41 protein-coding genes and 22 pseudogenes are annotated in these 52,772 nt (G+C 29.0%); 26 read left to right on the top strand and 37 right to left on the bottom strand.

Annotation, left to right across the window (positions count from 1 at the left end):
- Positions 1–1,365: 1,365 nt before the first annotated feature.
- From BRE_RS05785 to BRE_RS05725, 15 genes and pseudogenes are all read right to left on the bottom strand, one after another.
- Positions 1,366–2,459: pseudogene (locus tag BRE_RS05785) on the bottom strand (variable large family protein).
- A 150-nt stretch (positions 2,460–2,609) separates the two neighbouring features.
- Positions 2,610–3,568: pseudogene (locus BRE_RS05780) on the bottom strand (variable large family protein).
- Positions 3,569–3,783: 215 nt separating this feature from the next.
- Positions 3,784–4,061, bottom strand: a pseudogene (locus tag BRE_RS06160) (variable large family protein); the annotation flags it as partial.
- A gap of 220 nt (positions 4,062–4,281) precedes the next feature.
- Positions 4,282–5,303 (bottom strand): annotated as a pseudogene (locus BRE_RS05770) (variable large family protein).
- Between the two features lie 167 nt (positions 5,304–5,470).
- Positions 5,471–6,316: pseudogene (locus BRE_RS05765) on the bottom strand (variable large family protein); the annotation flags it as partial.
- Positions 6,317–6,500: 184 nt separating this feature from the next.
- A pseudogene (locus tag BRE_RS05760) lies at positions 6,501–7,252 on the bottom strand (variable large family protein); the annotation flags it as partial.
- Between the two features lie 574 nt (positions 7,253–7,826).
- Entirely contained in the window at positions 7,827–8,408 is a 582-nt protein-coding gene (locus BRE_RS05755) for a Vsp/OspC family lipoprotein (RefSeq protein WP_012539591.1), read from the bottom strand.
- Entirely contained in the window at positions 8,339–8,566 is a 228-nt protein-coding gene (locus BRE_RS06885; RefSeq protein WP_198004643.1) for a hypothetical protein, read from the bottom strand. The genes BRE_RS05755 and BRE_RS06885 overlap by 70 nt, the downstream gene beginning before the upstream one ends.
- A 119-nt stretch (positions 8,567–8,685) precedes the next feature.
- A complete protein-coding gene (locus BRE_RS05750; RefSeq protein WP_049752038.1) occupies positions 8,686–9,684 on the bottom strand; it encodes a variable large family protein in 999 nt (332 codons plus the stop codon).
- Between the two features lie 271 nt (positions 9,685–9,955).
- A pseudogene (locus BRE_RS05745) lies at positions 9,956–10,888 on the bottom strand (variable large family protein); the annotation flags it as partial.
- A gap of 421 nt (positions 10,889–11,309) precedes the next feature.
- A complete protein-coding gene (locus BRE_RS05740) occupies positions 11,310–11,921 on the bottom strand; it encodes a Vsp/OspC family lipoprotein (RefSeq protein WP_012539589.1) in 612 nt (203 codons plus the stop codon).
- Positions 11,922–12,238: 317 nt separating this feature from the next.
- Positions 12,239–13,333 (bottom strand): variable large family protein, encoded by a 1,095-nt coding sequence (locus BRE_RS05735; RefSeq protein WP_012539703.1) that lies wholly within the window; start codon positions 13,331–13,333, stop codon positions 12,239–12,241.
- Between the two features lie 245 nt (positions 13,334–13,578).
- Positions 13,579–14,223 carry a Vsp/OspC family lipoprotein gene (locus BRE_RS05730; RefSeq protein ID WP_012539702.1) on the bottom strand — a complete coding sequence of 215 codons (645 nt, stop codon included), beginning with the start codon at positions 14,221–14,223 and terminating at the stop codon, positions 13,579–13,581.
- Positions 14,165–14,287, bottom strand: a complete 123-nt coding sequence (locus tag BRE_RS06825) for a hypothetical protein (RefSeq protein WP_269516825.1) — start codon at positions 14,285–14,287, stop codon at positions 14,165–14,167. The genes BRE_RS05730 and BRE_RS06825 overlap by 59 nt, the downstream gene beginning before the upstream one ends.
- A 495-nt stretch (positions 14,288–14,782) precedes the next feature.
- Positions 14,783–15,819, bottom strand: a pseudogene (locus BRE_RS05725) (variable large family protein).
- Positions 15,820–16,037: 218 nt separating this feature from the next.
- Between BRE_RS05725 and BRE_RS05720 the strand changes: the two are divergent.
- The 6 genes and pseudogenes from BRE_RS05720 to BRE_RS05695 all read left to right on the top strand — a co-directional run bounded on the left by BRE_RS05720 (position 16,038) and on the right by BRE_RS05695 (position 20,285).
- Complete coding sequence (locus BRE_RS05720; RefSeq protein ID WP_041178252.1) at positions 16,038–16,385, top strand: hypothetical protein; 348 nt, start codon at positions 16,038–16,040, stop codon at positions 16,383–16,385.
- Positions 16,386–16,964: 579 nt separating this feature from the next.
- Positions 16,965–17,648 (top strand): plasmid maintenance protein, encoded by a 684-nt coding sequence (locus BRE_RS05715; protein ID WP_012539700.1) that lies wholly within the window; start codon positions 16,965–16,967, stop codon positions 17,646–17,648.
- A gap of 72 nt (positions 17,649–17,720) precedes the next feature.
- Positions 17,721–18,296, top strand: a complete 576-nt coding sequence (locus BRE_RS05710) for a DUF226 domain-containing protein (protein WP_012539699.1) — start codon at positions 17,721–17,723, stop codon at positions 18,294–18,296.
- Positions 18,272–19,033 carry a ParA family protein gene (locus tag BRE_RS05705; RefSeq protein WP_012539698.1) on the top strand — a complete coding sequence of 254 codons (762 nt, stop codon included), beginning with the start codon at positions 18,272–18,274 and terminating at the stop codon, positions 19,031–19,033. The genes BRE_RS05710 and BRE_RS05705 overlap by 25 nt, the downstream gene beginning before the upstream one ends.
- A 75-nt stretch (positions 19,034–19,108) precedes the next feature.
- Positions 19,109–19,651: pseudogene (locus BRE_RS05700) on the top strand (chromosome replication/partitioning protein).
- A 430-nt stretch (positions 19,652–20,081) separates the two neighbouring features.
- Positions 20,082–20,285 (top strand): hypothetical protein, encoded by a 204-nt coding sequence (locus tag BRE_RS05695; RefSeq protein ID WP_156768715.1) that lies wholly within the window; start codon positions 20,082–20,084, stop codon positions 20,283–20,285.
- A gap of 217 nt (positions 20,286–20,502) precedes the next feature.
- Here BRE_RS05695 and bdr (BRE_RS05690) read toward each other — a convergent pair whose 3' ends face one another.
- Positions 20,503–21,093: a Bdr family repetitive protein gene (gene bdr, locus BRE_RS05690; RefSeq protein WP_012539697.1), complete on the bottom strand. Its 591-nt coding sequence runs from the start codon at positions 21,091–21,093 to the stop codon at positions 20,503–20,505.
- 273 nt (positions 21,094–21,366) lie between these two features.
- Between bdr (BRE_RS05690) and BRE_RS05685 the strand changes: the two genes are divergently transcribed.
- Positions 21,367–22,386 (top strand): variable large family protein, encoded by a 1,020-nt coding sequence (locus BRE_RS05685; RefSeq protein ID WP_232212786.1) that lies wholly within the window; start codon positions 21,367–21,369, stop codon positions 22,384–22,386.
- Between the two features lie 246 nt (positions 22,387–22,632).
- Here BRE_RS05685 and BRE_RS06335 read toward each other — a convergent pair whose 3' ends face one another.
- Entirely contained in the window at positions 22,633–22,803 is a 171-nt protein-coding gene (locus BRE_RS06335; RefSeq protein WP_156768714.1) for a hypothetical protein, read from the bottom strand.
- Between the two features lie 62 nt (positions 22,804–22,865).
- Here BRE_RS06335 and BRE_RS06330 point away from each other — a divergent pair, with 62 nt between their 5' ends.
- The 4 genes and pseudogenes from BRE_RS06330 to BRE_RS05670 all read left to right on the top strand — a co-directional run.
- A complete protein-coding gene (locus BRE_RS06330; RefSeq protein WP_156768713.1) occupies positions 22,866–23,021 on the top strand; it encodes a hypothetical protein in 156 nt (51 codons plus the stop codon).
- Positions 22,993–23,985 carry a variable large family protein gene (locus tag BRE_RS05680; RefSeq protein WP_012539695.1) on the top strand — a complete coding sequence of 331 codons (993 nt, stop codon included), beginning with the start codon at positions 22,993–22,995 and terminating at the stop codon, positions 23,983–23,985. Before BRE_RS06330 ends, BRE_RS05680 begins: the two co-directional genes overlap by 29 nt.
- A 272-nt stretch (positions 23,986–24,257) precedes the next feature.
- Positions 24,258–24,878: pseudogene (locus BRE_RS05675) on the top strand (Vsp/OspC family lipoprotein).
- Positions 24,879–25,152: 274 nt separating this feature from the next.
- Positions 25,153–25,447, top strand: a pseudogene (locus BRE_RS05670) (variable large family protein); the annotation flags it as partial.
- Between the two features lie 117 nt (positions 25,448–25,564).
- Here the strand turns inward: BRE_RS05670 and BRE_RS05895 are convergent.
- The 5 genes and pseudogenes from BRE_RS05895 to BRE_RS06745 all read right to left on the bottom strand — a co-directional run.
- Positions 25,565–26,173 (bottom strand): annotated as a pseudogene (locus BRE_RS05895) (variable large family protein); the annotation flags it as partial.
- A 335-nt stretch (positions 26,174–26,508) separates the two neighbouring features.
- A pseudogene (locus tag BRE_RS05660) lies at positions 26,509–27,556 on the bottom strand (variable large family protein).
- A 462-nt stretch (positions 27,557–28,018) separates the two neighbouring features.
- Positions 28,019–28,546, bottom strand: coding sequence for a Bdr family repetitive protein (gene bdr, locus BRE_RS06755; protein WP_041178264.1), 528 nt, complete (start codon positions 28,544–28,546; stop codon positions 28,019–28,021).
- 41 nt (positions 28,547–28,587) lie between these two features.
- Positions 28,588–29,539 (bottom strand): annotated as a pseudogene (locus BRE_RS06750) (phage terminase large subunit family protein); the annotation flags it as partial.
- Positions 29,540–29,748: 209 nt separating this feature from the next.
- Positions 29,749–29,904 carry a hypothetical protein gene (locus BRE_RS06745; protein ID WP_232212785.1) on the bottom strand — a complete coding sequence of 52 codons (156 nt, stop codon included), beginning with the start codon at positions 29,902–29,904 and terminating at the stop codon, positions 29,749–29,751.
- A 468-nt stretch (positions 29,905–30,372) separates the two neighbouring features.
- Here BRE_RS06745 and BRE_RS05635 point away from each other — a divergent pair, with 468 nt between their 5' ends.
- The 3 genes from BRE_RS05635 to BRE_RS05625 all read left to right on the top strand — a co-directional run bounded on the left by BRE_RS05635 (position 30,373) and on the right by BRE_RS05625 (position 32,669).
- The gene (locus BRE_RS05635) at positions 30,373–30,903 is read left to right on the top strand and encodes a hypothetical protein (RefSeq protein ID WP_041178263.1); all 531 of its coding nucleotides are present in this window, start codon (positions 30,373–30,375) and stop codon (positions 30,901–30,903) included.
- A gap of 162 nt (positions 30,904–31,065) precedes the next feature.
- Positions 31,066–31,485, top strand: coding sequence for an Mlp family lipoprotein (locus BRE_RS05630; protein WP_012539731.1), 420 nt, complete (start codon positions 31,066–31,068; stop codon positions 31,483–31,485).
- 431 nt (positions 31,486–31,916) lie between these two features.
- A complete protein-coding gene (locus BRE_RS05625; protein WP_012539730.1) occupies positions 31,917–32,669 on the top strand; it encodes a tyrosine-type recombinase/integrase in 753 nt (250 codons plus the stop codon).
- A 331-nt stretch (positions 32,670–33,000) separates the two neighbouring features.
- On the opposite strand, the gene BRE_RS06140 is transcribed toward BRE_RS05625, so the two are convergent.
- The 3 genes from BRE_RS06140 to BRE_RS06735 form a co-directional block, all read right to left on the bottom strand.
- Positions 33,001–33,156, bottom strand: a complete 156-nt coding sequence (locus BRE_RS06140; protein ID WP_232212787.1) for a DUF261 family protein — start codon at positions 33,154–33,156, stop codon at positions 33,001–33,003.
- 523 nt (positions 33,157–33,679) lie between these two features.
- A complete protein-coding gene (locus BRE_RS06740) occupies positions 33,680–33,886 on the bottom strand; it encodes a hypothetical protein (RefSeq protein WP_332248267.1) in 207 nt (68 codons plus the stop codon).
- An 81-nt stretch (positions 33,887–33,967) separates the two neighbouring features.
- Entirely contained in the window at positions 33,968–34,240 is a 273-nt protein-coding gene (locus BRE_RS06735; RefSeq protein WP_041178261.1) for a hypothetical protein, read from the bottom strand.
- On the opposite strand from BRE_RS06735, the gene BRE_RS05610 reads away from it, so the two are divergent.
- The 5 genes and pseudogenes from BRE_RS05610 to BRE_RS06880 all read left to right on the top strand — a co-directional run bounded on the left by BRE_RS05610 (position 34,215) and on the right by BRE_RS06880 (position 38,251).
- Positions 34,215–35,321: a plasmid maintenance protein gene (locus BRE_RS05610; RefSeq protein ID WP_041178260.1), complete on the top strand. Its 1,107-nt coding sequence runs from the start codon at positions 34,215–34,217 to the stop codon at positions 35,319–35,321. The two genes, BRE_RS06735 and BRE_RS05610, sit on opposite strands and share 26 nt — an antisense overlap.
- A gap of 9 nt (positions 35,322–35,330) precedes the next feature.
- Positions 35,331–35,891: a DUF226 domain-containing protein gene (locus BRE_RS05605; RefSeq protein WP_012539728.1), complete on the top strand. Its 561-nt coding sequence runs from the start codon at positions 35,331–35,333 to the stop codon at positions 35,889–35,891.
- Positions 35,867–36,610 carry a ParA family protein gene (locus tag BRE_RS05600; protein ID WP_012539727.1) on the top strand — a complete coding sequence of 248 codons (744 nt, stop codon included), beginning with the start codon at positions 35,867–35,869 and terminating at the stop codon, positions 36,608–36,610. Before BRE_RS05605 ends, BRE_RS05600 begins: the two co-directional genes overlap by 25 nt.
- 41 nt (positions 36,611–36,651) lie before the next feature.
- Positions 36,652–37,185: a chromosome replication/partitioning protein gene (locus BRE_RS05595; RefSeq protein WP_012539726.1), complete on the top strand. Its 534-nt coding sequence runs from the start codon at positions 36,652–36,654 to the stop codon at positions 37,183–37,185.
- 442 nt (positions 37,186–37,627) lie between these two features.
- Positions 37,628–38,251, top strand: a pseudogene (locus BRE_RS06880) (ERF family protein).
- On the opposite strand, the gene BRE_RS05890 reads toward BRE_RS06880, so the two are convergent.
- The 3 genes and pseudogenes from BRE_RS05890 to BRE_RS06715 all read right to left on the bottom strand — a co-directional run bounded on the left by BRE_RS05890 (position 38,232) and on the right by BRE_RS06715 (position 39,611).
- Complete coding sequence (locus BRE_RS05890) at positions 38,232–38,468, bottom strand: hypothetical protein (RefSeq protein ID WP_049752040.1); 237 nt, start codon at positions 38,466–38,468, stop codon at positions 38,232–38,234. The pseudogene BRE_RS06880 and the gene BRE_RS05890 overlap by 20 nt on opposite strands.
- A 576-nt stretch (positions 38,469–39,044) precedes the next feature.
- Positions 39,045–39,320: pseudogene (locus tag BRE_RS06720) on the bottom strand (Mlp family lipoprotein); the annotation flags it as partial.
- A gap of 30 nt (positions 39,321–39,350) precedes the next feature.
- On the bottom strand, positions 39,351–39,611 hold the full coding sequence (locus tag BRE_RS06715) for a hypothetical protein (RefSeq protein WP_041178259.1): 261 nt from the start codon (positions 39,609–39,611) through the stop codon (positions 39,351–39,353).
- A gap of 250 nt (positions 39,612–39,861) precedes the next feature.
- On the opposite strand from BRE_RS06715, the gene BRE_RS05575 reads away from it, so the two are divergent.
- From BRE_RS05575 to BRE_RS05560, 4 genes and pseudogenes are all read left to right on the top strand, one after another.
- The gene (locus BRE_RS05575) at positions 39,862–40,401 is read left to right on the top strand and encodes a DUF603 domain-containing protein (RefSeq protein WP_012539725.1); all 540 of its coding nucleotides are present in this window, start codon (positions 39,862–39,864) and stop codon (positions 40,399–40,401) included.
- Positions 40,402–40,405: 4 nt separating this feature from the next.
- Positions 40,406–41,759: pseudogene (locus BRE_RS06875) on the top strand (PBSX family phage terminase large subunit).
- A 41-nt stretch (positions 41,760–41,800) separates the two neighbouring features.
- Positions 41,801–42,253, top strand: coding sequence for a Bdr family repetitive protein (bdr, locus tag BRE_RS05565; RefSeq protein WP_041177921.1), 453 nt, complete (start codon positions 41,801–41,803; stop codon positions 42,251–42,253).
- Between the two features lie 389 nt (positions 42,254–42,642).
- A pseudogene (locus BRE_RS05560) lies at positions 42,643–43,264 on the top strand (variable large family protein); the annotation flags it as partial.
- A gap of 101 nt (positions 43,265–43,365) precedes the next feature.
- On the opposite strand, the pseudogene BRE_RS05555 reads toward BRE_RS05560, so the two are convergent.
- The 9 genes and pseudogenes from BRE_RS05555 to tnpA form a co-directional block, all read right to left on the bottom strand.
- Positions 43,366–43,660: pseudogene (locus BRE_RS05555) on the bottom strand (variable large family protein); the annotation flags it as partial.
- Positions 43,661–43,930: 270 nt separating this feature from the next.
- Complete coding sequence (locus BRE_RS05550) at positions 43,931–44,512, bottom strand: Vsp/OspC family lipoprotein (protein WP_012539724.1); 582 nt, start codon at positions 44,510–44,512, stop codon at positions 43,931–43,933.
- Between the two features lie 703 nt (positions 44,513–45,215).
- The gene (locus BRE_RS05545; protein WP_012539723.1) at positions 45,216–45,788 is read right to left on the bottom strand and encodes a chromosome replication/partitioning protein; all 573 of its coding nucleotides are present in this window, start codon (positions 45,786–45,788) and stop codon (positions 45,216–45,218) included.
- 39 nt (positions 45,789–45,827) lie between these two features.
- A complete protein-coding gene (locus BRE_RS05540) occupies positions 45,828–46,580 on the bottom strand; it encodes a ParA family protein (protein WP_012539722.1) in 753 nt (250 codons plus the stop codon).
- On the bottom strand, positions 46,556–47,131 hold the full coding sequence (locus tag BRE_RS05535; protein ID WP_012539721.1) for a DUF226 domain-containing protein: 576 nt from the start codon (positions 47,129–47,131) through the stop codon (positions 46,556–46,558). The genes BRE_RS05540 and BRE_RS05535 overlap by 25 nt, the downstream gene beginning before the upstream one ends.
- A gap of 3 nt (positions 47,132–47,134) precedes the next feature.
- Entirely contained in the window at positions 47,135–47,821 is a 687-nt protein-coding gene (locus BRE_RS05530) for a plasmid maintenance protein (protein WP_012539720.1), read from the bottom strand.
- Positions 47,822–48,110: 289 nt separating this feature from the next.
- Positions 48,111–48,575: a hypothetical protein gene (locus BRE_RS05525; RefSeq protein ID WP_156768718.1), complete on the bottom strand. Its 465-nt coding sequence runs from the start codon at positions 48,573–48,575 to the stop codon at positions 48,111–48,113.
- Between the two features lie 690 nt (positions 48,576–49,265).
- Positions 49,266–49,736 (bottom strand): hypothetical protein, encoded by a 471-nt coding sequence (locus BRE_RS05515; RefSeq protein WP_198004649.1) that lies wholly within the window; start codon positions 49,734–49,736, stop codon positions 49,266–49,268.
- Between the two features lie 49 nt (positions 49,737–49,785).
- Positions 49,786–50,191: pseudogene (gene tnpA, locus BRE_RS06115) on the bottom strand (IS200/IS605 family transposase).
- 39 nt (positions 50,192–50,230) lie between these two features.
- Between tnpA and BRE_RS05510 the strand changes: the two are divergent.
- The 3 genes and pseudogenes from BRE_RS05510 to BRE_RS05500 form a co-directional block, all read left to right on the top strand.
- A pseudogene (locus tag BRE_RS05510) lies at positions 50,231–50,944 on the top strand (RNA-guided endonuclease TnpB family protein).
- A 442-nt stretch (positions 50,945–51,386) separates the two neighbouring features.
- A complete protein-coding gene (bdr, locus tag BRE_RS05505; protein ID WP_012539718.1) occupies positions 51,387–51,923 on the top strand; it encodes a Bdr family repetitive protein in 537 nt (178 codons plus the stop codon).
- A 449-nt stretch (positions 51,924–52,372) separates the two neighbouring features.
- A pseudogene (locus BRE_RS05500) lies at positions 52,373–52,688 on the top strand (variable large family protein); the annotation flags it as partial.
- Positions 52,689–52,772: the final 84 nt, after the last annotated feature.

The following is a 52,772-nucleotide window of genomic DNA, read 5'->3' as shown; positions in this document are numbered from 1 at the left end:
CTCGGAAAGTACCCAAAAAAATACAAAGTTTACTATTTTTTAAAAACAGATCTATATTTATTTAAAATGATTAGTATAAAAAAATTTTTTAAAAAATCAAACATCAAAAAAATGATGAAATCATATTTAACAATAGTACAAATAATATAATTGAAATAAATTCTAAAGAAATTGTTAATTTTTGTACAAATCATATCTTAATATCAAATAGTACAGAACTTAAAGCAATAGGCATCTTGCTTTCTTCTGGTATTCCATTATCTCAATTCACCAAAAAAAATTTTACTATCACTAATTATACACATGATACTATAATATTATTTATATAAAACTTAATCGTATTCTCAAAAAATTATTTCTTGCTAATATAACTACTAAACATTTAGAATATATTTATTCTATTATTCTTCAATCTCTAAACAAAAAGGACAATTCTTACTTTTATGAATCCATTTTAAAACATCCAAAATACAAAAGTATCAAACTTGTAAGTAAACCTACTTCACTAAATAGTCTTGAAAACTTAATTTTTATTAATTCATTTGAAAATTTACGTATACATAATACTGCAAATTTACTATTTTTAAAAATAACAATAATGAATTACAGTCTACTATTGCTAATCTAATTGAATCTTCTTTTCTTGAGCAAAACTCTAACAAAGACATACATACTCTCAAATCATACATTAACCTAAATCTAAAACAAATGGGTATTATTTCCTATAAAAAAACTCACAAAATACAAAAACAAATCTTTTCTAATATCTTCGTATCGTGAACATCAACTAAATTCACTTATTTTACTTAATAACAAACCCTAAATACTATATTAGTATGCAAGATATTGATTCTTCGTAAGTTTCATGTATTTTTTATATATAAGATATATAGAAGAGTAATTTTACTTCTTTTAATTTTAATGGCATAAATATCGTACTAAAGACAAGACAAATCTTTGATTAATAAATATGAATAAATTATTATAAGATAGCAATACTTACAATATCTTTAGCTACCTCAATATTATTAAAATTTAACTTTAACAAAGTTAGCAATAGCTCTTAATATTCCAGCTCCAATTGAAACATTTACCTTAGCCGATTCAACCTTTAAAGTTTTATAATTATCTTTCTTAGTGGACAAAACTTACCAACTGAATTTTATCAAAAATGAAACTCTTAGTAAAACCTGCATTACTTCTCCCCCTTATTTTCATATTTTTAGAGCAACGTCAACTCATTTAAATTTTTTTAACTACATTTCACTTCTTATCTTTCTTTACAACAAAAAAGAAGGCAAACTAAACTAGTTTCTAGCTTGTCTTCTAATATTACTTTTAAGTAATTTAAATATTACTATTATTTTATTGACTTTCTTTTTTTGAAACTCTTGCTTCATCTATTTTTTGTTTTGCTGTTCCAAGCACATTCTTTACTGTCTTTTTAATTATATCTTCTACTGCTACTAACAGTTTATTTACTGCACTTATTCCCACTGATTGTACTACTTTATCATCATCATTATCATTAGCAGCCAATTTACCACCCTTAACCAAAGAGCGTAAAACTATTCCCCCACTCACTGCACCTGCTAACGCCGTCCCTTGTGCTAAATTAGCTACAGGACCTCCTTTAGCAAACTTTAGTGCACTTGTAGTGCCATCTACATTTGCTGCTATTGCTTCAGCTGCATCTCCTTCTCCTGACTTAACAATAGCTGCCAATATTTCTTTTCCACTTACTGATGATACTATTGCTGCTGCTTTTTCTCCCACTGCTGCTCCTGCATTAGCTCCTGCTGCTAAAATTTTAGCTCCTTCCTTATTATCTGCACTCCCTACTTTTACTGCTACATCTCCCGCTTTTGGCTTTTCAACACCTTTTTCAACAGATGTATCCACTATCCCTTTTAATGCACTATATGCTTTTTTCAATTCATCTGTATTTGCTGCTACTCCTTGGGCATTAGATGCTGCATCACCTACTACACTTGCATCACCTACCTTACCCAAAGATTCTAAATGTCCTTTTAATGTATCTAAAACTCCCTTAGCTGCATCAACTGCTTCTCTAATTGCATTCTTTTCATCCTTTGATTCTTCCTCTTTCCCAACACCTACCTCTGATTTTTTTGCTACCTCTTCCAACTCTTTCATCGCTTCTCCTAATTTAACACCTAGACTATTAAAATAATTTCCTACATCACTCTTCTTTGTATCCACTTTCGCAGTAAATCCCAATACATCTGACATTAACTCTATAAATGCATAAAATGCCCTCTCTGCACTTCTCCCTACTTCCATCATTGCTCCACTTAATCCTCTCCCGTCTCCTCCTCCTGTCCCTTCTCCTTTTCTGCTACTCCCCCACTATTACATCCCATCACCACCACTACTATCATCATTATCATCACTCTATTTACTCTATTTATCATCTCACCTTTTATTCCTATCTTCATCCTTTTCGCCTCCTTGTTTTTTTTATTTGACTTTCTTCTAAGGATTAAAAGAAAAAAAAGATGCTTTAATATTGGCAAATAAAAAAGAGAGCTAAATAAGCTCTCTTAACTAATTACCTCAAGTTATATTATAAATATTATTAATTTCTCTTATTCACTAACTTTAGCAACAGGATTCTCTCCTTGTTTAATTCCTCCTAATATTTCATTAATCCCTTTCAATCCCTCATCCACTGTATTCCTGATTGCTATTGTCAACGTACTTAACACCTTATTTATCGCACTTGCCACTGCTCCATTGATTGCATTAGCTGATTTATCCTCATCACTTTTAGCCACAAACTTACCATCTTTTGCCATTCCTCTTAATGCTATACCTCCTGCTATTACTGCATCTTTCTTTGCTGATTCCTCTTTAATCTCTTTAGAAGCCTCAGATTTAGCAATAGCAATCTCTGCTGCATTCTTTGCTTGTTCAATTCCAACTTCCGCAGTAACATTATCAGAATGAGCAATAGCTTGTAATATATCAGATCCACTTACTTACCTATTGATTTTTGCTCTGTTTCTCCGGTTTTAGTAGCATTTGGATCTCCTTCTCCCTTCTTTAAAACCACCTCAACTATTTCTCTAATTCCTTTTACTAATTTATTAACACTTCCTGCTGCTTCTGCTGGTTTAGCATTTTCACCTTTCTTAGCATTCCCTATTACATCACCAATAGCACCACTAGCTGCTTCCTTTGCTCCTTCTTCAATCTTCCCTATCCTTCCAATAAATTCCTCTACCTTACCTTTCACTTTCTCATAACTTCCATGTTCTTCTAAAATTTTACTTAATTTACCTTTCACTATCTTCATAGTATTCTCAATCTTAGTAAAATATGCCCCAATATCGCTTTTCTTTGTTTCTGCCTTTATCCCCAATGTCCCTGTAATCATATCGCCAAAACTTACAAAAACGTCCAAAAATCCTTTCCCTAAATTTACCATCTCACTCAAAAATACTTTCTCTGGATCTCTACCCCCACTATTACATCCCATCACCACCACCACCATCATCATTATCATCACTCTATTTATCATCTCTCCTTTTATTCCTCTTTTCATTCTTTTCGCCTCCTTGTTTTTCTTTTTTCTCGCCTTTTTATAGCTTTAAAAAAGCGAGATCTTGGAATAACAGAAGCAAAAAAAGATGACTTATATACAATATAATTTATATAACACATACAATACTGCAAATAAAAAAAGAGAGTTTCTTTGTTCCCTTTCTAACCTTCTTATCTAATAACTTTAATATATCTCACTACATAATAATTCACCTATTAATTAACCTTAACTTCAGAACCTTCTCCTTCTTAATCTCTCCTAACACTTTATTAATCTCCTTTAATCCTTCATCCACTTTATTCCTGTTTATTCCTGATCGCTATAATCCTATAATCAATGTACTTAATACCTTATTTACTGCTTTTGCTGCTGCTCCCTTTGCAGATTCAGCGCCTGTTTTCCTATCCTCAATCTCCTTTACAATAAATTTCCCTTCTTTTGCCATCCCTCTCAATGCTATTCCTCCTGCAATAAATGCATCTTTTTTTACGTTGATCATCATTAGCAACAGTAGTACCCTTAGCTAAAGCCATTACATCCTATTATTAAAAATAAAGTTATTATTATCGCTTTTATGTTTTTTATTTTATTCCTTATTACACGTGCTTCCTTCTTTTCCTTACAACAAAAAAGAAGGAAACCTAGATACATCTCTAAGCTTACCTTCCAATCTTATTCCTAAATAATCTAATTCTAGATATTTGTCTTATTTACTACTCTGATGTTTTTGGCTTTCTTGCTTCATCTATTTTTTCTTTTGCTTTCTCAAGAATATTCTTTACTGTCTTCTTAATCACACCTTCTACTGCTACTAATAACTTATTTACTGCAGTTGCTCCTACTCTTTGTACTTCTTTCTCTCCTCCTGCATTATTAGCTGCCGCGCCTGCTCCTAGTTTACCTGTCTTAACCAATGAACGTAAAGCTATTCCCCCTGCTACTGCTGCGGCTTTTGGATTAGCACTATTTGATAGATGAGCATCTGATCCTCCTTTAGCAAATTTCAATGAAGTTGTATTTCCATCTGCATTAGCTGTTAGTGCTGCATCACTTTCTTGTGATTCAATTATTGATTTTAAAATTTCCTCTCCACTTACTGCTGCTAATATTATTGCGGCTTTACCTGCATCTGTCGCTGCTGGATTACCACCACTTGTAGCCAATATCTTAGCTCCATCCTTATTATCTACTCCATTTACTGTTAATGTTGTAGCTCCAGCTTCTAATGCTTTAACACCCACATCTGTTGCTATCTTCACTATTCCTTTTAATGCCCTAAACATTTCTTTTAACTGAGCATCGTCTGGAGCTGTTCCTGTACCCTGAACATTATTTGCATAACCTACTACATTAGTATCGCCAACTTGTCCTAAAGATTCTACATGCCCTTTTAATTTGCTTAAAGTAAGCCTTAGCCTCATCAACTGCCCCTCTAATTTCCTGAAATTTAGAACTATCTGCTGATTTTTTTGCTACTTCTTCTAAGTCTTCTGATGCTTTTCCAAGTTTCACACCTAGGCTGTTAAAATATCCTCCTACATCCTCTTTCTTTGTAGTTGTGTTCACATTAAATCCCAATACATCCGACACTAACTCTAAAAATGCATAAAATGCATTCTCTGCACTCCTCCCTACTTCCATCATTGCGCCACTTAATCCTCTCCCCGTCTCCTCCTGTTCCTCCTTCTCCTCCTGCTACTCCCCCACTATTACATCCCATCACCACCACCATCATTAATATTACTCTTCTTTTCCCCCTCTACTTTTTTCCCTCTCTTCATTCTTTTCGCTTCCTTATTTTATTTTTATTTTTATTTGACTTTCTTCTAAGTTTAGTAAGACAAAAAAATAAGACGAATACAGCGATAAATAATTTAATTTATTAATCACCGTTTATATTGTTTATTTAGGAGCTGTAGTGTGAGTAGCATCAGATTGACTAGCCTCACTCCCACTAGTATCAGAATATTTTATTCCTTGAAATACTTCTCTTACTTTCTATAAATTATTTGTTACTGTTTTCTTAATTATTATATCCAATATCCCTAATACCTTATTTACCGCACTTACTCCTGCTGCTTTAACCTCTACAACTTCATTAGCCTGAGAATCAAACTTACCCTTTTTAACCATTGCCTTAAGAGCTACCGCAGCTGCTAAGTCAGCATTAGTCTTTTCAGTACCATTATCATTCTGAGTATTACCACCAAAAGCAAGTGCACCAGCCTCTGCACTAGCAGCATCAAAAGCATTCCCATCCATTTTAGCATTTTTAATCTTATCAATCATTGCCCATAGATCTGCTTTAGCTATTTCATCTGCTAATTTAGGACCAGCACCAGCATCAGCTTGAGAATTGTGAACCACTACCTTCATTCCATTGCCATTATCCACTTTAGCACCAGCATCACCAGTATTAATCTTTATACCAGACTTAGTAGCAGTCTCAATTATTTTTTTAAATTCTACAACAATTGCCTCAACTCCATCCTTATCAGCTGATGTAGGAGCACCACTAAAATTAACATCACCAATTGGACTACCATCATTAATTACACCAGCAAGTTTAAATAATGCCGCAATTAATTTATCAAAAACATCATTTGTTCCTTTAATCGCATCCTCAACAATTTTAATTGTGCTCCCATCAACATTCTTAACTTCAGATATTTTAACTTTTAACTCGTTTAACTTATTCTTAGTTGTTGTAAGTCCTTCTCCGACCTTCTTAAAATGTTCTCCTACCCTTTTATTCAAGTTTAAATTTTAGATTAGTTGAATAAACAAATAAACAAAATGAATCCTTCACAAAAACATATTGAAATCGGTTAATTTCAAAAGAAAACATCTCTCCCTGATATGCCTCACCAAAAATGAGAGAAATATTTCATTTAAATAACTTTTTATCTTACAGATCTTTATCTACATTTATTTATTGTTGTTGCACAACAGCTGCTTCTGATGCCTTATCTTCTTGCTTAATTGTAGCCAATCTTTCATTTATCTTTTTTAATCCACTATCAACACTATTTCTTATTGCAATTACTAGAGTATTCAATGTCTTACTTACTGCACTTAATGCTGCTCCATTTATCGCAGATGCAACTTTATCTTCATCCTTAGCAGCTAATTTACCATCTTTAGTCATTATCCGTAACGCTATACCTTCTGCAATAACTGTATCTTTTTGTTTAGCCTCTTTAGTATCAGCTTTATTAGCAGCAGCAATCTCAGCAGCATTTTTTGCTTCATTAATTTTAATATCACCAACAGTAGAAACATCACCAGACTTAGCAATAGCTTGTAATATGTCAGCACCACTTACTACCCCTATTGATGCACTTGCCTTGGCTGCTACTGCTTCTGTTGCATCATTAGCAGTAGTACTAAACAATTTACCGATATCCTTTTTATCATCATCTGCAATCTTATTAGCATCTGCATTTCCTTGCTCCTTTAACAATACATCAACAATTGCCTTAATTCCTCTAACTAATGTGTTTATGGAATCCGCTTTGGAAGGCGTAGCACCAGAATTTTAATAGCACTCCCAATTAATTCACTACTAGTGCCAGTAGCACCTTTCGCTGCTTCCTGTGCTCCTTCCGCAATTTTGTCTAACATCCCAATAATAAATTGCTCAACTACTTCTTTCACTTTTGGATAGTCACCATTCTCTGCCACTACAGCATTTCATTTACTTTTTACTGAATTCACCATTACTCCCATCAATAACTCTTTACTCTTCTTTTCCCTGATTTATTAACCTTTAATCTTTAAATTAACAAACCATACAAAAACTAATAAACAATTAATAAACGAATAAACAAAAATTCATAAAAATATCTATATAAAAACTAATGATTAATTTTATTACCATATATTTATCATTGACTCTTTTTATTTAAAAAAATAACTATTAACATAGCTTTTGTGTATTATTATGCTATATTATAATTGCAACTATATATGAAATTAAATAATTTTAAATGACTAGCTTATTCCATGATAAAGATTAAAGCTTATTTTTTTGTTTTTTATATGTACAATTTTATACAATAAACTGAATATTTTTCACTAGAACATTTTCATAAAACCACAAATAATAAAATTAATCATATAAAGCAATATATCTCTATTTAACACACTATAAAATAAAAGATACCAAGAGATTACTCCCAGTATCTTTATCTCTATTAACTTTATTTATTTTCTTCAAGCTATTATTCTTGAATATCTTGGCATTTATTCAGTTATTTTACACAGCAGGCTTAACTGTAAGTTCTCCTATTGATGCTTCTACTGCATCTGTAGAAAGCTTTAACAATGCATCGATCGCCGTATTAAGCTTAATCAATTCAGCAACTCCTTTATCACCATCCTTTTTACCAATTCTATCTATAGCTTTCTTTGTATCATCATCAGAAGCATCTTTTTTACCAAGTTCAGCATTACCACTTTTCAACTTATCCAAGAATGCCTTACCTTCTGTTTCAACAGCAACAATCTTTCCTTTCAATTCATCAGAAATGTTATCTGTTGTTTCTAATCCTTTTAACTTAGTGTTTACAGCTGATATTACACTATGCACTCCTGCAATTAACGATCCATTTTGACCAGCTTCAGCAGCAAGACTACCATTAGCATCAATCTTTTTGCCTATAGCTTTAGCCAACTCGTCAACCGACTTAACTAAAACATGCACTTCCTTTACTTTCTCCGCAAACTCCACCGCATCTTTTATCTTTTTACTTACTACCTTTAAATCTATTACACTCCCATCTGCCTTAGTCGCTTTTGCTTGACTTCCCTCTCCAACTCCCCCACTATTACATCCCATCTCACTATCATCACCATCACCATCACTATCCCTTTTACTCTCCTCTCTCTCTTCCCTCTCTCTATCCCTCTCTTCCCTTTTACTTCCCCTTCTATTCCTTCTCTCTTCTCATTTTCTTCGCCTCCTTGTTTTTTCTTACTTTTTAGCTTTTCTCCCAAGGATTAGAAGGAAAAAATATGATTTATATAATACACTCAAAAAAAAGAGAGCTTCATTAGTGCTCTCTTTATCAGCATTCTTATCTAATAATTTTACTATATTCAATATAATTCATCTATTAATTAGTCTTAACCTCAAAACCTTCTCCTTCCTTAATCTCTCCCAATACCTTATTTATTTCCTTTAATCCCAAATCCACTGTATTCCTTATCGCTATTGTCAATGTACTTAACACCTTATTTACTGCACTTGCTACCGCTCCATTTACTGCATTTGCATCTTTAGCACTCTGATTAGCCGCAAATTTACCATCTTTTGCCATCCCTCTCAATGCTATCCCTGCTGCTATCACCGCATCTTTCTTTGCTGATTCCTCTTTAATCTCTTTCTTTGCATTAACAGCTTTAGCAATTGCAATCTCTGCTGCATCTGTTGCTTTCTCAATTCCATCAGTAGCATAATCTTTAGGATCTTCCTTTGACTTAGCTATAGCTTGAAGAATATCAGCTCCGATCACCGCACCAATACTTGCTGATGCTTTTGCAATATTTTCTTCTTTGGCATCACCCTTACCATTATCATCAGCAAATAGATTACCTATATCCTTTTTATCATCCCCTGTTTTCGTTGCTTCCGCATTTCCCTTACCTTTCAATACCACATCAACAATTATCTTAATTCCTTTTACTAATGAAACAACCGATTCTCTATTGGCAGGAGTAGCTCCATGCCCAGCAGAAGCAGCATTTCCTATAGCTTCACCTGTAGCTCCTTTCGCTGCTTCTTGTGCTCCTGCCTCAATCTTACCTATCTCCCCAATAAATTCCTCTACCTTCTCTTTCACTTTCTCATATTTCCCATTCTCTTCCAAAATCTTCCCTAATTTCTCTCTAACTCCTTTCATTGTCTCTGCTATCTTAGTAAAATATCCACCTATCTCACTTTTCTTTGTATCTGCCTTTATCCCCAATGTCCCTGTAATCATATCGCCAAAACTCACAAAAACATCTAAAAATCCTTTCCCTAAATTAACCATCTCACTCAAAAACACTTTCTCTGGATCCCTTACTCCTCCACTTACTCCCCCACTATTACATCCCATCATCACCATCATCATCCCCAATACTATTCTATTATTCCTTCTCCCCTCTTTTTTTCCCAATTCTTCCTTCCCTTTTATTCCTCTTATTCCTCTTATTCCTTTTATTCCCTCTTCTTTCATCTTCTTCACCTCCTTGTTTTACTTTTTTTTATAGCTTTTCTTTAAAAACAAAAAATAAGCAAATGGGGCTTTTATATAACATACAAAATACCGGAAATACAAAAAAGAGAGCTTTATTGCTCTCTTCACTAATATTTCTACCTAATTATTTTCAACTATATAAATATTACTGATTCCCTGATGCTTTTGGATCTCTTGCCTTATCCACTTCTTTCTTCACTCCCTCAATTACATTCTTTACTGTCTTCTTCACCATTTTTTCTACTGCTACTAATAATTTATTTACCGCACTCACTCCTGATGACTGTACTGCTTTATAATCGTTATCATCATTATGTGTAGCCAATTTACCCTCTTTAACCAATGCTCGCAATGCTATCCCTCCTGCCACTGCTCCTGCTTTAACTACATCTTGTGCTAAATTATCCGCAGTACTTCCTCCTACTGCAAATTCCAATGGGGTTGTCTCTGCGGTTGCATTAGCTGTTATTTTCTTAGCTTTATCTTCTGTTAAATTAACTATTGATGCTAACATCTCCTCTCCCCTCACTGAGGACACTATCAATGCCGCTTTTTCTCCCACTGCTGCTCCTGCATTAGCTCCCGTAGTTAATACCTTGGCTCCACTTTTTGCATCTACTCCTATTGATGCTTGACCCAATGTAACATCACTTGCACTTGCTTCTTTAACTCCTTGTTTAGTAGCTATCTCAACTATCCCTTTTAATGCTTTATATGCTTTCTTTAATTCCTCTGTACTTGCTGCCACTCCATTCTGGTTCTTTGCTACATCAATTACCTTCTTATCACCTCCTATCCCCTCCAATGACTCTAAATGCCCTTTTAATCCGCTTAAAGTAGTCTTAGCAGTATCAACTGCCGCTCTTATTCCCTTATTTAATACACCTTCTTTATCAACATCTGCCGATGCCTTTACTGCTACTTTCTCTAATTCTGCTGACGCTTCTCCTAATTTAACACCTAATTTATTAAAATATTCTCCTACCTCATTCTTCTTTGTTTCTTTATTTACACTAAATCCCAAACTCCCTGACACTAACTCTAAAAATGAATAAAATGCATCCCCCTGCACTTCTCCCTACTTTCCTACTATTTTTGGATCTCTTGCCTTATCCAATTATTGGGAGTAGTAGAAGAAATAGTGAAGAAGATAGTAAAGAATGTATTTTAGAAAGTAAAGTAAGAATTTATTTACTGCACTTAATTCTACTAATTGTGATACTTTGCCATCATCACTACTATGTGAGGCTCATTTACCACCTTTTACTAATGAACGTAAAGCTATCCCTCCTGCTTAATACCATCATCAGATTTATCTTATTGTTTTACTGTAGAAAAGATAAAGAAAACTAAAAATTTCACATTAACTAATAAAAAAACAAAAACTAAGAGTACCATACTCTCAGCTTTAAATTTATTAACCTTATTTCTCCAATTACTTACCCTTCAATCAAAAAACTAATCTTAATATATTCTTATAAGATTGTATTAACTACTTATCAATTCCCAACAGTATCAGGTCTTACAGGTTCTTCTATAAGATTTTTAATTGAATCATCTAATTCCTTTTTAGAACTAGCCATCAAAATATCAATTGATGTATTTAGTTTATCAAGCTCATCTCTCCCCTTAGTTTTATCAGCATTATCTTTAAGAAGAGCCTTCTTCGAATCAGCATCACTAGCACCTTCTTTGTCAAATTCAGCAGTAGAACTCTTCAATTTATTTAAAAACGCTGTACTTTTAACTTTAGCATCATTAACCTTTGTACTTAAATCACTAGAAAGTCCCACTTTTCCTGCCAACGTTGCCAATTTAGCATCCACAGCTTCTATCACACTATATGCTCCTGCAATTAATGATCCATTATGATCAGCTATATCACCAAGACCAGCAGCTCCAACTTTCTTTCCTATAGCTTTAGCCAGCTCATCAACCGACTTAACTAAAGTATGCACTTCCTTTACTTTTTCCACAAACTCCACCGCACTCTTTATCTTCTCTCCCACTACCTTTAAATCTATTACACTCCCATCTCCCTTCTTTGCTTGCCCTTCCTCTCCCCCAGATACTCCCCCACTATTACATCCCATCACCATCACCACCACCATATCCCCATTATTACTCCCACAACTCTTTTCCTTCTCTCATCCTCTCTTTCTTATACCTCTCTTTTCCCTACTATTTTTCCTTTCTTCAATTCCTTCGCCTCCTTGTTTGTTTATCTGCTCTTCTACTAAGGAAACAAAAAAAAGTTAAAAATAATAATTTATATGAATATTATTTATATAACACATATAATACCGCAAATAAAAAAAGAGAGCAAAAGAAGCCCTCTTAACTAATTATTTTTCGTAATTAATTCAAATTATATTATTTAAATAACTCTATTTATTATTTTCTACTGATTCTCATCTACAATTACTTACTATTGTACACTAGCTGTTGCTTCACTAGATTTATCTTCTTGTTTCACCGTAGCTAGTACTTCATTTATCTTTTTTAATTCACTATCAACTGTATTTCTTATTGCTATTATTAAAGCACTCAATGTTTTTCCAACTGCGCTTGCCGCTACTCCATTGATTGCAGGTACAGCTTTGTCCTCATTCTTAGTAGCAAATTTACCACCTTTAGCCATCGATCTTAATGCTATACCTCCTGAAATAACTGCATCTTTCTGTTTAGTTTCTTTAGTACCACTATCATTTTTAGCAGTAGCAATCTCAGCAACATCCTTTGCTTGATCAATATCTTTACCGGCTGCTGAAACTACATCAGACTTAGCAATAGCTTGCAATATATCAACTCCACTTACTGCCCCTATTGATGCATTTGCCTTAGCTGCCTCAGCTTCTGATCCATTATCAGATGCTTTACTAAACAACTTACCTATATCCTTTTTATCATCATCTGTAGTCTTATTCGCATCAGCATTTCCCTCATTTTTTAAAACTACAGCAACTATTGTTTTAATCCCTTCAATAAGTGCATTAACACTTGCAACCTCTCCAGGTGCAGCATCTTCATTTTTAACAGAACTTCCAAGAACAGCACCACCAGCAGCCCCGCTTGATGCTTTTTTAGCACCTTCCGCAATCTTGTCTAATGTACCTGTAATAAACTGATCAACTACTTCCTTGATTTTCACATAATTACCATTCTTTGCCACTTCTGTTTGTAACTTCTCCTTTACTGAAATCATAGTTTTTTCAATATCAGTAAAATATTTCCCAATATCCGATTTTTTTGTGTCCGCTTTTATCCCCAACGTCCCTGTAATCATATCGCCAAAACTCACAAAAACATCTAAAAATCCTTTCCCTAAATTAACCATCTCACTCAAAAACACTTTCTCTGGATCCTTTACTCCTCCACTTACTCCCCCACTATTACATCCCATCATCACCATCACCAGCACCATTATTCCCTTTAATCCTCTTTTACTTCTTTTCTCTCTTCCCTTCTCTCTATACTCGCTTATACTCTCTTCTATATTTCCTTTTCCTTTCTTCTCTTTCATTCCTTTCTTAGCCTCCTTATTTTTTCTTATTTCTCGCTTTTTTATAGCTTATCTTTAAAGAAAGACACAAAAAATGAATGAATAATAAATAACAAATGACAACAAATAAAATATGTCTTCATTCGACACAATAAAACAAAAGATACTAAGAGATTAACTCTAAGTATCTTATCTTCATAACTTTATCTAAATTACCAAAACTATTTCTTGCTTTAATATCTTGGTATTTATATACTTTAACTGCTTTAAGTAATAGGTTTAACTACAAGTTCTGCTATTGCATCCGATACTATTTTATTAGAAGACACCAACAATTCATCAACTGCTTTGTTAAGTTCTCCTAATTCTTTCGCTCCTTTATCTCCATCTTTTTGTTTTACATAATCTATAGCCTTCTCTGCATCAGCATTACTAACATCTTCTTTTCCAAGATCAGTATTCTTTTCTTGCAATTTTTTTAAGAAATTTACACTTTTAGTTTTAGCATCAGTAATTTTAGTCTTAATCTTCTCAGTGACACTACTTGAATCCGTCTCTAATTTTGTCAATCCACCCTTTACAGTAAGTATTATTTGAAACACCCCTGCCATTAACGATCCATTTTTCCCATCCAAAGCATCAAGTTCTTGATCACTATCTTTAATCTTTTTTCCTATAGCTTTAGCCAACTCATCAACCGACTTAACTAAAACATGCACTTCCTTTACTTTCCCTGCAAACTCAACCGCACTCTTTATCTTCTCTCCTACTACCTTTAAATCAATTACACTCCCATCTCCCTTCCTTACTTTCCCGTCTCCTCCTGTCCCTTCTCCACTTACTCCCCCACTATTACATCCCATCACTACCACCATCATCCCCATTATTATTCCTTTTACTATTCTCCCCATCTTTATCTCCCCTCTCTTTACTCTCTCTATTTCTCTTCTCCCTTCTATTTTTTCCTATTCTCATTTTCTTCGCCTCCTTGTTTTTTTTACTTTATAGCTTTTCTATTAAGGATCAAGGAAAACAAAACCAAACAAATAACGAATGAATAAATTCAACTCATAAAAACACCTATACAAACACTGAAAATTGATTTTATTACCATATATTATCAATCTGAAAAATATTTATCATTGACTTTTTCACATTTATAACCTATAATTATGAACATAGAAATTAATGTGTTTTTATTCAGAGTTATTTTTAATAATAAATAATATAAGTGATTATCATTCAATCTTTGCAAATGGTTAATATATTCCACAATAAAGGTTAAAGCTTGTTTTTTATTTGTACAATTTGATACAACAAACTGAATATTTTTCACTAGAACATTCTAATGAAACTAAAAAATATAACATATACAATACTGCAAATAAAAAAAGAGAGCTTTATTGCTCTCTATCTACTAATATTTATATCTACTAATTTTTATTATATTCAAATATTACTATCCTAATCTTACTGCTGACCTACTGCTTGTGGATCTCTTGCCTTATCTACTTCTTTCTTCACTTTCTCAACAACATTCTTTATTGCCTTTTCATTATATCTTCCACTGATACTAACAGTTTACTTACTGCACTTATCCCCACCGATTGAACTGCTTTGTGATCGTTATTATCATTATGTGAAGCCAATTTACCTTCTTTAACTAATGCTCTCAATGCTATTCCCCCTGCTACTGCTGCTGCTTTTGCACTAGCTTCATGTGATACATGATCTGCAGTACCTCCTTTAGCAAAAGAAATCGCACTTGTATCTGCGGTTGCATTAGCTCCTACTGCTGCATCACTTTCTCCTGATTTAACAATAGATGCTAATATTTCTTCTCCTCTCACTACTGATACTATTATTGCAGCTTTATCTCCCACTGCTGCTCCTGCATTAGCACCCGCTGCCAATACCTTAGCTCCATCTTTTGCATCTACTCCTATTGATGCTTGGGCCAATGTCACACTACTTGCACTTGGGTCTTTAACTCCTTGTTTAGTAGCTATCTCCACTATTCCTTTTAATGCTTTACACATTATCTTTAATGCATCTGAATTTGCTGCTACTCCATTCTGGTTATTTGCTACCTCAACTACCTTGTTATCATCACCTATATTTTTTAAAGATTCTAAATGGGTTTTCAATAAAGCTAAAACTCCCTTAGCTGAATCAACTGCAATTTTAACTGGATTTTTTGCATTCTTTGATTCATCACTTTTATCAACACCCGATGTTGCTTTATTTACTACTTTTTCTAATTCCTCTGATGTCTCTCCAAGTTTACCACCTAAACTATTAAAATAATCTCCTACTTGTTGCTTAGTTGTGTCTTTCGTCACTTTCAATCCTAATGTATCTGACATTAACTCTATAAATGCATAAAATACTCTCTCTGCACTTCTCCCTAGTTCCATCATTGCTCCACTTAATCCTCTCCCGTCTCCTCCTCCTCCTGCGCCTTCTCCTCCCTTTACTCCACCACTATTACATCCCATCATCCACATCACCAACACTTTACTTCCACTTTACTTTATTTTTTTCTTTCCCCTTTTTGCATTTTTTACACCTTATTACCACTCCTTATCACTTTATAAGTGATAAGGCTCAATATAAATCTTAACTAAATGGAAAGAAAAAACTTTTCTCATGCATATAAAAAACAAAAAAATTTTACTAAAATAACTTTATTCTTTAACAGTGATTTTGTATAAACTCCTTATTATTGTATATTGGATTTACCTCTGATGCCCTAATAGCTTCTGCAATTCCATCTTCTTGTTTTACTATAGCTTTTAGGCAAGGTACGAAAGATTTTTGTTCTTTTGAAAAAATAAACCTTTATGGTTCCATTAAAATCGAAACTACTTCTGCAATAATAAAAACAATAAAATCATTTCTGAGGATATTTACTGATTTACTGACAGAAGTTTCTCTACAACTAAATCCATCTTATAATCAAGATTTGATATATGTTTCATTATTTCATAATTTAATTCTGATAAAACATCTTTTACTGCATGATCATGTTAAAGTTGTTCTTAATAAAAAAATCGAGATCGAAAACAGCTAACCTAATTTATAATTTTTAGGGATTTATAACTGTCGGGACCGTATTGAATTTAGAATTTAAATGTTTGAAAATTAGTTCAACCTATCAAAAAGCATTTCTAAATATGCATTATCAACAAACTCTATTTTATCTTCTATGACACTATTTTTAAATTTTTACCGAGTTCTAAATTAGAAATACTCAAATTATCAATGTCAAATTTTTGATATAAGAAAAAATTATATGATAGGCATATAAATGAAAATATCTAAAATGGGATGAGTATAATTTCTTTAATACTACTTTTTTATTTCTTATTTAAAAAATAAAAAATTTTTTAAAATAGTTTGATTACAAAGATTTTATCCATTTGTCCAATATTGTGTAACATATTTAAAATAACTTGTTCACTCCAACATCACAAATATAACGACATATACGAAATTTTCATATTATTAGTAACACTTAAACTCCTTATTTTTATTTTATAAATTTCTTTTTTACAAAGAAATTTATAAAATAAAAATAAATATTGTATTTACTTTTTAATAAAACTTATGTATCATAGCCATAACTACAAAGACAATTAGGAGAAGATGAATGAAAAATACAAGTCATGAAGTTAAAATTCACACACAACCGCTAAAAAAATATCACAATAGATATTATAAAATATTATCAATACTAAAATATTTTCAAAAGAATTTGCTTAGATATAATCAAACCATAATCCTAAATGCGTTAAACCGTTTTTTAGCCAAAGATGAACTTAAAATAATTACACTTAGAACCCTTAGAAAAGATTTAGCCTTGTTATGTAATAAAGGTATTATCAAAAAAACTTTATTAAGATTGGGAGAAGGAAATGGCTCATATATAAGATATGCAGTCAACAAATATAGTACTAATAACTTAAAGCGCTTGCTTGATGATAAACAAACTATCATTGAACATGATGCAAATGAAATATATGAATTCACAAAAAAAACACAACAAAAATATTACTTAAAAAACAAAAGATTGAATATTCATAAACATAAAAATGCAACTAAAAATGTCAGTCATAATATAACTAATAATAAAGAAATAAAAAATAAAAAAAATAAAAAAGAAAAGATGAAAAAAATAGAAAAACAAACAATAGATACAAACTATATGATAAAAAATGTAGCAAAATGGAAAACTATGAGATATCTAGATAAAATAGAAGAAAATGCAAATAAAAAAAGATATGAAGATAGCATGATTAAAACAAAAGAATGGTTAAAAAACCTAAAAAATTAAAGAACATTTCCAAATGAATTTTAACCATAATGTGTTTAACAAACAAAAACAAATAGGAGTCTAAGAAACAATATGAATTGTTCACTAAGACGTCTGAAAACAAAGATGATAGAAATAAGATTGAAGGACAATAAGAATGATGTTTTTAATGAAATAGAAAAAATAGACAAAAGAACTTTATATCATACAAAGATATTTAATGATTTCTTTGCTTTTGGAATTAGCAAAAAAGAGGAAAATAAATTTTTCATTTCGTTAAGAAATTTATTTAACAAAGGAAAGAGAAGCAGGTTTCACTTGTTTAGCATTAAAGAAAATATTGATGACAAATTCTTAGGTATGTTTTACGGATTTAAGCGACTCAGAAAGCCTATTTACTTTAAATATAAAAATAACAATACAAAAGATATTGAAACTGTACCAATGTATAAAATTTATTATATAGAATTTAGATTTAAAAGGGGAAGTATATTTTGTTATATAAGGGCTATTCATTCTTTAACAAAAAAGGAAAAATTTAATAAAAATTATGCTCAAAATTTGCTGAAAAGGATTATTAATTTAGAATATGAAGTGTATGAATTTTATAATGAAACGCCGATAGCAGGAGGAATTATAACAAAATGGATAAAAAGGAACCAGAAATAATTAGTATTGCAAATATTAAAGGAGGAGTTGGTAAAAGTGTTTTGACCATTATTTTTAGTTATATTTTGAAAGATATGGGCAAAAAGATTCTGGCCATAGATTTTGATCCTCAAAATAGTTTAACCAGTTATTTTTTTAAATATGTAAAAAGCTTAAGTAAAAATAATATTTATGCTCTTTTGAAAGAACGTCCAAATTTTAATTTAGATAAATATTTAACTAAAATACATGAATTTATATATCTTATTCCTTCACATCCTAATTTACATCTTTTTAACAAAGAAAACACTTCTTATAAGGAGCTTTTTTTAAAGCATAGATTGAAAAATGTTTTACCTGATTATAATTTTGATTATGTAATAATCGATACTCCACCTAATTTAGATTCGCTTTTAGATAATGCTTTAAATATTACAGATAAGCTTATAATTCCTATTCAAGTTGAACGGTTTTCTGTTGAAAGTTTGTCGATTTTAATGAAATATATAGACAAAATTTCAATGTATGTAGGAAAGGATATTGATATATCTATAGTCGAGAATCAGTTTATGAAAAATAGAAATACTTTTATGAATATAGAAAATTCAATTAAGGATAAATATGGTAAATATATTAAAGGAAAAATTCATTTTTCTAACAAAATAAAAGTTTTTGCAAATGATTTGAAAGAACCTAATTTTAAGGAAGCTTATTATCAAGAATGTTTAGAATCTTTAAGAAATATATTGGGTATTTGATTTGTTTTTTGAGTTAAATAAAATATATTTGTTCGCAAGCGAACCTTTTTAGTTTTTTGAAGGAGTAATTGATATATGTCAAGAGATATGGTTATTTTAAATGATAGAGAGGAAGGTTTAATGGAGATTTCAGAAGAAGAGGAATACGAAAACTATAAACATGCTTTGAGAAAGGGTGTAGTAAATGATATTGAAAATAAAATTCAAATAATGGAAATATTATATAATATAAAAATTAAAAAACTTTATCTTATTGATGGATATAAAAGTTTTAATTCTTTTATTCAAGGATTTTTAATTGCTAAAACTCAAGCTTATTTATATTTGAAAATATATGAACAAGTTTTAAAAGGTGATTTAAGCATAAAAGAGATTAAAGATAAAGGGATGATAGAAGTTTATAAAAGTATAAAATCAAAAGAAATAGATAATAAAAAATCAAAATAGAATCCAATAAGACCTTTGCGTTTTCAACTTAAAAATCAGAGTAGTTATGATTTTTATAAGAAAAATTCGAGATTTGCTTCGTTTTTGCTAGATAAGATTTTTATAAATGATAAAGAATATTTAGATAAGATATTTAAGGAATATTTAGATTTAAGTTTGAAAAAAAGATGAAATATCCAATTTAATATTTGCTTGATTTTTTGAAGCAATTATTATAACATTGTTTGAGATTGTATTTGATCATTTAATGCAATCCTAATTGTCAATTTTATAACCTTTAGTGGGTTTTGTTGGTAATTTTATTCTAATTTTATCAACAAAATCCACTTTTTATTTGTGTGTTTTCAACTATCTTGAATTTTTTTTGATATTTGATATAGTTATTGAAATAAATCAGTCAAGAGCTAATTTTAACAATTAGCTTAGTTTTTACATAGCAATTGTTTTTTAGTATTTCTGTTATTTTTGTTTTATGTGCATCAAAAAATTTCAGGATATTTATGGAAATAATGTAAATATTATTTGTGGTAATGAAAATTTTTTATTATTAAATTGAAACAAGAAGCTAAAGTTTGTTTACTTTGTGTTGTTATGCCTTTTTTTGTTATTTATTATTATTATTATTATTATTATTATTATTATTATTGATTTCCTAATATTAAGAGATAAAAGAATAAAAGGAAATGATAATGCAAAAAAATTGAAAAAAACAAAAGATGAAGATGAAGGAGGTAATGATTTTCTTGGTGTTTTTACTTTTGTTGGTGATATGGTTGATAGTGTATTAAAGTGTATTAAGTTTTAATATTGATATTAATTTCAAATAACAGTGTAAAATGTATTGTACAAAAAGTTGAAAATTTGAAATAAATAAAAAAATTTATTTTTTCTCATCTGCAATAGGTATTCAAAAACAAAAACAGATTGACTTAATAATTTTCAATCCTCAATAATTTGGTGATGATCTTGAGTTATCAAGTTTATCATTAGCAATTGAAGTTATGAATTTAATGAATGATTTATTATTTGTTTAGTAAGGAATATATTATTGAAAATAAAGTTAGGAATATTCCTATATTAAGAGTAATAATGGTGCCGAACATCCAATTATGTAGTTTTCCTGTGTTTTTAATTTCGTTAAATTTATTATCAATTTTGTTGTCAAGTTCTATTTTTATTTTATCAATTTTATTATTAAGTTCTATTTTAGTAGAGATGATTTCAGATTTTAGCTTATCTTCTACTTTATCAATTTTATTATTGAGTTCTATCTTGGTAGAGGTGATTTCAGATTTTAGTCTATCTTCTACTTTGTTAATTTGATTATCAAGTTCATTGAATTTATTGTCAATTTTATTGTCAAGTTCTACTTTCACTTTATCAATTTTATTATTAACTTCTAGTTTAGCAGAAGTGATTTCAGATTTTAAGATACTTTCTATTTTTTCGATTTTACTATTGAAATTATTTTCTAAATATTCAAGATCTTTATAAGTAAGTTCATTTTTATAATAACGGTAAGATAAATCGGCAGCAATATCCCTATTAATTCCAGCTTTTATCAGTTCTTTTAGTACCATTTGCTGAGTGATGATTGGTTGTGGGTGAGCCATAATAATCTCCTTAATTATAATTGTACAATAAAGTTAAATGAATAGGAAGATATTGAGAGAATATGTTGATAGAATTAGTTAGAAAAGTTTATTTTTAGCATTTTATCTGACATATGATGTTTTTAGTATTTCATATAAATTGTCATTTATTCATTGATTCGTTATTTATTTGGTTTTATTTTTTGTTGCTTGCTTTAAAGAAAAGCTAATAAATAAAAAATGGGAGGCAAAATAAAAAAATGAAAGAATAGAGGTAGAATAGGAGTATTGATTATGATGGTGATGATGGGATGTAATAGTGGGGTATTAGAAGCAGAGCAAGGGAAGAATAAATTTTTGCAGTCATTAGTGAATGTAAGTAATGAATTTTTGAATGTTTTCACTTCATTTTGGGAAATGGTAGGGAGTGTATTGGGGTTGAATGTTAATTCAAAGAAGTCAGATGTAGGGAAATATTTTAGGACAGTACAGGAGACTGTGCAAGGGATAAAGGATGGACTTAATAAAATTGTTAATGAAATGAAGGAAGAAAAGAATCCTAATGCTGAGGCTACTGAGAGTGCAGTGAAAACATTGGTTGAGAGTAAACTAGATAAGATAATTGGTGGAGCAAAGGAGGCAAGTGAGGCAATAGGAGATGCTAGTGATCCAATTGGAAATGTTTCTGATCAAAATGCTGGTGCTGTTGGTATTGAGGTTGATAAATTAGTCAAAGGACTTAAATCAATTGTAGATATCGTGCTTAAAGAAGGTAAAAATGATGCTGGAGATGATAAAAAGGCTAGTGATGGTAGCACTTCAAGAACTAGTGGAAATGCTGGTGATGGTGAAGCAGGCAAGTTATTTGCTTCTGCTAATGCAGGTACTGCGGAAAATGCAAAGAAGTCAGCAGCTGATGCGGCAAAAGCCGTTGGAGCAGTAACTTGTGCTGATATTTTACAATCTATGATTGAAGACAATGGTGAAGTTGTTAAATTAGCTTCTAGTAATGCTGCTGTTGCTGCTGTTAATGCTAATAAAAAAGATGGGGTTATAGCAGGAGGTATAGCATTAAGAGCTATGGCAAAGGATGGTAAATTTGCTGGGTCTAGTGATGCTGCTAGTGTTGATGCAAAGAAAACGGTTAAAGGAGCAGCAGTAAGTGCACTAATTAAAGCATTAGATACATTAACAGTAGCAATAAGAAAAACAGTAGATTTGGGGCTTAAAAATGTTAAGGAGGCTATGAAAATTAATGCTAATGCTACTTCTGTGTTGCCTGATAAGGATGTTTCTGATGCTAAAAATCAGTAATATAATGATTATATGACTAAAAAAATAAAATAAAATAAGATGAATCAAATTGTGAAGTAAAAGGATACTGGGAGTTAAGCTCTTAGTATCCTTTTTTTATTGTGTCGAAAAAAATATTTTATTTGATAACATTTTTAGTTATTATCCGTTCATTCACAAAATACTACCTTGTTTGAAATCCAAAGTTCCAAGCTTAGAATTTGCACTTACAGTTTTCATCCTAGAAACACATTCTTTGATTGATTTCTACTTACTAGGTTTTGTAGTTGAAAAGGGTAAATCTTTTACGTCCAAATTCTTAAGCTTCCCATCACTATGAGAAGTGTCATTCTTAATTGTGTTACCATTTAAATTTAAGTGTATTAACAGATACCAAAACAAGAGACCTACGGGTATTTTTAATTTTTGTTCAGCCATTTAATTTTTCCTTTTTTGCACACAATAAACCTAAATTACTGCTGTTAATCCTAATACCAAAAGTGCTCCTGATTATAGATAGCTGTATCGATGTTGTTTGTTGTATCTTACTATACTTTAAAGATAAATTAGAAGAGAAGAAGGAAGTGATGCAGATAGAGAATAGAATTAAAAGGGTTGTGGGAGTAAATGATGATGATGGTGGTGATGGGATGTAATAGTGGGGGAGTAAAAGATCCAGAGAAAGTATTTTTGAGTGAGATGGTAAATTTGGGTAAAGGGTTTTTGGAAGTATTTGTGAGTTTTGGCGATATGATTACAGGGACGTTGGGAATAAAAGCGGAAACAAAGAAGAGTGAGATAGGTGGATATTTTAGTAAGATTGCAGAGACAATGAAGGAAGTTAGAGAGAAATTAGAGAAGATTTTGGAAGAGAATGGGAAATATGAGAAAGTGAGAGAGAAGGTAGGGGAATTTATTGGGAAGATAAGTAAGATCGAGGAAGGAGCAAAGGAAGCAAGTAAAGGTGCTAATGGTGATATAATAGGAAATGCTAAGAAAGGTGAAGATGCAGTTGCTGCTAGCAAAGATTCTGTTGTTTCTCTTGTTAAGGGGATAAAAGCGATTGTTGAAATAGTGTTAGGAGAAAAAGAAGGGAATGCTGGTAATAATATAATTACTGAAGACAAAAAAGATATAGGTAAGTTATTTGGAAAGAAGGATGGTGATAGGGCTCAAGAAGCAGAGGCCGCTAAAGTAAGTACATCAATAGGAGCAGTGAGTGGAGCTGATATATTGAAAGCTATTGCAAAATCTAAAGAGAATCCTGTTACAGATAGTGCTAATGGAATTGAAAAAGCAACAGATGCAGCAGAGATAGCTGTTGTTCCATCTGTTGATGATAAGAAGGAGATTAAAGAGGATACAGCAAAGAAAGATGCAATAATAGCAGCAGGGATAGCATTAAGAGGAATGGCAAAGGAAGGTAAATTTGCGGCTAAAAAGGATGAAGATAAATCAGCTCATGCAGTCAATGGAGCAGTATCAAGTGCAGTAAATAAGGTATTAAGTACATTGGTGATAGCGATCAGGAATACAGTGGATAAGGGATTGAAAGAGATAAATGAGGTATTGGGAGAGATTAAGCAAGGAGAAGGTGTTGAAGCTAAAGTTAGTAAGTAAGTTGTAGTTAAAATTATTAAATAAGAATATTAGTAAAGGGAGCCATGAGGTTCTCTTTTTTTATTTACAGTATTGAGTATGTTATATAAATAATATGCGTATAAATCATTATTTATTGACTTTTTTGTTTGCTTCCTAAAGATAAGCTATAAAAAAGCGAGAAATAAGAAAAAATAAGGAGGCGAAGAAAATGAAGAGAGAAGGAATAAAAGGAAGGAGAGGAATAGAGAGAGAATAGAGGAGATATAAATAGAGAGAATAGAGGGAAAAGAATGAGGATGAAGGGAATAATATTGATGATGATGATAGTGATGGGATGTAATAGTGGAGGAGGAATAAAGGAAGGAGAGGAAGGGAAAGCAAGGAAGGGAGATGGGAGTGTAATTGATTTAAAGGTAGTAGGGGAGAAGATAAAGAGTGCGGTGGAGTTTGCAGGGAAAGTAAAGGAAGTTCATACTTTAGTTAAGTCGGTTGATGAGTTAGCTAAAGCTATAGGAAAGAAAGTTGAGGGTGCGGGTAATCTTAGTGATGATGGTGGTCAGAATGGTTCTTTGATTTCAGCAGCGTATAGTATAATATCGTCTGTAAGCACTAAATTAGAAGCATTAGAATAACAAGCTGAAGTTTCTACTAAGTTAAAGGCAAAAATTACTATTGTTAAAACTGCAAGTAAAAAGTTTACAGATACAGTAAAAGGAGCAAGTGCTGATCTTGGTAAAAAAGATGCTTCTGATGAGAATGCAAAAAAAGCTTTACTTAAAAGTGATGCTGTTGGAGATAAAGGAGCCAAAGATCTTGTTGCTTTAAACACCGCAATTGATGAGTTGTTAAAGAATGCTGAAGTAGCAGTAGCCTCTGCAATTAAGGAGCTTACAATTTCTTCTAATAATTAATATTTAATTAACAAGGTAAGTATTGGAAAAATAAAGCTAATAGCACTATGCTATTAGCTTTTGTTAGTATTTAGAGAATAAATTGTTTTAATGGTTAAATTAAAATGTTGTTGAATTTAAATATTTATATTAAGAGTATTTTATTTTATAAATTAACGTTTATAAATATGTGTTTGTTCAAGGGAAAAGCAAAACAAAAAAGGTAAAAATAGTAATGTGACGACTTTATATAATAGTATCTTGTGGTAATGTGGGAGAAGAGTTTAAGGTGAAGTTTTCGAGTGAGATTGTTAATTTAGGGAAATAATTTTGGACGTTTTTGTTACTCTATGGTTGCCGAGACATTAGGAATCAAAGCAGATACAAAGAAGGAAGAGATAAGGAAGTATTTTAGTAAGATTGAGAATACAGTGAAGATAGTGAAAGGGAAATTAAGTAAGATTTTGGAAGAACATGGGCATTATGGAAAAGTAAAAGAGAGGGTAGAGGAATTTATTGGGAAGATAGGTAAGATTGAGTTAGTAGCAAAAATAGCGGCTAGTGGGGCTAATGGTGCTGGTGCAATAGGGGTGCTATTAAGAATGAGTTTGCAGAGAGGCTGCAGATTTAACAAGTGTTAATTCTATTGTTAAGGTAGCTGCAGCAGCGTCTCCACTAAGTACAGCAGGCACAGTATTAGCACCAGCAGCCACTTCACCACCAGCAGTTCCAGCATCAATTTTTACACCAGACTTTTCAGCAATATCAATCATATCTCTAACTTCCGCAATAACAACTTTAATGTTAGCCTCTCCAGCAGGTACTGCAGCACCAGCAGCATTATCACCAATATCAGTATTACCTTCTTTAGTTACCCCAACAAGCTTAGTTACAGAATCAATTAACTTTGAAATCACTGCGCTAGAACTTTGAATAACAGCTTCAACTCCTTTAGTATCAGCATTAGGAACAGCAACTATTTCTTTCCCTAACTCAGCTAATTTATCCTTAGTATTCTTCAATCCATCTCCAATAGTCTTAAAATGTTCTCCTACTTTGCTTCTATTATCGTCAGATTTAACAGCATTAAACCCTAATACATCCCCTATTGCACACTCCCAAACCCAGCAAAAATCTCCTGAAAACCTTCTCCGATCGCAACTAATGACTCTAAAAAACTATTCTTCTTTGCTAAGTCTACCTTCCCCTCTCCTCCTCCTAACTCCCCCACTATTACATCCCATCATCATCATCACCATCATCATCATCAATATTATTACTCTTACTTTCCCCTCTCCTTTTTTCTCTATATTCATTCTTCTAGCCTCCTTGTTTTTTATTTCTTTTTAGCTTTCTTACTAGCTTATTTATTAAGAAAACACACAAAAAGAATAAGACGAATACAGAGATCAATAAATTAATGGATAAATTGAATGAATAAATGACAATTTTATTTTGTTTGTTATCAATTCAAAATCATTTTTCTAATATATTATCTTTCTTAAAAAATCACCATACAATAAACTTAATATTTTGCATCACAATATAAATAATACAAAATGGAATATATCTAACAAAAAGAAAACAACTTCCCTAAATAAAGAGAAGTGTTGTCCTTAACAATTTTGCTTTTATTACTTAAATTACTAATTTATTTAGTAGTGGTTGTAGCTTGAGTAGTATCAGATTTAGTAGAATTAACTCCACTAGTCTCAGAGTATTTTATTCCCTTGACTGCTTCTCTTATCTTTTCTAGATTACTACTTACTGTTTTACTAATTATTATATCAAGTATTCCTAGCACCTTATTTACTGCACTTACTGCTGCTCCTTTAACTGCTCCAGCTTCTGCCTGAGCAGCACTAAATTTACCACCTTCAGTCATAGCCTTAAGAGCTACTGCTGCCGCTAGGTCTGCATTGCTCTTTGCTCCTGCACCATGATTGTTAGCAGCTTTAGCACCAGTAGCTAATGTTCCAGCATCTTTACCGTTACCAGCAAGTTGAGCAGGATTGGTTGTAGAACTTTTAATTTTATTAACCATTGCCCATGAATCTGCTTTAGCCAACTTCATCTACTAGTTTGGGACCAGCATTAGCACTAGCAGCAGCATTAGAAGCAAGCGCAGCAGGGGCAGTAGCATCTCCACCATCAACTTTATCACCGTCACTTCCTGTTTCAATCTTTACTCCAGATTTCTCTGCTACTTCAATAATTTCCTTTACATTTTCAATTATAGATTTAACGCTAGCTTCATTAGCTGCAACACCACCACCAGCATGATCATTATGACCAATCTCAGTCGCACTATCATTTGTTACACTAGCTAGTTTAGTTAGAGCACCAATTAATTTATCCAAAACATCACTTGCTCCTTTAATCGCATCCTCCACTACCCCAATTGTACCCCCCTCAGCATTCTTAGTTTCAGATATTTTACCTGATAGCTCGTTTAACTTATTCTTAGTTGCTGTAAGTCCTTCTCCGACCTTCTTAAAATGTTCTCCTACCTTACTCTTTTTATCCCCCGATTTAACTACACTAAATCCTAATACATCTCCAAAAGCACTGCCAAACCCAACAAAAATCTCCTAAAACCCCTGTCCGATCTTTACTAATGACTCCAAAAAACTATTCTTAGCTTCCAAGTTTACCTCTCCACCTTTCACTCCTCCACTATTACATCCCATCATCACCATCAATATTACTTTACTACTTTTACTACTCTTCTTACCCTCATCTTCTCTCCTCTCTCATACTCTCTTACTTCCTCTTCTCTCTTCCCTTCTTTTATTTTCTTCACCTCCTTGTTTTTTTCTTTCTTTTTAGCTACTTTCTTTAGGAAGCAAATAAAAAAGTCAATAAATGATGATTTATATGAATAATATTCATACAATATACACAAATACTGCAAATAAAAAAGAGAGCTTCATTGCTCCCTTTGCCAACATTCTTATCTAATAATTTTATCTATATTCAATATATTATTAATTCAACTATTAATTAGATTGGTTTTAGAATTGTGTCTCATTTTAACTCTAACCTATCAACCTTATTTAACCTTATTCAATATACAATAAATAATTATAGATAAATTATTTATTTTTGCTAAAAAAATTAAACCCATTCTTTATATAGAAGAAATATTTACTTATTTAAATCTACTTTATAAACAATGCATATAGCATAGATATTAATGCTATAAATATTCCTACATTAATGGTAATAATAGTCCCAAACATCCAAGCATGTAATTTTAATTTACTATTAAGTTCCATTTTGTTCAATTCAATATCTTTCCTAACAATATCTATCTTATTATCAAGCTCCGTAAATTTAGCATCTATTTTAGTATCAAGGTCTTTAATATCTGATTTTAGGTTATTTTCAACAGTATCTATTTTATTATCAAGCTCTGTAAATTTAATATCTATTTTAATATTTAAATTATTCTCTACGGTATCAATCTTAGTATCAAGTTCTCTAATCTCAGCCTTTAAACCACGCTCTAATATTTCCAGTTTAAGGTTAAAATTACTTTCTAAATATTGAAGATCTTTAATAGTAAGTTCATTCTTATAGTATCTATAAGACAAATCATCAGCAATTTCTCTATTAATACCCGCTTTTACAAGCTCATTGAATACCATCTGCCTAGTAATTACAGGCTCCATTTGTATATACTCCATAAAGAATCTCCTTATATAATTATTATACAATAATTTATAAGCTAAATGAAAGTAAATTTAGTAAAATGTCGACTTCTATCACGATAATTTAAAGACATAATTAAATATGCTGCTGATAATGCATCAAGAACATCATCATGAACTTTGCCATCTCCATTATATGAATAAATATCACGAAATACAGAACGACTACTATAATCTAATAAATGCATCTTGTTATAAGTAAATGGTGTTAATAAAGAAACAATTCTTGCGTGTTTATTTGTTTTAGGTCTTGTTGGCGCAATTCTAAAGTAATTTTCCATATTGTCTCGAAGACTAACATATTCACATGTCAAAGCCCCAGCTCCTTTAATATCATCTCTATCTTCAATATAAAGAGTATTAACATTTAAATTCCCCATTATTACCTTTATTGTATTCATAACATATGGATCAACAGCTGGTTTTTGATCTTGAAATATAAATTCATAATACTTATCCGACACCTTCTCTAAAATACAAAGAGAAGTATTATCCCCACCACTACTATATGCAGGATCTAAATAAGCTATAGGACTTTTAAATTCATAGTCTTTAATAATATTAATATTACTAAATATCGCATCATTATTTGCAACCCATTCGCCAAGTAGTACACTGGATTTATATGTTGGCAAATCTTTATAAATTTCTTCTTGGGTCTTTATACATTCCTTAAAATTGTCTCATTATCATATGTTGTAAAATTATATGTAGAATATACTGTGTTATTATCAATATAATCTGTTTTAAAATAATGCTCTGGATGATCAAGATTAGTATCAAATATAACAACTCTGGTTTTATTCTTAGTCTCTTAAGCGCTTCTTTTAATGTCTCTTGATATAGTGTTGTTGCTTCATTAACATAAATAACAGCAAAATTTGATCCTCTAAATCTTTCAAAATCTCTTACTTTATCACCACCATATAAATTAATTCTTAAAGAATCAAGTTCAAAATATGACGTATTTATTCCCTTTGCATCTTTTTAAAAAGAGGTAGATCATATATATTCACAACATAATCTTTTAAATTTTAATTTAAGCATAGCTTGGTAATACAATTCCATTTTTTTAAGTTCTTTTGCTAGTTTAACTTCGTCAAGCTCACATAGCTTATTATTAAGATCTTGCTCGTCTTCATTATTAATTCCGTCTCTAAGTCTTTCAATTTTGCTTTCTAAACCTTTATTTCTTTATTGTATGATTTAAGTTCTAAATCTAAATAAACTATAAATGACGCAATAAATTCTAATCCCAATCTATTTCTAGCCATATGAAGCTGGCTTTTAACACTGCTTGATTGTGCACTATACTCAGATGCACGAATTAACACATTATTTAGAGTTTCTTCACTAATTGTTACTTTTTGATGTTCTTCTAAATTATTGCTTTCTCTAGACTCTCATCTACATCTCATTTTACATACATTAGCACGACTTACTCCCATCTCTTTACTAATCTGTGCATCACTAAGCTTTCATTCATTAAAATACACAATATAATCATCAAATGATGTCTTTACTTTATTCATATCTCTTCAAACTTCTAAATTAACAAAAATTAATTTAATTTAACATAAACTCTATAACAAAATAATAATTTTACAAAACATATAATAAAACTACAGATATATTTTTAAAATAAAAACATATTATTAATTCATTGTGTATAATGAAAAATAAGGAGAATATTATATAAAAAAAATATATTAATACTTTGCATCACATTATTTTTATATGGTTGTAATGCAAATAAACATAAAGAACCTCCTATAGTTTTAGTAAATCCATCTGCAAGCATTATGTCAACTGAAGAAAAAAATAAATTCTACCTATTAATATATGCATTTGATATATTAAAACAAGATAAACTACTGAGCAAACAAGATACACTACCTAGTCATCAAAATGTTCCAACAACAGAAGTAACTAGTTTACTAAATAAATACGATAGATTTCGAACCTGGATTTTAGATGATGCACATGTACAAGAACAAAAAAAACTAGCTAATTCCTTCCATGATGCATATACTTTTTTAATTAATAAAAAAAATGAACTTGCAAGTAATCAGGACATTAAGCAATATATAGAAGGTGCTTTTATCTATTATTCAAATGATAAATATAAAGGTAATCATAAATATGACCCTAGTCTATATGGAAAGATAGATTCAAATGATCCAAATTATGTAGACCTATTTTTTGATAATCTTATAACAACAGTAATTGGGAAATACGATACTAATGAAGAAATATTCCAAAAACTGAAAGAAGAACTTCAAAATAAAGAAAGTGATACCTATAAACGGTTATTGGCACTATGGACAAACTAAAAATTAGTAACAAACAAGTTATTACTTAAAGATAAATCAATATTTAGCAACTACGATTTAGTAGTTGCTAGTTATATAATAATCAAAGTAATTCATACAACATAACAATAATCGCTATATATTTTAATATCACAAATATGTATTAAAACTAAGGAGATTTACATGAAAATAACCAATTTTACTTTGATTTTATTACTATTAATGAGTAGTTGTAAACAAGATAATAATACAAATAAAGGAATTAAGAGTAGAAACAAAAGAGACTTAGAACAACAAGTAGAAGCACAAAAAACACCTGAAGAAGCATTAAGAGAAAAATTAAACGACAATCAGAGAAAAGGTCTAGATTTTTTAAAAGATGCTTTAAGTAATAGCGAATCTGAATTTAATAAATTTTTAAATGCAGACGAATCCAAAATAAAAGATGCTCTTGATCACATTCAATCAGAACTTGCAAAGTGCACAAGAGATAATGCAGCTGAACAAAAAGAAACATTCAAACAAGTAGTAAAAGGTGCTCTGCAAGCTGGCTTAGATAATTTTAAAAGCAGTGCAGACAGTACTTGTGGAAATAATCAATAAGATTATCAACAGAATTTAAAATGCAGATTTAAGAAAGAAAGTATCGAGATATTTTCATACAAGTAAAAGTATAAATAAAAAGATTTAAAAAAAAGTAAAAAGTAAACAAAATGTTAACTTGAAGTTAACACAGAAAGATAAATTAAAAAAAAGAGAGATATCTCTCATTGCAAACAGATGGGTCGTTAAAATGAAATCTAGAAAGAATAGACAGCAAATTTTTAAGTATTTGTTAAAGTTACCACAAAGTTACTAGATATTTTGTGCTGCACCCTTAAATATCAGCCCTTCTAATTAAAATAAATGTCTTACACATTAAATTTTGCATACAATGGAGAGACATATAATTTGACATAAATTAAGAGTATTTGCTAACATATTTATACATAAATTTAATTATTTTTATATCATTTAGTTAACACATAAATTACATGAAAGAATATGAAATATTAAAAGCAAAAATCAAAGAACTCAAGAAACAAAATTCAATATTACTTAAAGAAACAAGGCAATATAAGAAAGAATTATTACAAACAAAAAGCAATACTAAATCTAAATCAATACCAATAAGATTTTATTTAAATGATAAGACCATAAGATTAGTAAAGAAAAGTATAGACAAACTTAAACAGATAGATCCAATCTCAGGATGGTTTGTTCATATACTCTCAATTACAGGTTGTAGAGGAGTAGAGATTCAAAATATAAGACTTGATGACATAGTAAGAGAAACAAACAATAATAGTGATGTGTTTTATAATTTACGTGTAAATGTAGCAAAAAAGAGAAGTAATATTTGCATTAGAGAAGTAGTAATAAGTAAATCTGAATTTGAATCTATAGAAGAAATTCATAAACTTAATTTTAAAAATAAAGGACAAGATTCAAGACGTACTTACCTATTTCAAAAAAGTAAACATAGATTTAAAGATAATAGAATAAATATAAGTAAAATTTCAAAACAATTTAAAGAATTGTTAACAAAATCAAGATTTAAACATCCTAAATCACTACATATATGCCGCAATATATTTATTGCAACACTTAAAAGTAAAGGATACAATTCATTTAAAATTAAAGAATTAATGAAATATGCATCAACATCTGAAATAGATAATGTTTATGGTCTTTCAAAAGCAAGTAAATTAAAAGCATATCATGATATTAAAGACGGTTTTAAATAATATTGTATATTTCATGTATTGCTATATAATCTATGAAAACATAACATTAAATCAATATATTACTACAAACTAACAAAAAGAAGTTGCAATTCTTTTTGTTAGAATTTTTTATTTGAGAAATAAAGGTTAAAAATAAGTTAAAAAAATAACTCAATACATAGTATACAATCAAATTTAACAAAAATCAAGATTTAACATAATAATATAAGCACAAAAAAGGCATATAGCCTTTTAACAATGAATACATATATGGGGATAATAATAATATGCAACAATGGAAATTCGTATTTTTCTAAATATACGCTTAGATTTTAGATGATATTCTTATCCTCTATCTTTTAAAAAAAAGAGGATCATATAAAACTTCCGTATTATTTGTTGCCATAAAATAGGACCCAACAGTATTCTTTATTTTAACTTCACTTATCTCAAATTCATCTTTTAAACATTTATAATCTTTATCCTCAACACGAACATCTCGTTTAATGCAAAAAAACTTAAGATACTACATGGATTTAAAATATAACAATTAATCCTCATATTTTATAAATATTTTATAAACCTCTAAAAAGGAATATCTTCATTAAATTCACAAGCAGGATCAGGAACAGAAGTAGGAACAAGAATAGGAATATCAACTTTAAGATTATGATGCTTACTGTCTACACCAAACAATCTCAGTAATATTATTAGCTATAGAAAAATTTAGTATAGCTAAATTTGTGCTACTATAAGACAAAATTGAATCTCTAATTAAGCGTTCTGATAATGTAATGTTATTAATGTCAGACATCAAAACCCCCATCATCATAAAGCCTACGTCTGATTTCCATTATTTGGAGATCACAAGACAGACTACCTAAATATTCATTGTATTCTTTTGTTGCATGATAGTCATAAACATATTTTTAAATAATATTTCTGAAACATTTATATATAAATTTTAACATACGATATAAAATTATTAAAATAAAGATTATTAGATGTATAATCATCTGCTACACCTCCCATTAAATTGCATATGAAATAGAAGATACAGTATTAGATATATAGAACTTACGACTAGAACTAATATCATAATAATCATAATGATCCGTAATTAATTTAAATCTATCTTTAATAGCACGTTTACTTGAATTTAACGCAAATATATTCTTTCCTAATCTATAAACAATATTATCTGCTAATTCAAAATCCATAGATAACTTACCAAATATATCTTTAAGAACATCTTTATCTTGTTTAGCAAGTGCATATAATTCTTTAGCATTCTCTTTCTCTTTCTTCTCTATTTCTGTTTACTTAGATTGAATATCAACTAAATGTCTCTCTAAAAGTTCTCGCTCTTCAGCACCAATATTTAAATTAACAATATTGATAAAACTTACAAACTCATCTTTATAACTTAATTTTGATAAGTCTAAATAATATTTACTATCTTGTAAGAATAGTCTTATATGATTAGTTAAATCTTCTATGTCAATAAATGTTTGCTTTTTATTTGAAATTGAACTATCATGAATGGCAGTAATTAAGGAGTTTAATATGGGGAGTACAAAAAGGCCTATCAATAATAAATACCAACACAAATTAATCGTTTTAATATCAACATTAAATTATATAAATTCTCACTTTAAGCAATATAATCAAAATAAAATACTCTATTACTTTAATAATAACTTAAACAATAATGGTCAAAAAAAAGCTACACTCAAAACCCTACAAAGTTATTTATACAAATTAGAAAAAGAATTTCACGTAACTAGTAACTATTACAGACATTTAGGAGAGAATTGTGGTACTGAAATTCACTACAAACTTAGATTTTCTAAAAAAGTATGTCACTATAAAATCAATAGACATTTTAGAAACAAAAAAGAAGACAGATTTCAACAACGCGCTAACTTATATCATCAACAAACATGCACTAATAATGAAAGTCTAAAGAAAAATGGGAGTGTAGAAAAATGGGAGTGTATTAATAATAATAGTAATAATAATAAGAAGAATAAAGAACTAGAAAAAATAGAAAAAGAAAAGGCACAGCTAGAAAAATACATAAAGAAGTGTGAATTCAAAGATGATAAATATCTCTCTGTTTTGAATTTAGAAACAACAAAAGAAATAAAAATAGAAAAGCTAATAAAACTGAAGAAAGAAGAAAATAAAAGAGAAAGAGAACGAAATAAGAGCAATAGATTAATAGGAAGACAACAAGAATTAGAAAAGGCATTAGCAGAGACAAAGGAAGTATTAAAAAAAGAAGGATACAATGAAAAGCAATTAGAAACAGAGATACAAAAAGCGTATAAAAAGTATAAACACAAGCCCCACTTTATCGTAGAGAGTAGTAAATACGGAGATTTAGGGCAGATAATAAAAAGGATTAAGAAAACAGTTGAATGCAAGAAAAAAGGTAAAAAAGAAGACCATAAGCAGATTAGAAATAATATATTTAGTATACTATTAGATCAGTTGAAGAACAAAGTAGAGGTTAAAATTTTAGCGCCAATTTTAAGAAATTATTTAAGTAATCAGATTGATTTGAAATATAGCCAAGTATTTAATAATCACTATTATTACGAGATTTTAGAGATGGTAGAGGGCAAAGAGCATTTAAGAATAGAGGAGTATGAAAAAATTGTTGACTAAGGATTTGTTATGGACAGTGTATTAGAGCGTCTTAGAGAAAAAAAAATAGAAATTAAAGAAAAAGGAGATAAATCTATTTTTATCAAAATAGAGGAAAATAATAGTAGAAAAGTATATCATACAAAAATTGTAATGGATTTTTATACATTTGGAGTTAATAAAACTCAGAAAAATAAATTTTTTATTGCATTTAGAAATTTGTTGAGTATGAAAAAAATCTATGAATTCAATTTGTTTTCTTTAAAAGAAGATGACAAGTTTTTAGGTATTTTTTATGGATATAGAAAGCCAATGCAAAAAATTGTGACTAGATATGAAGAGAATGGTGTTATGAAGTCATCTACATTTTCAAAAATTTATTATATAGAATTTAGATTTAAAAAAGGAAGTGTGTTTTGTTATATTAAAGGAATTTCGCGTTTAATTAAAAAAGAAAAAAAGGAAACACAATATAGTCAATTTTTACTTGAATTAATAGTAAATTTAGAGAAAAAAGTATATGAATTTTATGGAAAGAAATTATTAGAAGGAGGTATTATAACTAAATGGATCGAAAAAAATCAAAAATAATTACTATTGCATCAATTAAAGGTGGGGTTGGTAAAAGTACGACCAGTCTTATATTTTCAACTTTGTTGGCACAGAAATTTAAAGTTTTGCTTATAGATATGGATACACAAGCATCTTCTACTAGTTATTTTATTAAAGATATAGAAAGCCAAAAATTTGATGTTGTCCAATTTAATATATATGAAGTAATAAAAAATAATATTAATATTAATGAATCAATAGTAAATATCAAGAAGGGTTTAGATTTAATACCTAGTTACTTAACCTTGTATCAATTTAATGCTGAGAATATTTTATTTAAAGAAATGAGGCTAAAAGAAAATTTAAAATTATTAAATGAAAAATACGATTATATTATAATAGATACAAATCCTAGTTTAGATTTTACTTTAGTCAATGCTTTAGTTGTTAGTAGTTATGTGATAGTACCAATGACAGCTGAGAAATGGGCCGTAGAAAGTCTTCAATTATTAGAACATTTTATCGTAAAAGCAGGATTTAAAATACCTATATATTTAATTGTAACTAGATTTAAAAGAAATAAAACACATAAGTATTTGTTGAATATTATAGAAGCTAAGGATAATTTTTTAGGAGCTATTAAAGAGCGAGAAGATTTAAATAGAAAAATAGCTAGCAATACCGATTTTGATATTAATAAAGATTATATAGTGGAATATCAGAATATATTTAATAAATTTTTAGAGAGACAAGTATAACATAAATATATTATCCATTTAATGGACAAAGGAGGTGTAAAGTGAATATTCAGTTAAATGATAGGGTCTTAGAAAAGTTTGATAGTAAAGAACAGTTGAGAATATATTATAATAAATTAAAGGAAAATTTTGTAAATTCATTTAAAAAAGAAATTGTTTATAAAATAGAATGTATGAAAATTTTAAAGGAAATAAAGGATAATGGTTATTACAAGATGGATGGATTTAAAACTTTTGATGCATTTACTAAAAATTTTAAAATAGCTAGGAGTCAAATATATAATTATTTAAAATTAGCGGTCGCTATGGAAGATGGTGTTGTAAGTGAAGATTACTTATTGGAAAATGGCATTAATGACACTCTTTTGTTGATAAAAACTAATGGTAGTGAAACAATAAAGAAATCAAGACAAAATCCAATAAAACCACTTCGTTTTCAACTTAGAAGTCAAGGTAGTTATGATTTTTATAAGGAGAATTCTAAATTTACTAGTTTTGTATTGGATGAACTTTTTGAAAATAGAAAGGAGTTTCTTGAAGAACTTCAGAATGAGTTTGAAAAATTGAAGGGATAATTAATAGGTAGTTTTTATGTCTGATTTATCATATAGGACATATCGAATAGAAGACTTAAGCTATGAATTTGTTAAAAAAGGGTTTTAGTGAAGAAGCTATAAATTTTATTTTGCTTAATAATGATTATTATATCTATTATCGATTATAATGTCTATGATAAGTAAATTTTTCATAAACTGAAAGATATATAGAAAAATAAGGGTTGATTTTATTTTAAATTTATTATACACTACTTTTTAGTAGTATTCTTCGTTTATACTACCTTAATTGCTATCGTTTAATTAGCTTTTAGAGCTTGATTAAGCATTCTAAAAAGAGTGTTTAATTAGGCTCTAAATTTTTATATTATAACTTTTAATGTTTGAATATTTTTTGCAATTTTTATTATTCCTTATGTTTTTGTTATATTATTTTTATATATTAGAAATTAAGGAGTGATAAATGAATGCAAAGAATATTACAAAAACAAATATACAGGAAACAACAAAAATTAATAATAAAAATACAACAATGAATCAAAAGAGAATAGATTTTTTAAATAACCTTAAAACGTTGAGAATGGGTTTGAATTGTGTAGACAAAAATCTTGATGGATATGGATATAAATATCAAGATTTTAATGAAATAGTAAGGAAAGTTAAGAATTTTATTAAGGAATATGATCTAAATATTGATTTTGTACAGTATCCAACTACAAAGAGTATTGATTGTAATTTAATAGATGTTGTTACAATAACGTTTTATAGTCCTTTAAGTGGATATTAACATTCATTTGATACATCAACACATATAAAAGAATTGAAGTTTCTTGGGGTCAAAAGTCAAAATACATGGCCGCAGCTTGTGGGGTCTGCAGCAACTTATTTTAAACTTTATGCACTAGTTGCATATTTGTCAATAGAAAATGAAGTTGATACTGATGCTAGTAATTTAGATATTGAACAAAAGAACAATAAAGAACAAATTGAAAATAATATTTCTAATAGTGAAGATAGTAGTACAGACAAACTATCTATAGATGTAACAAAAGCAAGATCAATAGAAATTAGAGTAAAAAATCTTTAAATTGTTTTGAAATTTTATTTATGTTTATTCTATTATCTTTAAATTTATTTTTGCTTTTTTGAAATAGATAAGTACGTTTTGTGTCTTTGCCTTTAGATATAAAATAATCATGATGTACTCTCATAATAGATTTATATTCATTTTCACTAATTACTACTTCTCTGATGCAAATATTACTTCGCTTCTTTGCAACATTTACACGTAAACTATAAAACATTTCACCATTATTGCTTTTTTCTTGTGATATATCATAGGTTTGACATTTTGATCTCTACTTCTCTACAATCAGTTACTGATAATATGTATATGAACCATCCAGAAATTGGATCTATATTTTTGAGTTTTGTGATGCAGCGTTTTACGAGTTTTGTTGTCTTTTCATTCAGATAGAATCTTATAGGAATGGATTTGGGTTTAGTATTTTTATTTTTAAGTTTACTTATTAACTAATAATTTTAAAAATTATTAAATGGTTAATTAATATATTAACAAATACTTATAAGTTTAGTCAATTTTTTGGTCCTTTCTTTGTATTTTAAAAATGACATGTAGTTTGGTTTAAGTTAGTAGAAGATATAGTTTGAAATATTTTTGGAACAAATATCTAAGATACTTATTCCTATTTTTTACTATATGCTTGTTTTCTACTCCATTTTAAGCCTATTACTTTGTGCAATGATAATATCTTGCCTCTATCTTTCTTTTGTTTACCTACTTTTTATCATAGGTTAACATAAAGTTAACTTCCTTCACTTTTTATAAACTTTTAATTTATTGCTTACTTACAATAAAATCAAAATTTATCTTTTACTTCTGAAATATCAAGTGTTTTAAATTTGACTAATATATCTTTGAGAGTCTTTTTACTGTGAAATAGTGTATGGAAATTATATGTAAAGAATAAAAATATCTGGTTATTTTTAGTTCCATATTTTTTCCTTGTATCTTTACATGATAAAGGATTATTTGTGCAATCAATGGCATCACGTATATATTCATCTAAAGTTTTTTCAGGTGCATTTTCTGCTCTTCTTTGCTCTAGACAATTATAAGCCTCAGTAAAATCTGTATCTAGTTCTTTCTTTGTGTCGGGATTATCTTAAATCCAAGAAATAAATTTATCATATTTGTCTATTGCTATTTTATAGTCGTCATAATTTTGTAGTTGTCTTTTATCTTTTTCATGTTTGTTCAAGTCTTCTCTTGCTTTTTCTATATATTTGTTAAATCCATTAATAATGGTATTAAAATTCTTATTGTAATTCGCTTGTTGTGTGTTTGTAGGTTCTTTTACTTTATCTGTACAAGAGTAAATTAGTATTAGACTATAAATTAGTATTTGTTTTAGATATTTATACATATAATATTCCCCTTGTTTTTAAGTATACTATTAGTTATTTTGGTTTGTATAGAGATTTTTAAAAAAGATTTGTTTTTAATTTTATCTTTATTCTTCTATTTCACAATTACTTGATGCTTGATCTTTAAATTGTTCTAAATTATCACTATTACTTTCAAAATAACCTTTTAAACTTGGAAAGTTTAATGTTTTGTTATAAAGTTTATGTTAACTAAAATTAATTTTTGTTAAATTATAAGGTTGAAGAGATATGAATAAAGTAAAAAGAGCATATGAAGATTATGCCATGTATTTTGAAGAAGGTCGATTAAATGATGCTGAAATAGCGAAAGAGCTTTGTGTTACACGAGCTAATGTAAGTAAAATGAGACAAAAATGGGAAAGTAGTAAAGATAATCCCACAGAGTTTTATAGTGATAATAAAGTAACTATTTGTAAAACTACTCTTAATAGTATCTTAGATCGAGTACTTGAAACCAATGCCAAAGCACGTGAGCTTAAAAGTAAATTTAGTATAACGAAAAGTCAACTTGGACTTAAGTTTATGAAGGCATTTAATAATTATTTAGAATTAGAACTTGAGGATTGTATAGAAGAAATAAATCTATTGGAGAGAGAGATTAAAATGATTCAAAATAAAGGAAATAGTAGAGAACTTCAAGATAAGAAGATTAAGCTTAAAGATTTGAAACGTGAGAAAGAAGATAAAACAATGAAGTTATGTTATGAAACAATGAAGAAACTCAAAATTGCAGACTTAGATGAGAGTAGATTTAAGTTTGGAGGATAAGTAAATGGATATATATAGTAGTAGTATTTTTAAGTATATGCAAAGGGAATATAAGCGTGAATTTGGGATTGATATTGCGTTTTTTATTAAACCAAAACCAGTGGTTGTTGATTTTGAAAGATTTGAAAATAAGTTATTGACTAAAAAACAACGTAAAGTGTTAAATGATATTGAAAAGAATAATCAAAAAAAAATTATTTTATCAGGTGGAATTGCAAGTGGTAAAACATTTTTGGCTTGTTATTTATTTTTAAAAACTTTACTTAAAAATAGACATCTTTATAGGAAAGGTACCAATAATTTTATATTAGGCAACTTACAGAAGTCATTAGAAATTAATGTTATAGAACAGTTTGAAAATCTTGCTAATATTCTTAAAATACCTTTTGTTCCCAAATATTCAAATACGTCATATTTTGGAATCAATTCTTTAAGGGTTAATTTATATGGTGGAGATAAAATAAGAGACTTTGAAAGATTTAGAGGATCGAATTCTGCTGTTATATTTATGTTAATGAAGCAACAACTCTTTATAAAGAGACATTAAAAGAAGCGCTTAAGAGACTAAGAATGAATCCAGAATTTATTATTTTTGATACTAATCCTGATCATCCAGAGAATTATTTTAAAATAGATTATATTGATAATAACACAATATATTCTACATATAATTTTACAACGTATGATAATGAGACAATTTCAAAGGAATTTATAAAGACTCAAGAAGAAATTTATAAAGACTTGCCAACATATAAAGCCGGTGTACTACGAGGAGAATGGGTTGCAAATAATGATGCGATATTTAGTAATATTAATATTATTGAAGACTATGAATTTAAAAGTCCTATATCTTATTTAGATCCTGCATATAGTAATGGTGGTGATAATACTGCTCTTTGTGTTTTAGAGAAGGTGTCGGACAAGTATTATGCATTTATATTTCAAGATCAAAAACCAGCTGTTGATCCATGTATTATGAATACAATAAAGGTAATAATGGGGAATTTAATGTTAATACTCTTTATATTGAAGATAGAGATGATATTAAAGGAGCTGGGGCTTTGACACGTGAATATGTTAGACTTCGAGATAATATGGAAAATTACTTTAGAATTGCACCAATAAGACCCAAAACAAATAAACACGCAAGGATTGTTTCTTTATTAACACCATTTACTTATAACAAGATGCATTTATTAGATTATAGTAGTCGTTTTGTATTTAATGATATTTATTCATATAATGGATATGTCAAAGTTCATGATGATGCTCTTGATGCATTATTAGCAGCATATTTAATTATGTCTTTAAATTATTGTGATAGAAGTCGACATTTTACTAAATTTACTTTCATTTAGCTTATAAATTATTGTATAATAATTACATAAGGAGATTCTTTATGGAGTATATGCAAATGGAACCTGTAATTACTAGGCAGATGGTATTAAATGAGCTTGTAAAAGCTGGTATTAAGAGAGATATTGCGGACGATTTATCTTATAGATACTATAAAAATGAACTTACTACTAAAGATCTTCAGTATTTAAAAGAAAACTTTGACATCAAATTAAAACATTTAGAAGAAAAAATTTTTGACACGAAAGAAGAACTTATTAATAGAATGGATAGTAAGTTCACTGAACTTGATAATAAGATAAATACTGTTGAAAGTAACTTAAAATCAGAGATTTCTCTTGTAAGAAAAGATATGGAACTGAATAAAATAGAACTTGATACTAAGATAGATAAATTTGCATCAGAGGTTAAAGGAACATTTAAATTACATGCTTGGATGTTTGGAACCATTATTACTTTAACTATAGGAATTTTATTAACGCTGATATTTAAATAAGTAAATGTTTCTTCTATCTAAAGAATAAGTTTAATTTTTTTTGCAAATTTTTTATAGTTTTTGCTTTTTTTTAGCAAAAATAAATAATTTATCTATAATTATTTATTGTATATTGAATAAGGTTAAATAAGGTTGATAGGTTAGAGGTAAAATTAGACACAATTCTAAAATCAATCTAATTAATAGTTGAATTTAAGTTATATTGAATATAGTTAAAATTATTGGATAAGGACGCTGAAAAGGGAGCAATGAAGCTTTCTTTTTTATTTGCAGTATTGTGTATGTTGTATGAATAATATTCATATAAATCATCATTTATTGACTTTTTTGTTTGTTTTCTAAGAAAAGCTATAAAAAAGCTAAAAAAAATAAATAAGGAGGCTAGAAGAATGAAGAAAGAGAAAGAAGTAGAGGGGAAAGTAAGAGTAGTAATAATGATGGTGATGATAGTGATGATGATGGGATGTAATAGTGGGGGAGTTAGGAGGAGGAGAGGGGAAGGTAGACTTAGCAAAGAAGAATAGTTTTTTAGAGTCATTAGTTGCGATCGGAGAAGGTTTTCAGGAGATTTTTGCTGGGTTTGGGAGTGCAATAGGGGATGTATTAGGGTTTAATGCTGTTAAATCTGACGATAATAGAAGCAAAGTAGGAGAACATTTTAAGACTATTGGAGATGGATTGAAGAATACTAAGGATAAATTAGCTGAGTTAGAGAAAGAAATAGTTGCTGTTCCTAATGCTGATACTAAAGGAGTTGAAGCTGTTATTCAAAGTTCTAGCGCAGTGATTTCAAAGTTAATTGATTCTGTAACTAAGCTTGTTGGGGTAACTAAAGAAGGTAATACTGATATTGGTGATAATGCTGCTGGTGCTGCAGTACCTGCTGGAGAGGCTAACATTAAAGTTGTTATTGCGGAAGTTAGAGATATGATTGATATTGCTGAAAAGTCTGGTGTAAAAATTGATGCTGGAACTGCTGGTGGTGAAGTGGCTGCTGGTGCTAATACTGCGCCTGCTGTACTTTTAGTGGAGACGCTGCTGCAGCTACCTTAACAATAGAATTAACACTTGTTAAATCTGCAGCCTCTCTGCAAACTCATTCTTAATAGCACCCCTATTGCACCAGCACCATTAGCCCCACTAGCCGCTATTTTTGCTACTAACTCAATCTTACCTATCTTCCCAATAAATTCCTCTACCCTCTCTTTTACTTTTCCATAATGCCCATGTTCTTCCAAAATCTTACTTAATTTCCCTTTCACTATCTTCACTGTATTCTCAATCTTACTAAAATACTTCCTTATCTCTTCCTTCTTTGTATCTGCTTTGATTCCTAATGTCTCGGCAACCATAGAGTAACAAAAACGTCCAAAATTATTTCCCTAAATTAACAATCTCACTCGAAAACTTCACCTTAAACTCTTCTCCCACATTACCACAAGATACTATTATATAAAGTCGTCACATTACTATTTTTACCTTTTTTGTTTTGCTTTTCCCTTGAACACATATTTATAAACGTTAATTTATAAAATAAAATACTCTTAATATAAATATTTAAATTCAACAACATTTTAATTTAACCATTAAAACAATTTATTCTCTAAATACTAACAAAAGCTAATAGCATAGTGCTATTAGCTTTATTTTTCCAATACTTACCTTGTTAATTAAATATTAATTATTAGAAGAAATTGTAAGCTCCTTAATTGCAGAGGCTACTGCTACTTCAGCATTCTTTAACAACTCATCAATTGCGGTGTTTAAAGCAACAAGATCTTTGGCTCCTTTATCTCCAACAGCATCACTTTTAAGTAAAGCTTTTTTTGCATTCTCATCAGAAGCATCTTTTTTACCAAGATCAGCACTTGCTCCTTTTACTGTATCTGTAAACTTTTTACTTGCAGTTTTAACAATAGTAATTTTTGCCTTTAACTCAGTAGAAACTTCAGCTTGTTGTTCTAATGCGTCTAATTTAGTGCTTACAGACGATATTATACTATACGCTGCTGAAATCAAAGAACCATTCTGACCACCATCATCACTAAGATTACCCGCACCCTCAACTTTCTTTCCTATAGCTTTAGCTAACTCATCAACCGACTTAACTAAAGTATGAACTTCCTTTACTTTCCCTGCAAACTCCACCGCACTCTTTATCTTCTCCCCTACTACCTTTAAATCTATTACACTCCCATCTCCCTTCCTTGCTTTCTCTTCCTCTCCTTCCTTTATTCCTCCTCCACTATTACATCCCATCTGTTATATCTGAAAAATTTTAGACCCTAAAAATCAAGACAAACTTTTAAACATCGGAATATGTGCCTTATTAACAACCTTTGTAAAATGGAAGATTATGACGAAAGAACTATCAAAAACTCTCTTAATTTCATCGGTTTCAAAAATTTACATGACAAATATATCTTCATTTTTAAAACGGGATCTTTATTGAAAATTGAAAAAATATTTCTTCATACATTTAAAATGCTATTAACAATTTGGCAAAAGCACATATCAAAACTATCAATGATTATACATCTTGAACATCATCTAATGATGACAAACTTCTGTATCATTTAACAAAAGTTTATCAAGAATTATAATGCACACCTTCACCTTCAATATCACTAAATACTTATCATAACAATTTTCAGATTAATAAATTAACAACCTATTTTATAACCAAAAATATAAATTTCATGACATTGCCGTAATCTCCATAAATTTATACAGACTTTACATATAGGCTATACCCCTCCTTGCATTTTTTATATCTGAAAATAAAAAATTAAAAACTACCAAATTTTTCAAACATATAAAATTCATATGACACTACAAGTACAACTAACAATACAATTCTTAAATCAAAGAATATCTTATATATAAAATGCTAGTATTTCCTTTTTAATCACATTTCAAGTAATCTAAATACTCATTACTTGCTGTCACTATACAAACTATATTAAATTCCTTTTTGTAACTTGTGTTCATATTTTTTATGAAGATTTTCTAAATATTCTTTATTATTTATAAAAAGTTCATCTAACACAAAACACATAAATTTAGTGTCTCTCTTATAAAAATCATAACTATCTTGACTTTTAAACTGAAAACACAATTGTTTTGTCAAATTATGCTTCGATTTTTTTACAATATTCTTGATTCCCAATTTTTTTATCGTATTTTCAATCCCATTATTGATTATAAAATCATAATCAATAATACCCTGCGCCATACCTGATACTATTTTAATATATTTATATGCTTGAGACTTGGCTATCTTAAAGTCAGCTAAAAATCCATAAAAACTTTTATAACCATCAAATATATATAATTTCTTTTCATTTATCAAACTTAATACTTTTGCTGTCTCTATCTTATTATAAATATCATCTACTACCAAAGACTTGAGCCGGTCTTTTAATCTCAAATACTCTTCCTTACGACTATCTTCGGGCAATTTTACAAACAAATTATCTTCATTTACTTTAACTCTTCTCCCAATGATCATCTTATTTTTATTTTTAATACCCATTAATACTCCTTTTGTCTATAACTGGACAACTTGTCTTTGTTACTTTTTCAAAAGATTATTTAGAGCCTTTTTATATGCTTGATAATAATCATTATCCAAACAAAAATCTTTTCTATAAAAAATTGTTTTCTTTATATCATCCCTCTTAGGAATAATGCCTATCAATTTTTCTCTATAACGAATTTCTAATTCTGATATTATTTCCTTATCTATACTCTGTCTCTCTAAAGCACCTGTTACTAAAAAGTTAGGCTCAAGATCTTCCCTATAAACTTTTTTTATAGCATCTGTTATTAAATCTATGCTTTCAACTGCCCATAAATCAGAATTAATAGGAATAACCAAGTAATCAGCAATAATCAAAGCATTATTTAAAAGATGCCCTAAACTAGGGTTTGTGTCTATTATTATATAATCATACTTCAATTTAATTGATAGAAGTCTCTTTTCTAATAGATTATCTTGCAAAGGAATACTTTCCGAATTAAAAGAGGACAACTCTAATGAACTTGGAATTATATCTATAAATTCATTCATACTAAAAATACAATTTTCTATATATTTTCTCTGCTTAAGAATTTCATAAAGATTATATTTTTCAATATCCACATTTTGGTCTTGCAATTGCAATAAAAAATAACTAGTAACACTGGCTTGAGGATCGCTATCAATCAATAAAACTCTTTGCTCCTTAGAGGATAATATGTTGCAAAAAAACAAAGCACTTGTACTTTTCCCAACACCACCCTTAATACTTGCAATAGTAATTATTTCTGGTTTTTTTCTATCCACTTTACTACAATTCCCCCCTTTGGTAATGTTTTGTCATAAAATTCATACACTTTTTTTTCCAGATCTATCAAATGACTAAACAAAATTTCACAGTATTTTTGATTTTTTTTTTCTTTTTTTAATAAATTTTTCATACATTTTATATAACAAAATACACTTCCATGTTTAAATCTAAATTCTACATAACAAACTTTAAACATTTTTATAGACTGATTGGTTCCGACTGCATCATTTTTATAATTTATGATTATTGGTTTTTCCAAATCTTTGTATCCATAATACATTCCTAAAAATCTGTCATCTCCTTTTATCGAAAATAAATTGAATGCATTTATTCTTTCAGACTTAAAAATATCTCTCATACATATCAAAAATTTATTTTTTTGTTTTTTATTTTCACCAAAGACGTAAAAGTCTTTGGTAATTTTGGTATGATACATTGTTCTATTATTTATTTTCTCTATTTTAATAAAAGTATCGTTTTTTTTATTTTTATTTGTTGGTTCAATTTTTATTCTTTTTGATCTTAAACGTTCTAAAGGGCATTGCATACTTTATTCCTCTTTATTGCTCTGATTATAATAACCCCTATTTGCAAATTCTGCAAGCTTTAACTGCTTCAACCAATTTTTTACCCTAAAAATACTCTCTTCATATCTTTTTTTATTTTTATTTTCTTCTATTTTATCTAAATATTTCATTGTTTTTCCTTTTGTAACTTTGCTTATTTTAAAGATAATATCATTTTTTTCTTTATCTTTTATTTCTTTTTTATTATTTATAATATGACTGACATTTTTAGTTGCATTTTTAGGTTTATAAATTTTAACTTTTTTGTTTTGTAAATATTTTTTTTGTGTTTTCTTTGTGAATTTATATATTGCATTAGCATCATGTTCAACTATAGATTCTTTACTTTCTAATAAACGGTTCAAGTTGTTATTGCTATATTTATTAACAGTATATCTTATATAAGAACCATTACTTTTTCCCAATCTGATTAGTGTTTTTTCAATAATGCCATTTTTACATAAAAAGCATAAATCTTGTCTCAATGTTCTGAGTGTTGTTATTTTAATATCATCCTTTTTAAGGAAAAAATTTAATGTATTTAATATTTTTGTTTGGTTGTAATTAATAGCATTTCTTTGAAAGTATTTAAGTATTGATAATATTTTATAGTATCTAGTGTGATATTGTTTTAATGGTTGTGTATTAAGTTCTAATTTTTGTTTGGTCATCTGGTTTCTCCTACTGCGAACTCATTTTTTCTAAATTATACATAATATTTTTTTAAATGTAAACAATATTAAAATTATTTCAATTAACAAATATTTGCAACCTGAATAAAGTTAAGCAGCATCAAAAAATTAAGAATCTCTAATTAGAGATTCTTAATAAAATTCAAAAATAAAAATAAGATTTCACTAAATTATACTCTACTTATACTAAAAACAATATTTTTAGCCTAAATAAACAGCAAAACCTAAATATTAAGAAATTAGAAACTAATGTAAATTAAATTATTACTTAATTCTTAAGTGCATCACATAAACCTTCAAATATATTGTCACTAAAAATATTATTACCATTAGAATTGTCTGAAGATGTATTACTTGAAATATCATTGTCTGAAGTATCAATATCATTAGTTGTAATATCTTTCAAAGATTCTTTGAACTTTTTTTTGAGTTTTACAAGGTTATCATTATAATTACCACCACATTTTTTAAGGTTTGATTGCATATTATCAAGCACAGGTTTAATTTTTGATATATCTAAAGCTAGAATTTTACCATATACATCTGCTTTTTTAGTACCTAAAGAATCTCTTACTAAATCTAAAAATAAGCTTTGATCTTTTGTTATTTGTTTTTTTACAGATTCTTCCCTCATCTGAATATCTTTAGGGTAATTATTGATCGCATTAGGATTATGCCAACAACTATTAAATAAAATACACGAAATATACAAGAAAATGAAAGCATTTTTCATAAATAAACCTCTTTTAAAGTTAATTTTAAATAAAATATATAACAAAAGTTAAAATAATTGAAAAAATACAAGAAAATAATATATATTTAAAGCTAAAAATTTATTTTGGAAAAGAAATAACGAGTAAGGTAGGTTAACTAAGATGTATTGTATACAAATCACATCACAATCAAAAAAGCAAATCGCTTTATATACTTTAACTACTAGCGAAAATTGATATAAATATGAAATAACTACAAAATAGTAGATTTTATTAATAACCCTAAGCCAGGGACATTAATATAACCTACTAAAAGGTTCTCAACCAAACAGTTCATTATAGGTAGTTACCACAAATAACCACATTATGTAATGTATATATTACTACATTAAATTCCTTTTTGCAACCTCTGTTTATATTTTTTATGAAGATTTTCTAAGTATTTTTATTATTTATGGCATTAATACTTCTTTTGTTTGCAACTGAACAACTTGTCTTTGTTACTTTTTCAAAAGATTATTTAGAGCCTTTTTATATGCTTGATAATAATTATTATCCAAACAAAAATCTTTTCTATAAAAAATTGTTTTCTTTATATCATCCCTCTTAGGGATAATGCCTATCAATTTTTTTATGACTAATACTTTATTCCTCTTTATTGCTCTGATTATAATAACCCCTATTTGTAAATTCTGCAAGCTTTGACTGCTTCAACCAATTTTTACCCTAAAAATACTCTCTTCATATCTTTTTTTATTTTTATTTTCTTCTATTTTATCTAAATATTTCATTGTTTTTCCTTTTGCAACTTTGCTTATTTTAAAGATAATATCATTTTTTCCTTTATCTTTTATTTCTTTTTTATTATTTATAATATGACTGACATTTTTAGTTGCATTTTTAGGTTTATAAATTTTAACTTTTTTGTTTTGTAAATATTTTTTTTGTGTTTTCTTTGTGAATTTATATATTGCATTAGCATCATGTTCAACTATAGATTCTTTACTTTCTAATAAACGGTTCAAGTTGTTATTGCTATATTTGTTAACAGTATATCTTATGTAAGAACTATTTCCTTTTCCCAATCTGATTAGTGTTTTTTCAATAATGTCATTTTTACATAAAAAGCATAAATCTTGTCTCAATGTTCTGAGTGTTGTTATTTTAACAAATATTAACAAATTCATCTCCGCCTAAATTTCATAGAAATTATAGGTGGAGATGAATTTGTTAATAAATGGATTTATTTTGATTTTGAATATATTTTTTGATGATATCAATAGAGGCTCCTCCAGTAGAAATAAGACAATAACTTCTAGACCAAAAATAAGGTTTCCAATAATATTTATCTAAATGAGTAGAATATTTTTTCCTTATAAGCCTTGAAGATACTGTTTTTAGATTATTGATAAATTTAGAAGGTTGAATATTGGGGGTAAATTCTAGTAATAAATGAATATGATCCTTATCATGGTTGAATTCATTAAGGGTTATTTTCCATAAAGAACATATATTAAGTATTATTTGGTAAAGAAAAGATGAAAGCTCGGCATTTATGCCTATATTTAGTAACTAATACTAGGTGATAATTAATAGAATATACGCAGTGATTATTAAAAGTTAGCTTGTGTGACATATACACTTAAGTATAAAATATTATAAAATAATAAAACATATGAGTGCTAATAAAGCTTATAAGTACAGAATATATCCTAACACTAATCAAAAGAAATACTTTTCAAAAGTATTTGGATGCGTAAGATTTTTGTATAACAAAATGTTAAGTGATAAGAAAGGCTATTATGAAAAGAATAAGAAAAGTATTAGCGTTAATCCAAGTAATTATAAAAATGAATTTCCATTTTTAACGGAAGTTGATAGTTTAGCTCTTTGTAGCGCATGGATTGATTTAAATTTTGCGTATAGTAATTTTTTTAGAGAACTTAAAAAAGGAATAAAGCTAAATCTAGATTAAGAGTTGCCAAGTTGCATAGGAAAATTTCAAATCAAAGAAAAGATTTTTTACATAAATTATCTTATTATTTTGTAGCTAATTGTAAAAATATAGTAATAGAAAGCCTATCAATTAAAAGTATGCAAAAAGGAATGTTTGGCAAAAGTGTTAATGATTTGGGATGGCATGAGTTTGTAAGACAATTATCATATAAATCAGAGTGGTGCGGGAGCCTATTTACATAAAGTTGATAGATATTTTCCATCAAGCAAGCTATGCAACAATTGCGGTATTAAAAATACAACTCTAAAATTAAGTGATATTAGGTGGAGTTGTAGGAGTTGTAACACTTTGCACGATAGAGATATAAATGCAGCTCTAAATCTTAAGGCTTATTATTATAAGGAAATAAAAACTAAGGCAGGAACTGCCTGAAGTAAAGCTTGTGGACCATGCTCTCGTGGATGATCGTTCTTATAGAACCTAAAAAGCTATCATGGGATGAAACAAGAAGCTATTTCTATAATCTTTGATTTAGAAATAGCAGTTCACTACGAATCACTTATGTTTGTTGTGTCTTTATTTAAAAGATGATAATTATATTATGAAGTTTTTGGATATATATACAATTAGTAAAGATGTAATATCAGTAATGTCATAGTGTGAAGTAAAGGAATTATTTATCAGATGAGGTATATATTTTATATCGTAAAGGATAAATAAAAGTTTATGCTTACTTTGATTAATACATGTACTCACAAAATAGAAAGACAAATCTTTTCTAATATCTTTGTGTTTTCAACATCAACTAAATTTCACTTATTTTACTTAACAATAAATCCTCAAAATACTATAATAATTATATAAGGAGATTTTCATGGAGTACATGATGCAACCAGTAGTAACCAGACAAATGGTATTAAATGAGCTTGTAAAGGTGGGTATTAATAGAGAAATTGCTGATGATTTATCTTATAGATACTATAAAAATGAGCTTACTATTAAAGATCTTGAGTATCTTAAAGAAAATTTTGACATAAAATTAAAACATTTAGAAGAAAAAATTTTTGACATAAAAGAAGAACTTATTAGTAGAATAGATAATAAATTCAATGAGGTTGATAATAAGATAGACAACGTAAGAAGTGAATTGAGATCAGATATTAGAGATCTTGATAAGAAAATTGATACTGTAAAACATGATTTAAAGTCTACTATTAAAGAACTTGATAATAAGATGAATACCATTGAAAATAACTTCAATATTAAGATTGATACTAAATTTAATGAGCTTGATACTAAAATTGAGATTAACAAAATGGAACTTAATAGTAAATTAAAATTACATAATTGGATGTTTGGGACTATTATTACCATAACTGTAGGAATTTTATTAACGCTGATATTTAAATAAATAAATATTTCTTCTATATAAAGAATAAGTTTAATTTTTTTGCAAATTTTTTATAATTTTTGCTATTTTTTAGCAAAAATAAATAATTTATCAATAATTATTTATTTTATATTGAATAAGGTTAAATAAGGTTGATAGGTTGGAGGTAAAATGAGACACAATTCTAAAATCAATCTAATTAATAGGTGAATTAGTATATATTGAAATATAGTTAAGTTATTATGTAAGAATTTTGGCAAAGGGAGAGCAAGAGAGCTCTCTTTTTTTATTTGCAGTATTGTGTATGTTATTAAATCCTCATTTATTTGTTTTTTGCTTTTAAAGATAAGCTAGAAAAAATAAAAATAAGGAGGCGAAGAAAATGAAGAGAGAAGAAAAAAAAGGTATGAGAGAAATAGAGAGAGTGAGAGAGAGGAGATATAAATAGAGTGAATAATATAGGGAATAGAATGAGGATTAAGGGAATAATATTGATGATGATGATAGTGGTGGGATGTAATAGTGGAGGAGGAATAAAGGAAGGAGAGGGAGAGAGTTCTCAGAGTAAATTTTTGAAGTCTATTATTGGTTTAAGGAATGAATTTTCTGAATGTTTTTACTTCTTTTGGCCATATGGCTGGAGGAAACTCAGGGCTTAATGCCGTTAACTCCACAGATAAGAGAAGTAAAGTGGGGGAACCTTTTTAGACTATTCGAAATGGTTTAAGAACCCTAGGGTACATTGGTGGAGTATCAAAAAAAAGCTTCCCCTCCTATGCGGATTTAAAGGGCAGAACCTGTTTTTACGGCCCACGAAGGTTGCCAATTGCTACTTTTTACCGACTTGGTGACAACCACGAAGAAAGCCAA

Source organism: Borrelia recurrentis A1, assembly GCF_000019705.1.
GTDB classification, from domain to species: domain Bacteria; phylum Spirochaetota; class Spirochaetia; order Borreliales; family Borreliaceae; genus Borrelia; species Borrelia duttonii.
The sequence above is the reverse complement of the archived record's forward strand: the minus strand, read 5'-3'. Positions and strand labels throughout refer to the sequence as shown.

What these genes read in the sequence shown, in the direction of transcription:
- BRE_RS05755 (WP_012539591.1), bottom strand. Translation starts at nt 8,408, where the DNA reads ATGGGATGTAATAGTGGGGGAGTTGGAGAGGGAAGTCAAGCAAAAGCG.
- BRE_RS05750 (WP_049752038.1), bottom strand. Translation starts at nt 9,684, where the DNA reads ATGATGATGGTGATGATGGGATGTAATAGTGGGGGAGTAAGTGGAGGA.
- BRE_RS05740 (WP_012539589.1), bottom strand. Translation starts at nt 11,921, where the DNA reads ATGGTGGTGGTGATGGTGATGGGATGTAATAGTGGGGGAGTATCTGGG.
- BRE_RS05735 (WP_012539703.1), bottom strand. Translation starts at nt 13,333, where the DNA reads ATGAAAGAGAAGAAAGGAAAAGGAAATATAGAAGAGAGTATAAGCGAG.
- BRE_RS05730 (WP_012539702.1), bottom strand. Translation starts at nt 14,223, where the DNA reads ATGGGGAGAATAGTAAAAGGAATAATAATGGGGATGATGGTGGTAGTG.
- BRE_RS06825 (WP_269516825.1), bottom strand. Translation starts at nt 14,287, where the DNA reads ATGAGAATAGGAAAAAATAGAAGGGAGAAGAGAAATAGAGAGAGTAAA.
- BRE_RS05715 (WP_012539700.1), top strand. Translation starts at nt 16,965, where the DNA reads ATGAAAAATACAAGTCATGAAGTTAAAATTCACACACAACCGCTAAAA.
- BRE_RS05710 (WP_012539699.1), top strand. Translation starts at nt 17,721, where the DNA reads ATGAATTGTTCACTAAGACGTCTGAAAACAAAGATGATAGAAATAAGA.
- BRE_RS05705 (WP_012539698.1), top strand. Translation starts at nt 18,272, where the DNA reads ATGGATAAAAAGGAACCAGAAATAATTAGTATTGCAAATATTAAAGGA.
- bdr (WP_012539697.1), bottom strand. Translation starts at nt 21,093, where the DNA reads ATGGCTCACCCACAACCAATCATCACTCAGCAAATGGTACTAAAAGAA.
- BRE_RS05685 (WP_232212786.1), top strand. Translation starts at nt 21,367, where the DNA reads ATGATGGTGATGATGGGATGTAATAGTGGGGTATTAGAAGCAGAGCAA.
- BRE_RS06335 (WP_156768714.1), bottom strand. Translation starts at nt 22,803, where the DNA reads ATGGCTGAACAAAAATTAAAAATACCCGTAGGTCTCTTGTTTTGGTAT.
- BRE_RS05680 (WP_012539695.1), top strand. Translation starts at nt 22,993, where the DNA reads ATGATGATGATGGTGGTGATGGGATGTAATAGTGGGGGAGTAAAAGAT.
- bdr (WP_041178264.1), bottom strand. Translation starts at nt 28,546, where the DNA reads ATGGAGTATATACAAATGGAGCCTGTAATTACTAGGCAGATGGTATTC.
- BRE_RS05635 (WP_041178263.1), top strand. Translation starts at nt 30,373, where the DNA reads ATGTCAACTGAAGAAAAAAATAAATTCTACCTATTAATATATGCATTT.
- BRE_RS05630 (WP_012539731.1), top strand. Translation starts at nt 31,066, where the DNA reads ATGAAAATAACCAATTTTACTTTGATTTTATTACTATTAATGAGTAGT.
- BRE_RS05625 (WP_012539730.1), top strand. Translation starts at nt 31,917, where the DNA reads ATGAAAGAATATGAAATATTAAAAGCAAAAATCAAAGAACTCAAGAAA.
- BRE_RS05610 (WP_041178260.1), top strand. Translation starts at nt 34,215, where the DNA reads ATGGGGAGTACAAAAAGGCCTATCAATAATAAATACCAACACAAATTA.
- BRE_RS05605 (WP_012539728.1), top strand. Translation starts at nt 35,331, where the DNA reads ATGGACAGTGTATTAGAGCGTCTTAGAGAAAAAAAAATAGAAATTAAA.
- BRE_RS05600 (WP_012539727.1), top strand. Translation starts at nt 35,867, where the DNA reads ATGGATCGAAAAAAATCAAAAATAATTACTATTGCATCAATTAAAGGT.
- BRE_RS05890 (WP_049752040.1), bottom strand. Translation starts at nt 38,468, where the DNA reads ATGTTTTATAGTTTACGTGTAAATGTTGCAAAGAAGCGAAGTAATATT.
- BRE_RS06715 (WP_041178259.1), bottom strand. Translation starts at nt 39,611, where the DNA reads ATGTATAAATATCTAAAACAAATACTAATTTATAGTCTAATACTAATT.
- BRE_RS05575 (WP_012539725.1), top strand. Translation starts at nt 39,862, where the DNA reads ATGAATAAAGTAAAAAGAGCATATGAAGATTATGCCATGTATTTTGAA.
- bdr (WP_041177921.1), top strand. Translation starts at nt 41,801, where the DNA reads ATGGAGTATATGCAAATGGAACCTGTAATTACTAGGCAGATGGTATTA.
- BRE_RS05550 (WP_012539724.1), bottom strand. Translation starts at nt 44,512, where the DNA reads ATGGGATGTAATAGTGGAGGAGGAATAAAGGAAGGAGAGGAAGAGAAA.
- BRE_RS05545 (WP_012539723.1), bottom strand. Translation starts at nt 45,788, where the DNA reads ATGGGTATTAAAAATAAAAATAAGATGATCATTGGGAGAAGAGTTAAA.
- BRE_RS05535 (WP_012539721.1), bottom strand. Translation starts at nt 47,131, where the DNA reads ATGCAATGCCCTTTAGAACGTTTAAGATCAAAAAGAATAAAAATTGAA.
- BRE_RS05530 (WP_012539720.1), bottom strand. Translation starts at nt 47,821, where the DNA reads ATGACCAAACAAAAATTAGAACTTAATACACAACCATTAAAACAATAT.
- BRE_RS05525 (WP_156768718.1), bottom strand. Translation starts at nt 48,575, where the DNA reads ATGAAAAATGCTTTCATTTTCTTGTATATTTCGTGTATTTTATTTAAT.
- bdr (WP_012539718.1), top strand. Translation starts at nt 51,387, where the DNA reads ATGGAGTACATGATGCAACCAGTAGTAACCAGACAAATGGTATTAAAT.